This window comes from Hymenobacter nitidus, from assembly GCF_020447315.1.
GTDB lineage: Bacteria > Bacteroidota > Bacteroidia > Cytophagales > Hymenobacteraceae > Hymenobacter > Hymenobacter nitidus.
This window is the reverse complement of record NZ_JAJADQ010000014.1, coordinates 1-57,671: the sequence shown is the minus strand read 5'-3', so window position 1 is coordinate 57,671 and position 57,671 is coordinate 1. Positions and strand designations below refer to the sequence as shown.

Below are 57,671 nucleotides of genomic sequence, written 5' to 3'. Positions count from 1 at the left end.
GCGGCCCTGGGTAGCGGTAGTGTGGTCGGCCTTCTGGAATTTCATCGGGGTATTCTCCGGCGGTATTGCCGTAGCCATGGGTATCGTCTACCTGCTGCCCGTCGAAAGCTTGGTTGACCAGAACGTGTACCACGGCATTGCCATGGTGGGCGCCCTCATTATCGGGGCCATCATCTGGAACGTGGGCACCTGGTACTACGGCCTGCCCTCATCTTCCTCGCACGCCCTGATTGGCTCGATCCTGGGCGTGGGCATCGCCTTTAGCTTCCTGCCCGAATCGTCGAACGCAGCCGTAAACTGGGGCAAAGCCGGCGAAACCGGTATTGCGCTGCTGGTAGGCCCGCTGTTCGGCTTCTCGTTGACCATCATCATGATGTTTCTGCTCAAGCGCTTTGTGAAGACCAAATCCATCTTCCGGGAGCCCCACAAGCGCAAGCCCCCACCCGTCTGGATTCGCCTGATCCTGATTGCGACCTGCACGCTGGTAAGCTTCTTCCATGGCTCCAACGACGGACAGAAAGGCGTGGGCCTGATTATGTTGATTCTCATTGGCGTCGTGCCCAGCTACTTCGCCCTCGACCACACCAAGAACCCGCTTGACATGCGCGACTCCCTGGTCAAGATCGAGCAGGTGATGAGCAAGGTAAATCCCGCCGAGTTGAGCCCCGCTGACCAGAAAGCCCTGGCCGAAATCAAAGCCCAGACCGATGGCCTGGATGCCATCTTCGCCGGCAAAACCAGCGTGCAACAGCTGCCTACGGAAGACCGTTTCAAAATCCGCAAGGGCATCCTGCTGACGGCCAACCGCGCCAAGGCCCTGCTCGGCAGCGACAAGGTGAGCCTGAGCACCGCCGACCGTGCCACCTACGACGAGGCTATCAAGAACATGAAGAACTTTACCGACTACGCACCCTCCTGGGTGCTGCTCATCGTGTCGCTGTCGTTGGCCTGCGGCACCATGATCGGCTGGCAGCGCATCGTGAAAACCATTGGGGAGCGTATCGGTAAGGAGCACCTGACCTACGCCCAGGGCGCTTCCTCCGAGCTGGTAGCCGCCACCATGATTGGCGTTTCGACGGCCTATGGCTTGCCCTCTTCTACCACCCACGTACTGTCGTCGGCCATTGCCGGCTCCATGGTGGCCAACCGGGGCATCAAGAATCTGAACCCCCAGATGGTGCGTAATATTGCCCTGGCCTGGGTCCTGACCCTGCCGGTAACCATGTTTCTCTCGGGCGGCTTGTTTCTGCTGTTCCGCGCTCTTATCTAACGCCGAGCTTTCCTTGAATCATACAAAAAAAGCCGACCCATTGCGGGTCGGCTTTTTTATTGTCCGAAGTTTTTGTAAGGGCCATGCCAAATAGCGGAAGTAGCCCGATTCGGTGACTTTATCCGCTAAAACCCCGGGTTATTAGGCACTTATCAACTTATCCACAGGCAAAAGCCATAATTTTGTGGATAACTCAGATTTAGGCAGGCCACTGAACGTCAAGGTCATCACTGATAAAGACGCCGAAGTTGACGAACTGCAACTGGTCCTCATCAAAGTAAAGGTCAATCATTTCCTTTTCGTAGGAGAGGCGGGTTTCGCCGGTATCCATGCGCTCCACTTCCGTCGACTCGAGGCCGTTCTGGCGCATCAGCTCCTGAATCTCGTCCACGGACTTGCCGTGAATCGGCTGGCCGAAAATACGCAGGCCGGGGTGGTCAGTTTCGATGCAACTCAGGCGGAAGTCGTCTTCCCGGTCGAAGTACAGGGAGTAGCCTTCCTCCAGGTAGTTCCAGGCCTGGTGCTCAAACTCGTCGTCGTCTTCCGACTCTTCGATTTCCTCAGGCTCGCCCATCAGGGCCCGCACCTCATCCTGGGTGGCGCCGAATTTCAGCGGGCCCATGCCGGTGCCCAGCACGATTTCGTTTTCTTCCGTGCTGCTGTGTTGTGGTTGGGAGGTCTGCATAGCTGATTTGGTTCGGTGGTTGGTTGGGAATTCGGTTCAGAATCTGAATTCAGGTTTAAAGGTAGGTATTCAAGACTCACTTGCCGTAGCGGGCCTCAAATTCGGCCCGCTGCCGCACGTAGTCGGGGTGCACCTTGGCCTCGTCCCACTTGGCCTTGAAAATGGCCGCAGCGGCCGCCTTTTCGGGGTCCTCAGGCGAGCGGGGCAGCTCGGCCCGGCCGTGGGCCCCGCTTTGCCCCTTCTTGTCGTCGGGCACGGGTCCGTCGTACTTCTTGCCGCCGCGGTGGTTGGCGTAGCGCCGGGCCCGAGTGAAGCCCATCTGAATAAACTTGCGGGCCATGTCGGCCCCCACGAAGTCATCGGCTTCCAGATAGTCGAGAAACAGCCGGTAGATCTGCTCCGACGACTCCCGGGCCACGTCGGGCGTGCGAAAGCGCCAGTGCGGCAGAATCTCCGACTTGTAGGGCTCGACCAGCAGTACGCCCTGCTCACCCTTGCCCACGCGGTAGAGCTCGGGGTGCCGACGAAAGTCGGTGGCCTTAAAGTCGAGCATATAATCGAAGGGCATGGCAGGAGCGGGGCGGGTGGGAGACTGTATACGCGCAAATGCCCCGGCCCGGCCAGCCCCAGCACTTTTCCACAAGGCAGCATGTGGAAAAGTGCATAACTCCCTGCTGTTATCTGGCTGCCTATCAACGGTTTTCTGCGGCAAAAGCCCCGGCCCAATGCAAGAGGAACCAGGCTTTCCTCCACCGTAGGAAAAGTAGCCGGCCGGGCAGCGGCAAACCGGCCCTTACACCAGCAGACAGGGGAGTGGTACCGCCCAACGCCGGGTTGGTGTAACGCATTGCGGGAGCCCGCCGAATTGCCCTACGTTTGACCTACCCGCTACTGCAGCCTAAGCCCGGTGCTTTTGTCCCGGCTCTGTGCCTGATGTGGCGCCCGGCCAGCTGCTGGATAAAGCCGGCGTATCGGCCGTCGGCAAGTTGGGCGCAACCGAGCAGCGGATCTGCCGGCGGCCTGTTCCTGACAAGCCAACCCGACTTTTCTTTTTTTGAAAGCCGGCCGAGCTTATCCACAGGGTTAATAACTTTTGAAAAGAATTTATTTAAAAGATCTTTTTAATCCCCACTCGTTAGGGGTGTTCATAAGTGGATAAGAAAATATAGTTATACACAGGGCTGATAACTTGTGTACAAGATGGGGTTTATGCACCGTCTATCAACAGGGTGTGTGGATAGTAAACTTGTTGTTTTCAGTTACTTGCGTCTATTATTCACAATCAACAGCGTTATCCACGAATCCACAATTCACATGTTCCGATGGATGTGGATTAGGGTATTTTCCGGGGAAAGTTATCCACCCTTATCCACGCTCCCGGTGTGGATATCGGCCTCTGTGCTGGCTGCCGCGCGGGCAAAAAAACTTATCCGCAACTTCTCCACGGGTTATCCCCACGTTTCCCCAGCATTATCCACAGATTACTGCCTACATAGGCAAAGCGCTAGGTATGGCTGTGGAAAAAAATGTGGAAAGCACGTAGTCGGCTGATTCTGAAAGCCCCTAATGTGGATAGCTCATTTCCGGGTCTTTGTGGGCTCCGCTCAGCAATCCGCACAGCCGACAGCGGCCTTCTGCACCCCTAGCGTTATTCTGCCCGGCGCGCGGCTCCTAAGCCCGCTGCGTACGGCAGCCGCAAGTGGGCAGCCGCCGGCTGCGTCGGGAGCTATAAGCTGTAATAAGATGCTCCCGGTGAAAGTGAGTGGGACAAGGCCAAACGCACTACGGCCCCGAACGCAGAAAGCATCCGGGGCCGTAGGTAACCGTGCGCTGTGCAGGGCCGCTTTAGAAAGCCAGCTTCACGTCTTCAATCTCCCAGTTGGCCCGCACCTGAATGGGCTGGGGCGCCAGGTAGACCGGCTCGGCGGGCAGAATGAACTTAGGGTCGCCGCCGCGCCAGGTGCCGTTGGCATCAGCATCGATAAGCACACGCAGGCGGTAGGTGCCTGGGGCCAGGTTGTCGAAGCGGAACGTATTGCGCGGGTTTTCCAGGGCGCCGGCTACCTGCCCGTTCTGGTCGAGCAGCTGCAGCTGGAAGCTGGTGTACTTGGTCTGAATCGTGCCCGCCACACTGCCCACCGGCGACTGTTCCGTCACGAGCAGGCGGAGGGGCTTCAGGCCCAGGCGCTGCCCGGCAATAGACGTAACGGCCGTGGAGTCCAGCGTCAGAGTTACCGACTTCTTGGCTTTGGTATTCAGATTTATCGTCAGTAGTGTCCGGTCGGGGCTCAGAGTAGCTTCCTGCGGCACCCGAATGGGCTTGCGGGTAGTCGAGTCTTCGAGCAGCGTGCCGATGGGCTGCCTGGGAAACGCCCGCAAGGGCTCTACAAACTGAAACTTGACCTGGCCCTGCCGGTACACCTCGCGCGAACCGCCCACGATGCTGTAGCCCGCCGTGCGCCGGGCGCCGGGCGCAATTGTGCCCGGAAACTTCACGTTGATGGTGTCGCGGCCGGTGTTGCCCACGCTGTCGGTGGCGGCCAGCACGTAGCGGCCCTCAGGCAAAGCGGCAGTCCGGAACAGCGTTACGCTCCGGCCCCGGTCGCCGAGCAGCAGGGCTTCGTTGAGCGGGTCAGGGGCAGTAGCGCCGGCGGCCGGAGCTGGGGCACCCACGGCCGAGAGGCGGGCCTGGCGCAGACCTTCCCCAAAGGAAATCTTAAACTGCGTGGGGCTGCCTTGCTGGCTGGAAATAATGGGCCGGCGGGCGTCGGGGCGCACCAGCACTAGGCGCAGCGAGTCGAGGCCGGGCCGCACGGTAATGGGCTCGGGCAGGTAGGCAATCTGCTCCCCTTCCTCGTAGCGCCCACTGTTGTTTTTGTCGGACAGGGCAAACAGCCGGTAGCGCCCTACTTTCAGGCTCTGCAGGGCAAAAGCGCCCGACTTATCGGTGCGGTTCAGGTAGTAGGGCTTGCTGCGGCGAATGTTGGCCGTATCGGCTTCCGGAAAGAGCATCACGGCTACTTCTCCGGCCGGGGCGCCGCTGAGCAGCTGCGTCACGGTGCCACGCACCGAGCCCGAGTCGAGGCGGGTGCCGGTACTGAAGGTGACCTGCACGTTCTGGGCGGGCAGGTTTTCGGTGATGTCGGTAACGGCCTCGCGGAAGTTGAAGGTGTAGGTGGTGTTGGGCTGAAACGGCTTGTCGAACACCAGGGAAATGGCCGTGCGCTCCTCCTTGATTTTGTATTCGTCGCCGTCGCCCAGCACGGGGGCCACAATCAGGTTTTTGCTCAGGTCCTTGAGCTGCACGCCTTCCGAAAACTCCAGGCGCACGGTCTGCTGGGTCACGTTCACGGCCCCGTTCTTGGGCGAGGTGCCCGTCAGCTTGGGTGGCGTCACGTCGCGCGGCCCTCCCTCGGGAGAGCTGATGGAAGCGCACCCGGCCAGAGCGGCCGCGCCGGAAAGCAGGAAAAGCAGATTAGCGCGAGCGGACATTATACAGCAGAAGCGTGGTGACGGTAAGGAGAGCAATGGCGAAGACAATACGAATGCTGGTTTTGCGCGTGGGCTTCTCGTCTTCAGCCAGCACTACCGCGGGCATATCGGCCACGACCGAGTCGGGCCTGAGGGCCTTGCGGCTGGTGTCGGGTGGCAGAAGCGGCCGGGGTGCCGACACCGAAACCGTTGGCCCTGAAGTGGCTAGCCCCTCCCCTGCCCTACCGGCCCGGGCGCCGGCCGCCCCGAGCATCATTCCACCCAGCAAGAGCAGCATGGCGGCACGCATGGCTTTAGCGCTTACGGGCCACGTAGATAACGCTCGAATACAGGCCTTCGTGTTCTTCGGCGTACTTATTGGACTTGTAGCCGGCCTTGAGCACGTTCATCAGCCCGCCGCCCCGCTCGGCCCGGTGCTTTTCGCTGAGCATGCTCACGTAATAGGCATCCAGGGGCATGGGCAGAGTTTCGGGCACCGTGAGCTTGTGCTTTTTGAGCAGCAGCTTCATGGTTTTGGGGCTGAAATGATAGAGGTGGCGCGGCACATCATAGGCGGCCCAGTCCTGTCGGTAGTGCTGGGCATCGAGGCTGTCCACGTTGGGCACGGCAATGATGAGCACGCCGTCCTGCTTGAGCAGGCGCACGAGCTGCTGCAGCGTCTCGTTCAGGTTGTGTACATGTTCGAGCACATGCCAGAGGGTAATGGCGTCGAACGAGCCGGTTTCAAACTGAACCAGGCTTTCGTTGCCGATGGGCTGGCCTACCCGCTCGGTGGCTTCCTGCTGGGCGCGGGCGTTAGGTTCCACGCCGGCTACCTGCCAGCCATTGGAGCGGGCAGTGGCCAGAAAGTGGCCGGTGCCGCAGCCGTAATCCAGCAGCTTGCCCTTGCGCGGGGCTAGCTTATTGACCAAAGCCACCTTGCGGCGCATGGTAAAAAACCGGGCGACTTTGTAGGCCTGGTTGATGACGCCGGTGGCCGTGCTGTTGTGCGAAACGTAGTCGTCCGACTCGTAGTAGCGCCCGATGGCCTCGATGCCGGGGCGCGGGTTGGTAAACTGGAAAGTGCAGCCCAGGCACTGCACGATGGCAAAACTTTCCTTGCTCACCGACTTGTCTTCTACCACCAGCTTGTTGCGGAACTCGGTTTTGCCGCAGACCGGGCAGGATTCTAATCGTTCGTAGGACACGCTTTTTTGAATTAAGAAGTAAGAGCTCAGAGCTCCGAACTCGGAAGCCAGTCGGAGCGCCAGGGGCATTTCCGCATCTAACTTCTCAGCTCGGAGCTCTGAGTTCTCAATTATCGGCCAAGGTACACCATCAGCACCGAAACGTCGGCCGGCGACACGCCGCTGATGCGGGCGGCCTGGCCCAGAGTTTCGGGCTGCACCTTGAGCAGCTTTTCCCGGGCCTCGTGCGAGAGGGCCGGCATCTGCTTATAGTCGAGGCGGCCCTGAATCACGAAGTTTTCCAGCTCGGCCACCCGGGCGGCCTGCTGGTTTTCCTTCTCGATGTAGGACTCATACTTAATGGCAATAATGGCCTGCTCCAGGCTGTCGGGCTGGTACTGGCCCAGGGCCAAGGTCAGAGCCGGCAAGGTGCGCGTCAGGTGCTCCAGCTCCAGGTTGGGGCGCCGCAGCAGGTTCACGGCCCGGGTCCGCTCGTGCAGCGTGGCCGAGCCCAGCTCCTCCAGCAGGCCGTTGATTTCGGCGGGCTCGATGGCGAAGTTTTTCAGCAGCTTCACCACTTCAGCAGTTTCCTGCTGCTTGCGCTGCACCCGCTCCATGCGCTCATCCGAGGCCAGCCCCAGGGCGTGGCCCAGCGGCGTGAGGCGCAGGTCAGCGTTGTCCTGGCGCAGCAGAATGCGGTACTCGGCCCGGCTCGTAAACATGCGGTAGGGCTCGTCGGTGCCTTTGTTCACCAGATCGTCGATGAGCACGCCGATGTAGGCCTCACTGCGCTTGAGGATGAACGGCTCCCGGCCGTGCACCTTGTTGTGGGCGTTGATACCGGCCATCAAGCCCTGGCAGGCCGCTTCCTCGTAGCCCGTGGTGCCGTTGATCTGGCCCGCGAAGTAAAGATTCTTTACCCGCTTGGTTTCCAGCGTCAGGCTGAGCTGGGTGGGCGGGAAGAAGTCGTACTCGATGGCGTAGCCGGGGCGGAACATCTTGGCATTCTCGAAGCCCGCAATCTTGCGCAGGGCGCGGTACTGCACGTCTTCGGGCAAAGAACTGCTGAAGCCGTTGATGTACATTTCGACGGTGCTGCTGCCTTCGGGCTCCACAAAAATCTGGTGGCGGTCCTTGTCGGCGAAGCGGTTGATTTTGTCCTCCACGCTCGGGCAGTAGCGCGGCCCCAGGCCCTTGATGCGGCCCTGGAACATCGGCGACTTCTCGAACCCCTCGCGCAGAATGTCGTGCACCTCCTGGTTGGTGTAGGTGATGTAGCACGGGCGCTGCTTGAGAAGCGCGGGCGTGTCGAGGTAGCTGAATTTGCTGGGAGTTTCGTCGCCGGCCTGCTCTTCCATTTTAGAGTAGTCCAAGCTGCGGCCGTCCACGCGGGGCGGGGTGCCGGTTTTCATGCGGCCCGTCTCGAAGCCCAGCTCCAGGAGCTGCTCGGTGATGCCAGTGCTTTTCTTCTCGGCGGCGCGGCCCCCGCCGAAGTTTTTCTCACCGATGTGAATCAGGCCGTTCAGGAAAGTGCCGTTGGTGAGCACCACCGACTTGCCCCGGAACTCGATGCCGAGCTGGGTTTTGACGCCCACCACCGTGTCGTTTTCCACCACGACGCCGGTCACCGATTCCTGCCAGAAGTCTACGTTCGGGTTTTGCTCCAGGGTGTTGCGCCACTCCTCGGCAAAGCGCATCCGGTCACTCTGGGCTCGGGGGCTCCACATGGCGGGGCCTTTCGAGCGGTTCAGCATCCGGAACTGAATCATGGTTTTGTCGGTGATGATGCCCGACTGCCCGCCCAGCGCATCCACTTCGCGCACGATCTGGCCCTTGGCCACCCCACCCATGGCCGGATTGCACGACATCTGGGCAATGGTGTTCATGTTCATCGTGACCAGCAGGACCTTGGAGCCCAGGTTGGCGGCTGCGGCGGCAGCTTCGCAACCAGCGTGGCCGGCACCTACTACAATAACATCGTATTCTTCCTGCTGGAACATGGCAGTGGGGATTGAAGGCTAAGGACTGTTCGGATGAACAGCGCAAAAGGGCGTTTCGTGCCGTAGGCGGTAAAACAGAAAAACCGCCTCCGCTTCAAGTGAAACAGCGGGCGGTTCTTTAGCTTCGGGCTTGGCAGCCTAACGCAACGTGCTCAGAACGTGGGCAAAGATAGGTAGTAATCCTGTTTTTTACGTGGTGCCTTGTTTTCTACGCGTCGTACCGTCCGGTGTCCTCCTGCTGCCATCCGGCCAGCAGCTCAGCCGATTGGCGGCCAACTTCCTCCCGCGAGTAGGGCAGCCAGCACCGGTTCAGGCAGTCGAATACTTCCGTGGCGGCCGGGCAGGGAAACAGCTTGTAATCGAACTTGGGGTAGTTGTGGGCCAGGTAGCCGGGGTAATAGTAGGCATACTGCTGGCGGCGGGCGTGGTCGAGCTTGAGCAGCATCAGGTACTTGCCCAGGCTGTATTTGCGGTAGTCGGGGTGGTAGAAGTTCATGATGCCGGCCATGCTCCGGGCCCCGCTGTCGAAAATGCCGGCCGCAATCAGCCGGGCGCCGTCCCGCACTTCCACCACGCCGGTATCAAACACGTTGTGCGTCGCCCCGGCCAGCAGAAACGACTCCACGGTGGGCGGCGCGTCGAAGGTGATGGAGCGACGGTAGTCGGCATACAGGGCTTCCAGCTCAGCCGTGAGCCGGAATTGGCGCAGCACAACCGAGAACCGCTCGTTGAGGCGCTGCAGGCGGCGCTGTTCGGGCCCATACTGCACATCGGCCAGCACCAGGCGTAGCCAGTGCACGGAGTAGAGGCCATCCTCTACCGGCAGAAAGCGGCAGGTAAACAGGTCCTGGTGCATGCGGTAGTAGCCCTGACTCAGGTAAAAATCCAGCGCCTGGCCGGGAATAGCAAGAATGGGCGAAGAGTTGGCCGACATGAAACACGGAATTAAGACATCCTGCTAAACGGGGCCAAGTACGGCATGGCCACCATCTGCGCCGAGGTATCCTTTTACTAATAAACAAAAAACGCCCGCAGGTCTGCGGGCGTTTTCGTTAAAATCAGTTTTGATATCGACCAATTACCGCTTTAGAAGGTGCGCAAAGACAGGCAGTAATCTTCTTTCTTGCGCATGGCCGTCTGGCTCAGCAGGTCTTTGTCGGCGTAGCCCAGCAGGTGCAGCACCCCGTGAATCATCACCCGGTGCAGCTCGTCGTGGAACGTGACGCCCAGTTGCTGAGCATTTTCCCGCACCCGCTCCACGCTGATGAAGATGTCGCCCTCGATGATGTCGGCGTCGTCGGCATTGTCGAAGGTGATGACGTCGGTATACGTATCGTGGTCGAGGTACTCGACGTTGACGCGGTGCAGGTACTCGTCGGAACAGAAAATATAGGTCAGCTGCACGATTTTATGCTCGTGCACCTGGGCAATACGCTCAATCCATGAGGTCAGGGCCTCGGCCTCGGCCAATTCGAAGTCCACGTCCTCGACGAGAAACTCGATACCGTCGGACTCGTGCGAGTCTTCGGGCAGGCCCATATTCATTTCATCTTCCGTTCCGGGAGGGTGCTGGTTCATGCCGCGTTTTCGGTGGAAACGGTATCGGTTTCGGAAGATTCGTCGGTTTCGGCCGGTGACAGCATAAAGGTGAGCTGTACGTTGCGGCCGTCCTTGGTGAACTCTACCTCATCGGCCAAGTGGCGAATGAGGAAGATGCCGCGGCCACCGGGGTTTTCCAGGTTTTCGGGCGCAGTAGGGTCGAGCAGGTCGGTGTAGTCGAAACCCTCCCCTTCGTCCTCTACCTCGAACTTCACGCGGTCCTTGTCGACATACAGCGACAAATACACGTTGCGGTCCTTGTCGAACTTATTGCCGTGGCGAATAGCATTGTTCACGGCCTCCGTGACGGCGACCATGATATTGCCATAGATATCATCCTCGATATGAAACGTATCCTTGGAGTTGTCGATAAAGCTTTCTACGACACGGATATTTTCTACGAGCGAAGGAATCTGAATTTTAACCTGTTTCATAGGTATGTAATGGGGAGCAGAGCGGTAAAATTAGCGGAACGCTATTTCATTTTCTGAAAATATTCACTTACCTCTCGCTGATAGTAGGGCGTGAGGGCCGGCGGAACGGTTCGTAACAGCTCTGTCTGCCTGTTTTTCTGCTGCTTATACTTTTCAAAAGCGGGCGGAAATACCGGCGGGCGGTTCTGGGCGGTCTGCGCTTCACGCTTGTCATCCTGGTCCCGCTCCCGAGCCGATTTCTCGACTTCCAGCAAACGGGTCATGATTTGACGCTGGCGCAAAATGGTTTGCTCCGTTAGCCGCTTGTTTACGAGGTCGGTTTCGGTTTGTTCCATTAATTTCTTCAATTCGCCAGTGCCGCCCGCACCGTTCTGGCCTTTGCCTTCTTTGCTGCCCTGCTGCAGTTTATCGAGCTCTTTGAGGGCTTCCCGGAGCATTTGCTGCTGGGCCGCGAGTTTGGCCAGGTCCTCGGACAAAGCCCGGCCGGTCTTGCCGCTCTGCTGCAGCTGCTGAATCTGCTGGTTGAGCTGCTGCTGCATCTTGCCCATCTGCCCGGCGCCGGGCGAGCTGCCTTTCTTCTTCTTTTTGCCGCCGGGCTTACCCCCGCTCTGCTGACTCTGCTGCCCCTCGCGCTGCTCCTGCTGCATCTGCTGCAGGGCGTCGTTGAGCATCAGGGCCAGGTTGTTCATGCTGGTCATGGCCAGCTGCTGGCTATTGGTGGCCCGCCCCACGTTGCGCTGCCGAATCTGGTTCAGGGACTCATCCATCTGTCCGTTCATCTCCCCTACTTCCCGGGTCACGAACGACTTGATCTGGAACACCTTCTTGGCCAGGGCATACAAGGAGTCCTGAATGATGGCCGCGTCGTCCTTGAGCTTGCGCTGGTTCTGGCCCAGCTGCACGAAGCGCGGGTCGGTCTGGTCGACGGAGCGGAACTGCTTCATCAGGTTTTCCTGGTCGAAGCTGAGCGTGATGAGGTTGTCGAGGATGTCGCGCAGGTCGTCGATGTTCTGCTGCTGCTGCTCGTCCTGGTCTTCCTCCTGCTGCTGCTTCATCTTCTGGGCCATCTGCTGCATCTTCTGGGCGGCCTGCTTCTGGCTCTGGCTGGCTTTCTTGTTCTGGTTTTTCGAAAGCTGCTCCTGGCTGTCCTGCTGCTGCTGGTCCACGTCTTGCTGGTCCTGCTTCATGTCGTCGGCGCCGTTCTGGTTGTCCAGCTGCTCGTCCATCTTCTTGAGCTCCTCCAGCTCCTTTTTCACCTCCTGGAACTCCTGCTGCTTTTCGGCCTGCTCCTGCTTAAGCTGCTCGTTTTTGGCTTTTTGTTCCTGGTTATTGGCTTTGTTGTCCGGGTCCTGCTTGTCGTTCTTCTCGGTTTGCTCGGCCAGCTTTTCCTGCTCCTGAGCCAGCTGCTCCAGCTTTTCGGTGGCCTGCTCCATCTTCTGCTCAAACTGCAGCTGCTTGAACATCTCCAGGGCGCGCTCCAACTCTTTCTGCAGGGTATTCTCCTTGTTTTCGAGCTGCTGCAGCATCTTCTGGAGCTGGGCGTCGGGTGTTTTCTGCTCATCCAGTAGCTTCTTCAGCTGGTCGTAGAGCTTCTTGGTTTCGGGGTCGAGCAACGAGTCCATCAGCTTCTTGAGCTCCTCGGCCTTCTCGCGCAGCTCCTCGCTTTTGGGGTCGAGCTGGTCCTGCTTCTGGGTCAGCTCCTCAAACATCTTCTTCATGTCGGCCAGCTGCTGATCCATCTGCTCCTTTTGCTGGAGCATGTCCTGGAGCTGCTTTTTGTCCTGGAAGTTGAGGTTGCGCTTAGTCTTGAGCTTGTCTTCGGTCTTGGCCATTTCCCGCTCCAGCTTCTTGGATTTCTCCGCCGCCTGGCTCAGCTGGTTCTGCACCGACTGCGACTGGGCGTTCATCTGCTCCCGCAGCTCTTTCGTGGAGGGCAGTTTGAATTCCGCCGCCCGCGTGCGGGCCGACTTGGGGCCGTGCACCCCATCGTTGTCCCACACCTGCAGGTAGTATTCCACCCGGTCGCCGGGCTTCAGGCTAAGCGCGGCCAAATCCCACTGGTAGGCATAGCTCTGGTTGGGGCCATTCTGCAGGGCAATGGCGCGGGCCTTGTAGTTGCCGTTAGCTCCGCTGTCCTGACGGTTGGGGCGGGCTTTCGAGGTCACGCGGTAGTAAAGCTGCAGGCGGCTCAGGCCGTAATCATCCCGCACTGAGCCGCCCAGGGCCAGATAGCGCAACGAGGTAGTATCGGCGAAGCTTTCGACTGTAATTTCCGGCACGAGGTCCGGAATGGCCGTTATCTGGTACTGAATTGGGTCCCGGTTCAGGCTGGCGGCATTGCGCAGGCGCACGGCGTATTCCTGGCTTTTCAGGATGCGGCGCGAGGTTTCAAACCCTTCGCCCGACTCGGTGGCCGTCACGGTTTCGTTGGGGTTGGTAAAGAGCAGCTGCAGCTCGTCGGTGGCGGCGGTGCTGAACTCCCAGCGCACGGTGCTGCCCTCGGGCACGGTCAGATTGCCGGTGTTGCGGATGGTTTCGGCGGGCTTCCCGATGTAGGTCGGGTAGGTGACGTGCACGGCAAAGTCGCGCAGGTTGGGCCGCTCGCGCACCAGCAGGTCGTAGTCGTCGGAGGTGAAACCGGCGGCGGCCAGCTGGAACTCCACGTCGCGCTGCAGCTGCTTGAACTCGTAGGTGTACGTGTTGCTGCTTTGCTTAGTCAGGTGCCGCTCCCGGCCGCCGTATACGATGTTGATTTCGTTGGGCAGGGCCTCGCCTTCCACCGTTACGGCCAGCTCGTAGCTTTCCCCCTTGAAAGCTTTCAGATCCTTGTTCTCGACGATAAACCTAAACGGCGCGGGCGGCGAGTAGGCGCGGTCGAAGTGGAAAATCCGGTCGGTGCCCTGCACGAACAGAGCCGGGTATACCAGCAGCAGGAGCAGCATGGTGCTGGCGGGCACGGCCACGTATTTCCACAGCGGCCGGCTCTGGTTCTTGATGTTGATGCCCTGCGAAAACTCCAGGCCGGTGAGCTGGCCGGCGCGCTGCTCCAGGCTGGCGGCAATCAGCTCATTTTCCCGGGCCTGACCCTGCAGCTGCAACGCGTTGAGTAGCTTGTCCTGCACCTGGGGGAATAATTCGCCCACGCGCTGGGCGGCCTGCTCGTCACTGAGCAGGCGCCGCAGGTTGGTAAGGGCCGCTAGGGGTTGCCAGATCCAGCGCCCGAAGGCGTAGGCGGTGAGGGCCAGGAAGCCAAAGAGCAGCCCGCCCCGCACCCAGGTGGGCAGGTAGAGGAAATATTCCAGGGTGTTGAACACCAAGAACAGCGTCAGCAGCAACCCGCCCGCCACCAGGGCGCCGCGCACCAGCAGGTTCAGGTAGAACTTCCGCTTAAAGGCATCCAGTTGCGCCAGGACCTGCTCCAGGGCCGGCGCATTCGTAGTCGTTACAGGCACAGATTCTTTCTCCAATAACTAAAAGAGCCCAGTGCGGACCCCTCGGAAAGATACGCAATATAGCCGCGGAGGCTGCATGCAGCCCCGCTTGCCTGAACGACAACAGCGCAAGGGTAAATTGTTCCGTAGCAGGCCGAACAGTCGTCGGGAGAATAGGGCTAACCTGTGAGACTGCCGGAACCAGGTACCGGCAGTTTTCGGGCTGCCCCTAGAAACCTGGGCCGGGGCGACCCAGGTTTCTAGGGGTGCCCACTACGAGTGTAGCGGGCCGCCCTGAGTTTCTCGGATAACCTAAAACACTTGTTCTGGAGCACCTTGAGTTTCTCGGGTGCCCCACCATACTTGTCCCGGAGCATCTGAGAAAGGTAAGATGGTGCGGCACAGGTGTAGTGGTCTACCCTACGTTTCTCGGGTGGCCCACTACACCTGTGCCGCACCATCCCATATTTCCCGGAACACTGAAATACTACTATAGTCCGGGCCAGTCAGCACTTTTGAACGGCGTAGAGACGCGTATTCGCGTCTCAATCGTTGCTGAGGTTGTTTATTGCAACGATTATCGTTCAGCGACGAGACGCAGGTATGCGTCTCTACACCGTTCTATGAAGTAAAAAGCCCGGCTCCAAACTGGAACCGGGCTTTCGTGCGGAAAGGGAAAGCAGCTACTCGGCTTTCTCCTTCACTTTCGTGCTGTTGTCGTCTTTCTTCTGCTTGCGCTTGGCTTTGCGGCCGTCCTCATCCTTGGTCTTGGACTTGGCCTTTTTCACATCTTTGCCATCGGCCGCGGCCGCGGGCACGGCCGTGACGGTATTGGCGGCCGGCACGTTGGGCGTGAGGCGGTTGCCCTCGGCGTCCATTTCCACGATGTCGTAGCCCAGGGTGGTGATGCCGGGGTACACCTTGTTCCGGTCGCCGACCACCACGATGTACATATTATCGGCGGGCAGGTACTTGGTGGCAATGGCCTGCACGTCTTCCTTGCGGAGCTTGGCCAGAATGGCATTCTGCTGTTGCACGAAGTCGGGGGTGAGGTCGTATTCGAGCAGGCGGGCCAGGAAAGCGGCTTTCTGCTGGCCGGTTTCATACTTCAGCGCGTCGCTCTGGCCCACGGAGGTTTTGAGCAGCTGCAGCTCATCGTCGCTGATGCCGGTGGTGAAGCCCTTAATTTCCTTGCCAAACTCGGTCAGGGAAGCCGTGGTGGCATCGGCCCGCACGCCGGCCTGGGCCGTAAACGGACCCACGTAGCGCGTGCCCCGGAAGCTAGAGTAGGCCCCGTAGGTGTAGCCTTTTTCCTCGCGCAGGTTGTGGTTGATGCGGCTGGCAAACGAGCCGCCCAGCAGGTAGTTGGCCAAGTAGGCCCGGTAGTACTCGCCGGTAGCGTCGTAGGGCAGGGCCAGGTAGCCAATACGAATTTCCGACTGGGCCGCATCGGGCTTGTTGACGAAGTAGATGCGGGTTTTGTCGGGCTGCTTGCCGGGGTTGCCGGCGGGCAGGGTCAGGCCCTTGCGGCCCCAGTTTTTGAGGAAGCCCAGCTTGCCCACTACATCCTTCTGGTCCACGTCGCCCACGATTACCAAGTGCGACAAATCGGGGCCGTAATATTGCTGGTAAAACTGCTTCACGTCGTCGAGCGTGAGGCTTTGCACCGTGCTGGCCGTACCCATGACGGGCACGCTCATGATGTCGCCGGGGCCGTAGAGCAGGGCATTATAGGTTTTATCGGCAATGACCGTGGGCTGGGTGCTCTGGTTGGCAATGGCTTCCAGGGTCTGCTTTTTGAGGCGGGCAAAGTCGGCGGCATCGAAGCGGGGGCGCAGTAGCCGCTCTTCCAGCAAGGCCAGGGTAGCGGGCAGGTTCTTGGTCAGGCTCTGCACGCTCACGGTGGTATTGTCGGGGCCGGGCGTCACGGTAATCGAGCTACCCAGGCGGTCCAGGGCGTCAGAAAGCTGCTCACTGGTGTATTTCTGGCTGCCTTCGTTCAGCAGGGAGGCCGTCAGGGCCGCCACGCCGGCTTTGCCGGGGTTTAGTTGCTCGAGGCGGTGGCCGCCCCGGATGGTGAGCAGCATATTCACCGTGGGTACTTCCGTCGAGCGGCTACCCATCACGCGCAGGCCGTTCTGAAACTGTTCCTGCCACAGGGCGGGCACTTTCACCACGGGGTTGGCACCGGCGCCGGGCAGTTTGCTCCGGTCGAAGCTGTCCTTGGCCTTCACGTAGGTCAGGCCTTTGTACTCGTCGGCCGGGGCTTTGTAGGCTTCTTTGGTAACGGTGAAGTTGTCGGGCTTGGCCGGCGCGGTGGGCGCCGCCTTGGGCAGCACGCTCAGCACCACGGCCTTCTTGCCTTTGATGTATTGGGTGTACACGCGCTGCACATCGGCCTTGGTCAGGGCCCGCAGGCGCTGCAGCTCCACGGTAATGAAATTCGGGTTGCCGGTGTAAATCTGGTTAGCTGCCAATCGGCTCACCTTGCCGCTCACACTGCTCAGGCTGCTCACCAGGTCGGCTTCGCGGCTGGCTTTGAAGCGCTGCAGGTCCTCGTCTTTCACGCCCCGGCGCTCGAACTCGGCCAGACTCTGGCGCACCCGGTATTCGAGGCTGTCGAGGCCCTTGCCGGGGAAAGCCCGGGCCGACAGGGTGAATTCGCCGCTCAGCTCGGAGGTGGGGTGGTAGGCCTGGGCCCCAATGGCTTTCTGGGGCTTGGTCAGGTTCTGGTAGAGCAGCGAGTTTTTGCCGCCCCCAATGATTTCGGCCAGCGCATCCAGGGCCGTTTCGTCGGGGTGGTTCTGGGGCACGGTCGGAAACACCATCTGCAGCAGCGGGAAACGCACGTTGTCCTGGTAGCTCACGTAGCGGTCCTGGGTGAGCTTGGGAGCCGGCAGCTTCATGTTCTGCACGGCCGGCCCGCGGTTAATGCTGCCGAAGTACTTCTCGGCCATGGCCACTACATCGGCCGGCTTCACGTCGCCGCCCACCGTCAGGGTAGCGTTGTTGGGGCCGTACCAGCGCAGGAAAAACTGTTTCAGGTCGTTTACGTCGGAGCGGTCCAGGTCTTCGAGGTAGCCGATGGTCAGCCAGCTGTAGGGGTGGCCGTAGGGGTAGAGCGTCTTGGAAGTATACTCGCTTACCAGGCCGTAGGGACGGTTGTCGTAGTTCTGGCCCCGCTCGTTTTTCACGGTGGCCCGCTGCACCTCAAAGCGCTTCTGCGTCACGGCATCCAGCAAAAAGCCCATGCGGTCGGCTTCCAGCCACAGGGCCCGCTCCAGTTGGTTGCTCGGAATGGTTTCGTAGTAGTTGGTTCGGTCGCGGTTGGTGCTGCCGTTGTTGGTGCCGCCCGCCCCGATGATGACTTTGTCGAACATGCCCTGAGGGGCGTGGTCGGAGCCCTCGAACATCATGTGCTCGAAGAAGTGGGCAAAGCCTGACTTGCCGATCTGCTCCCGGGCCGAGCCTACGTGGTAGGTCACATCCACGTGTACCAGCGGGTCGGAGTGGTCTTCGGTCACGATGAGCGTCAGGCCGTTGGCCAGCACGTACTTCTCGTAGGGAATCACCAGCTCGCCGGGCTTGCGGGTTACTTTCTCGACGAGGCGGGTGCCGCTGGCGGTGGCAGCAGCAGCGGCCGGGGCCGGCTTTTTCTGTTGGGCCAGAGCTGGGGTCGTGCTCAGGAAGGCACCCAGGCCCAGCAGCAATAAGGAGTGTTTGCGCATAGAAAGGAGAAAATCGGGAAGGAAGCGGGAAGGTAAGGGGTTAAAAGACAATCCCGCAACGCAGCATGTTGCGCGCTTATGCGTCCTGAACGGGCAAAGCGGGCCGGTAAGTTCGCCTGGCTTGGCTACCGGCACACGCACCAAAGAAAACATTCGCTGTGCCCTTGCTTGTTACCTGGCTGCTGCCCTCTCCTTTTTCGCCTGTTCCGTGTCTATACCTACTGCCGAGCTTGAGTACCTGCGCCTGTCGTACCGGCCCGACCTGCACATTCTGTTCATGCGCTGGACGCGGCTGGTAACTTCTGCCGAGCACCGGGCGGGCTACCAGGCCGCGCTGGACTTTGCCCAGCCCCACCAGGCCGGCTACTGGCTGGTAGATCTGCGCACGCGCGGCCTGGCCGAAGCCGAGGACTTCACCTGGATTATCACCGATTTCCGGCAGCAGATGCAGCAGACATTGCCCGGCGTAGCGTTCCGCGTTGCCTACCTGGTCACGCCCTACCAGCAGGAGCTGATTAATAGCCGGCTGCTGAGTCAGGAAGGCATGTTCCGGACGTTTATCGAGGAGCAAAGCGCGTATCAGTGGCTGGCAACGCCCCGGGCCGAGGCCAGCTAAGGAATGCCGGGCCCGACGCTCAGCCTTCCGCCCATCGGTAGCGGCGCTCCTTCCACAGAATCAGGCTGGGCCAGGCCGTGTAGGCCAGCACGGCCAGGGACATAGCCAGCAGGTAAACGTCGTAGAGCAGCAGCACGCCCAACGACTCACGGTGGCCGGCCTGGCGTAGCGTGATGGTCAGAAACAGCGTCTGGCACAGTACTTTGGCAGCGTATAGACTCACGATGAGCTCGATAGGCACTAGGCCCGGCCAGCCCAGCACCGTGTAGAAAAACCCGTAGGAGCTGAACAGCAGGCCCAGCTGCCAGGGCAGGCGCACGGTGCCCTTCATCCAGCGCTTACGCTGGTGCAGCAGGTGGCGCACCGTGGGCTGAGGCACCGATATACCCAGGGCCTTGGGCGTGATGATGTTGCGGTAGCCCCAGCCCTGCCGCACGATCTGCTCGAAAAGCTGCAAATCCTCGGTGATGCTGAAGGCCAGCGCCTCGTAGCCCCCGATGGATTCGTAGGCGGCCCGCGTCACGAGCATGTTGTTGCCGACGGCCGTGATGGGCAGGCCCAGATCGGTGAGCAGGCGGATGAGGTTGAGGCCAAACAGCCAGTCGAGGCCCTGCAACCGGCCAAACACATTGCCCCCGGCCGTAGTAATACCCGTCACGACGCCCACGCCCTCGGGCGCGGCGGCCAGCATCGTTTGCACCCAGTCGGGAGCCGGGGCCATGTCGGCGTCGGTGATGAGGAAGGTATCGGCGGTGGCGGCGCGGCTCAGGTGGGCCAGCACGTTGCTTTTGCCGCGGGCCGTGCCCAGCTTCTGGCGGATGGGCAACAGCCGGAACTGGGGCTTGTCGGCAATGAAGCGCTGCACCACGCCCATGGTATCGTCGGTGGAGGCATCGTCGCCGATGAGAATTTCGAGCTTGTCGGCCGGGTAGTTGAGCCGCGACAAAGCCCGCAGGCACCGCTCGATGTTGGCTTCCTCGTTGCGGGCGGCAATCAGAATGCTGACGCGGGGAAACGAGGTAAGCGCGGGCAGCACCGGCCGCGGCCACACCAGCAGCACTAAAACAAGGGCATAAATGCCAAAGAACACGCTGAAAAAGACGGTAGCAAACAGCATAGAGCAGCCGGTAGAATACGGTAAGAATGACCGGGCCGGCAACCATGCGGCAGCCCGAGCTATAGCCTATAGCATACGGCAGGCCGGGTAAGAAGCGTTGTGGCGAAAACTGCTGATTCTCAGCAATAGAAGTGCGTATTAATACGGGTAGCAGCCCGGCTTATCCACAAAAAAAGCCTCTCCCAGGAATGGAAGAGGCTTTTTTGCTCGAAAGATTCTCAGCGGCTACGTGCGCGGTATCGTCGCTACCGGCGTGTCGTAGCCCGGCGAATCCGTGATTTGCAGGCTCGGATGCACATCATCGTTGTCTTTCACCCACAGCGTAAACAGGCCGGCGGCTATCATCGAGGCTCCGCCCAGGGCAATGGTATTCAGTGTGTTGCCATTGAACAGGTGCATGGTGGCCCAGCCCAGGATGGTAGCGGCCACAATCTGGGGAATGACGATGAAGAAGTTGAACACGCCCATGTAGTAGCCCATTTTATTGGCGGGCAGCGAGCCGGCCAGAATGGCGTAGGGCATGCTCAGAATGCTGGCCCAGGCAATGCCCACCATGGCCATCGACACCATAATCAGGTCGGGGTTGGTGATGAGCTTGAGCGAGAGCAGGCCCAGGCCCCCGATCAGCAGGCAGAGCATGTGGGTGCGGCGGCGGCTGGTGCGGGCCGCAATCAGCGGAATCACGAAGGCGAAGATGGCCGCTACCCCGTTGCGCACCGACGAGGCCAGGCTGAGCCAGTCGGCACCGTCGTTGTACTGCTGCTGCACCCGCTTCAGCTCCGTCTGGTCGGCGGCGCTGGGCTGGGCGTGGGTCAGGTAGTAGCTGGCCAGGTTCAGGGTGAGAATCTTGTCGGGCTGGTCAGCCTGAAACTGATTGATTTCCCGGATGTCGCCCTGCAGGGAGCTGAGCTCCTTTTGGGCCTTGCCGTCGGTGGCGCGGGTGCTGGCCTCGGCAATAAACCCGGCCACGCGGTTGTAGAGCCCGGTATCCACCTTCATGTTGTAGATGTTGCTGGTCACGGCATTCGTGGAGTAAATCCACATCGAGAACAGGGCAAACCAGGTGAAGAACTGCACGATGGCCAGCTGCCGCATAGCCGTGGGCATCTTGAAAATGCCCATGAACGACTCCTTCAGGCCGTCCAGAATACCGACCTGCGCGTTTTCCCGGCGGAACTCCTCCATGTTTTCCGGCGGCGTTTCCTTGCTGGTGAATACGGTGTACATCACGGCCAGAATGAAGGCGACGCCCCCGGCATAGAACGACCATTTGACGGACGGCGGAATCTCGCCGCTCGGGGCCGTATTGCTCAGCTGAAACCAGTTGTTGAATATCCAGGGCAGGGCGGCGGCAATAACGGAGCCCACGCCGATGAAGAAGCTCTGCATGGCAAACCCGCGGGTGCGCTGCTCACTGGGCAGCTTGTCGCCGACGAAGGCCCGGAACGGCTCCATGCTGATGTTGATGCTGGCATCCAAAATCCAGAGCATGCTGCCGGCCATCCACAGCACCGAGGAGTTGGGCATCACAAACAGGGCCAACGTGGCCAGAATGGCACCAATCAGAAAGAACGGGCGGCGGCGGCCCCAGTACGGGTGCCAGGTACGGTCGGAGAAATAGCCGATGATGGGCTGCACCACCAGGCCTGTAAGCGGGGCCGCAATCCACAGAATCGGAATGTCGTCCTTGTTGGCTCCCAGGGTTTCGAAGATGCGGCTGATGTTGTTGTTCTGCAGCTCGAAGCCGAACTGAATGCCCAGGAAGCCGAAGCTCATGTTCCAGATCTGCCAGAAGCTGAGACGGGGTTTTTGGCGGGTGTCGCCGGTGGGCGTGGCCGCTACGCTGGTTGCCATGAATCGGGGAATTTTAGGGGAGAGGTAAAGGTGCGGGAGTTGAGGCTTCAGCCTATTCTTTGGGCTTGATTTCGAACACGTAGGCGCTGAGCGGCGTGAGCGTGATGGTCAGGCTTTCGGTGGCCGGCGCCTTGTTCAGCACGTCGGTGTAGGTGTAGAACTTGGTGGGGTCGAGGCCCATGGCCTGCATGGCCGCCTTGGGAATCTCGATTTTGGGCGTCAGGGTCACGTCCTTGCTGAAGTTGGCGATGATGAGCAGCTTCTGCTTGTCGGTGTAGCGCAGGTAGCTGTAGACGCGGCGCTGGTCGTAGTTCTTGCCCAGGTTGTTGGCGTCCTGCAGCTCGTAGAACTTGCCCTTCCGAATAGCGTCGCTGGTGCTGGTCAGGTTGAGCAGGCGGGAGTAGAAGTCGCGCAGCTGCTTTTGCACGCCATCGAGCTTGCCGCCGTCAAACTTGCCGCCGTTCATCCACTTCTGGTGTTCGGGCACGCCCCAGTAGTCGAAGATGGTGGTGCGGCCGTCGGCGCCGCTGAAGCCTTCCGAGCCGTTGGCGGGCTCCCCTACTTCCTGCCCGAAGTACAGCATCACCGGGCCCGAGCCCAGCGTGGCCGACACCGTCATGGCCGGAATGGCCGTGCGCGGGTCGCCGGCAAAGTCCTTGGAAGCAATGCGCTGCTCGTCGTGGTTTTCCAGGAAGCGCAGCATGCGGGAGCCGAAGCCCCGGCTTTCCTCGCTCCACACCTTGGTAATATCCTCGGTGTTGCCCGAGCCCGTCATCAGGCGGCGCAGGCCGTCGTAGAGGCCCACTTTGTCGTAGAGGTAGTCGAATTTGCCCTTCTCCAGGTAGTTGCGGTACTCCTTGGGGTTGTAGGCCTCGCCCATGAAAATAACGTTGGGCTTCACCTTCTTCACCTCCGGAATCACCCAGGCCCAGAACTCGGTGGGCACCATTTCTACCATGTCGCAGCGGAAGCCGTCCACGTCTTTCTGGGCCCAGTACACCAGAATGTCGCGCATCTTAAGCCAGGTGTCGGGCACGGGCTCGAAGTAGGTTTTGCGGCCGTTCTGGTAGTCCACGCCGTAGTTGAGCTTCACGGTTTCGTACCAGTCGTCCACCTTCGGGGCTTCCGAAAACACGTCGTTGCCGGTGGCCTTGGCGGGTGTTTCTACAAACTTGCCGTCCTCCTTGGGGCCCAGGGCTTTACCCAGTGGGTTGCCGGCCGCGGGCACAATCAGGGTTTTGCCGGGCAGGTAATAGAAGTTGTTGTTGGGCGCAAACGCCTTGGTCTTGTCGTCCTTTTCGCCCAGGTCGAGGGTACCCACGGGCTTGGCATTCGACTTATAGCTGCGGGCTACGTGGTTGGGAATGAAGTCGATAATGACTTTGAGGCCGTTGGCGTGGGTGCGCTTCACCAGGGCCTCAAACTCCTGCTTGCGGGTTTTCACGTCCACGGCCAGGTCGGGGGCAATGTCGTAGTAGTCGCGGATGGCGTAGGGCGAGCCGGCGCGGCCTTTCACCACGTCGGCGTCGTCGGGGCCGGGGCCGCCGGCTTTGCTGAAGTCGCTCATAGTGGCGTGTTCCAGCACGCCGGTGTACCACACGTGGCTCACGCCCATCTTCTTGATGGCCTGCAGCGCCAGGTCGTTGATGTCGTTGAACTTGCCCACCCCGTTTTCCACGTTGGTACCGTAGGGCTTGTTGACGGCCGTTTTGTTGCCAAACAGGCGCGTCATTACCTGGTAAATCACCAGCTTATGATCCTGCGGCACCTCATCGGTGGTGTTCGGGTCGGCAAGGGAAAAAGGCTCGGACACGGCAGAAGTTGAACTCGGAAGTGGAAGAGAGAAAGCAGCCAAAGCCAGACTGGCGGCCACGGCTGGAAGTAGCAGTTTTTTCATAGTGGAGGGAAGATATGGCTTAATGTGGAAAATGACTTACTGAAGGCAGCTACAGCCAGTTCTATTCATTTCTCACATTCAGCCACATTAGCACATTCCCCACACTGAAACCCTACCATTCCTGGGTCAGGGGGTGAAGCATAAGCTCGTCGATGACCACGTGGGCCGGGGCTTCCAGGATGTAGCGCACGGCCTGGGCCACATCGACGGGCTTGAGGTGGGTTTTTTCGGTGTCGGGGCTGCCGGGCTTGGATTCGTTGAAGTACGTATCGACCAGGCCGGGGTAGATGGTGCTGACCTTGACGCCGTGGGGCCGCACTTCCTTGCGCAACGAGCCCAGCAGCGCATCCTGGGCAAATTTGCTGGCCCCATACACGGTGCCGTGCTCGAAGGTACGCCGGGCTACGTCGGAGGTGATGCCCACGATATGGCCACTTTTCCGGCTCTTGAAGTGGGGTGCCAGGAACTTGCAGAACAGGAAGGTGCCTTTCACATTCACGTCGAACATCCGGTCCCACTCGTCGGCGGCGTTGTTTTCCAGTAGGTTAAACGAGCCCACCCCGGCATTGCAGACCAGGATATCGACCTGGCCGTAGTGGCGGATGGTTTCGTCTACCACGTTCTGCACGTCGGTTTCGTCCGACACGTCGGCGGGAATGGCTAGGCCGTTGGTTTTGTGCACCAGCTCGTCCAGCTCGTCGGCCGAGCGGGCCACCGATACGACTTTGGCGCCCTGCATGGCCAGCAGCAAGGACACGGCCCGCCCGATACCGCGCGAGGCCCCGGTGACAATGGCAACTTTATCGGTGAGGTCGTTCATAAGCAGCAGAGCTAGAGGTGGTTGGTAGCAATCAGGAAGTATAGTCTACAAAATTGGACGCGAAAAGACGCTACGGCGTTCCGCTTTTCTACTTTTTCAGCTCCACCACCCAGGCCGTGCGCCCTGGAATCCGGGCCGCCTTCAGATCAGAAAGCGTCGCCCCCGTGGTGACCTCCGTGCCCGACGAAAACCCGCTCAGGCGCTCGGCAAACCGGCCCAGGTCTACGGCCTTTTCGTCCTTGTTCGAGTTCATCATGACCATTACCGTGCCCGCGTCGGAGTGGCGGAAGTAGGTGTAGATACCGTCCTGGGGAATAAACTGGGTGAGCTTGCCGGAGTGCAGAGCCGGGTGGGTTTTGCGGTAGTTGGCCAGCTTGCTCACGTAGGTAAACGCCTCGCCCGCCGGCCCCGTGCGGCCCGCGGCCGTAAAGTAGTTCTGCTTATCCGCGGCCCAGCCGCCGGGGAAATCCTCGCGCACCAGCCCGTCGGGGTTGCTAAAGTTCTTCATCAGCACCTCGGTGCCGTAGTAGAGCTGCGGAATGCCGCGCGTAGTCAGCAGCCAGGCCAGGCCCATCTTGTACTTGGCAAAGTCCTCCCCAACAACCGAGTAGAAGCGGCTCAAATCGTGGTTGTCCAGAAACACCACGTTGCGCATCGGGTCCTCGTAGAGCCAGTCGCCCTGCAGGGCGTAGTAGAGCTTGGCAATGCCGTCGGTCCAGCCCGCGTCCTTGGTCAGGGCCTCGTTGAGGGCGTAGTAGCTCTGGAAGTCGGTTACGCCCGGCAGGTTCGACTTAAACCCGTTGACCGGCGGCAAAATGTTGCGGGCAAAAAAGGCCTGCTGCCCGTTGCCCTGCACCCAGGTTTCGCCGAACATGCCCAGCCGCGGAAACTCGCTGAGCACGGCCTCACCCCACTGCATCAGGAAGTTGCGGTCCGAATACGGGTAGGTATCGATGCGGTAGCCGTCCAGGCCGGTGTATTCCACCCACCAGATAAAGTTCTGAATCACGTAGGTGGCTACCAGCGGATTGCTCTGGTTCAGATCCGGCATCGTGGTGTCGAACCAGCCTTGCCCGTAGAGCTTACGGTCTGCCTCGGCGGCGTAGGGGTCGTTGAAGGCCGCGTCGCGGAAGTTGCTGCGCGTGAAGCTGGGCCACTGGTGAAACCAGTCGGCGGCGGGCGGCTCCACAAATAAGTAGTTCTGGCTGCCCATGTGGTTGAGCACCACGTCGTGAATCACCTTCAGCCCGTTCTGATGGGCCCGCTGCACGAAGCGCACGTAGTCCTCGTTGGAGCCGTAGCGCCGGTCCACGGCGTAGTAATCGGTTAGGGCGTAGCCGTGGTAACTGGCCTTGGGCATGTCGTTTTCCACCACCGGCGTGGGCCAGATAGCCGTGACGCCCAGCTCCTTGAGGTAGTCGAAGTGCTGCTCAATGCCGCGCAGGTCGCCGCCGTGGCGGGCGTACATCGAGTCGCGGGCCACGCGGCTTACGCGGGTGCCTTTCACGACATCGTTTTTCGGGTCGCCGTTGGCGAAGCGGTCCGGCATGAGCAGGTACACGAAGTCGGCGCTGGTGATGCCCTGCACCTTGGTGTTGTCGCCGGGCGTGGTACGGGCCCGCAGCTCGTAGCTGACCTTCACCTTCTTGGCGCCCCGAAACTCCAGGCTCAGCTTGCCGGGCTTGGCTTCGGGAGAAATGCTCAGGTTGACAATCAGATAGTCCGGGTTTGCGAGCTTCTGGGTGCCCTCCAGCATGACGCCGGGGTAGCTCAGCGCTACCGTGCTACTCCCGATTCCGGAGCTATGCACCAGTAGCTGCAGTCTGGGGTTTTTCATGCCTACCCACCAGAAGGTCGGGTCGATGCGGATGGCCGCGGCTTTGGCCACAGAGACTACTGCAGCCGCGGGAGTTGCGGCAGCTAAGGTCAGTGGCGGCGCGGCCAGCAATGCTCCGGCAAGCAGGGACAGAAAACTCGGGAATTTCATGCGCAAAATCAGGTCGGCGGCGAAGAGAGGCAGCAAGGTAACCTGAGCAGCCGCAGCGTGCAATATGAGCCGGATTAGAAAGGGCGAAAACCGCATTTGCAGCTTGTAATAGCCTAAAAAAGGCGGATGGTTAATCAGGTCGTGGAGTTTTTTGTTGCGGAGTTTATTTCGTTTTGCTGCCGCGCAAAGTAGCGCTGAACCGGCCCAACAGCACTTTGCTGGCGAGCAGATACCGGCAGCGGAGTTGAAAAGCGCAAAAAATAGCCCGCAATGCAAACGTTTGCTCTGAGGCTCACGCAATTCGCGCTTTTTTTTAGTCCGGATTGTGCTGACCTTGGCACCCCGATTTGACGCGCCGCCGTTGGCAGCGGTCCACATTTCTCTTTCCTTCTGCTCATGCCCTTCCAGTTTCAACCATACGCGCCAGCCGCCGAATTCTCCACTCAGGCCGCGTACTTCTCCATGGAGTTTGCCCTCGACCAAGCCCTGAAAACCTACTCCGGTGGGCTGGGCTTTCTGGCGGGCTCCCACATGCGCTCGGCCTACGAGCTCAAGCAGAACCTCATCGGCATCGGCATGCTCTGGACCTACGGCTACTACGACCAGGGCCGCAACGAGGACCAGACCATGCGCGCCGACTTCCGCCTGAAGCACTATTCCTTCCTCGAAGACACGGGCCTGGTGTTCCCCATCACCATTCACGGGGCTGAGGTGAAAGTGAAGGCCATGTACCTGGCGCCCGACACGTTCGGCACGGCTCCCATGTTCTTTTTGACCACCGACATTCCCGAAAACGACTACATCTCGCGCACCATCACCCACTACCTCTACGACGCCGATACGGCTGCCCGCGTGGCGCAGTCGATGGTGCTGGGTATCGGGGGCGGCAAGCTGCTTGACCTGCTAGGCGTGAAGATGGACACCTACCACCTCAACGAGGGCCACGGCCTGCCGCTAGCGTTTTACCTCTACGAAAAACACGGCCGCAGCCTGGAGGAAGTGCAGAAGCGCCTGGTATTCACGACCCATACGCCCGAGCTGGCCGGCAACGAGGAGCACCCCATGAAGCTGCTCACCGACATGACCTTCTTCGGCACCATTCCGGCCGATGAAATCCGCCGCGTGGCCCGCGTGGAGCAGAACGACATTCTGAACTACACGCTCACGGCCCTGCGCTTCTCACGCAAAGCCAACGCCGTATCGAAAGTGCACGGCATCGTGGCCAACGAAATGTGGGGCCATTACGAAGGCATCTGCCCGATTATTCCGATTACCAACTCCCAGAACGGCACCTACTGGCGCGACGCCGACCTGCATGCGGCCCTGGCGGCCGACGACGACCAGGCGCTGCTGGCCCGCAAGCGGGAGCTGAAAAAGGAGCTGTTCGACTTCGTGGCCGACCAGACCGGCACCCTGCTCGACCCCGACGTGCTGACCGTAGTATGGGCCCGCCGCTTTGCCGGCTACAAGCGCGCCAACCTGATTCTGCACCACTTCGAGCGGTTTGCCGAAATGGTCAGCCAGCAAGACCGCCCCGTGCAGATTATCTGGGCCGGCAAGCCCTACCCCAAGGACTACGGCGCCATTGGCATGTTTAACGACATCATTCAGCGTACCAAGCAATTTAAGAACTGCGCCGTGCTGACCGGCTACGAGCTGGGCCTTTCCAAGCTGCTCAAGAAGGGCTCGGATATCTGGCTGAACACGCCGCGCTTTCCCCGCGAAGCTTCGGGCACCAGCGGCATGACGGCCGCCATGAATGCCTGCTTGAGCCTGAGCATCCCCGACGGCTGGATTCCGGAGTTTGTGCGCCACGGCGAAAACGGCTTCCTGCTGCCCCTGGCCGAGCTCAACGAACCCGAGCACGTGAAAGACGACGTGGAAGCCCGCGGCGTGCTCGACGTGCTGGAAAACGAAATCCTGCCGCTTTACTACGACGAGCCGGCCAAATACCTCGAAATTGCCAAAACCGCCATGCGCGAAGTAGAGCCCGAGTTCGAGTCGCACCGCATGGCCACCGAGTACTACCGGGAAATGTACAATGCTTGAGCTTAGGCTTACACAAGCAGAACAGTAGTTGGTGATGAGAAGGCGGTTCGGCAAATAAGTCGGGCCGCCTTTCCTGTTTTTTAGTAAGACTACGGTCGAGCTTTCAACCGATATTTTTACAGTCTAGTATGGCCCAGACGCAAGTTGAACCGTAAAAACAGTCGGGCCTACGGTAGAAGCAGGTATTTGTTTAGTAATTATATTAGCAAACTTCAACAGAAATACAGTCGTATCCAAGAGCAGGAATAGAGCTATTCCGTTCCTGATTGTAAAGTAATCTGTTGGATATGACTGCTGAAGAACAAAATATAGTTACAAGGGAATATCTTGATTTTATACAAAACCGAGAATTCCCCTGCGTAGCTGCCAAGACTGCCCTTACCTGGAACCAGATTCAGACCCTAGTCGTGGACCACATGGCTTGCCCCAAGGACGACACGGCCATTCTGCAGTTTCTCTACGACTTTGTCGATACCTATCGGCAGTCCGAGAAGCTCTACCACAGCGCAGCCATCATCTTCAAAGGCCCCGAGCACCCGACGGAGGCCCAGTTCGATGAGTTTCTGTGGCAGCGCCTGCAGGCCGTGTCCAACCTAGATGCCCAGCGCTACGGCTACGACAAGCGCGTGGTAGCCGACCCCAACTCTCCCGATTTCAGCTACAGCCTGAAGGAAGAGGCCTTTTTCGTCATTGGCCTGCACCCGGGCAGCAGCCGGCCGGCGCGGCAATTCAGGTACCCCACGCTGGTATTCAACGCCCACGACCAGTTCGAGCGAATCCGAGCGGAAGGCCGCTACGACAAGCTGCGCCAGACAGTCCGCACGCGGGATATTGCCTATTCGGGTTCCATCAACCCCATGCTGGAGGACTACGGCCAGTCGTCGGAAGTATACCAATACAGCGGCCGGGCGTATGACAATGCCTGGAAGTGCCCATTTTTAAGCCAACATGACCGATAACCTCACCATCATTCCACCCCGCAGCGGCGTTTCGTTCCTGCTCAAAAAAGGGCAGCGCCTCAAAGTAGTCGACATTGAGGGCGAACAGGTTTCCGATTTCGTCTGCTACAACCTCGACGACAAAGCCGAATACCTGTCCTCGGGCCGCACCATCGACTACGCCGAAACCATCCTGCTAACCAAGGGCCACCCATTCTATTCGAACCGCAGCAACGTGATGTTCGATCTGGTGGAAGATACTGTGGGCCGGCATGACTTTCTGCTCACGCCCTGTAGCGCCGACACGTTCCGCATCATCTACGGCCACACCCAGCCCCACCGTGGCTGCTTCGGCAACCTGTGCGCGGCCCTGGAGCAGTACGGTATCGGCCCCGATGCCATACCCATCAGCTTCAACATCTTCATGCACGTGACCGTGGACGGCGACACGGGCCGGGTGGCCGTGCTGCCTCCCAAAAGCAAAGCCGGTGACTACGTGATACTGGAAGCCAAAATGGACTTGCTGGTGGGACTCACGGCCTGCTCGGCCGAAATGTCGAACAATTACGCCTTCAAGCCCATCGGCTACCAGATACTGGACGCCAAGTAGCATCTGGCTTGGCCAACTCGTATATCAGCGCCCCGGAGCAGGTCACCAAGGTGGCTTATTCCGGGGCGCTGAGCATGGGGCCCAGCACCGCCCAGACGTTGCTAGCCAGAATCTTCTGCCCGGCAGCATTGGGGTGCACGCCGTCGGGCAGGTTCAGGTGGCGCTGGCCTAGCACACCCTGCAGCAAAAACGGTACGAAAGGCAGACTGTTCTTCTCGGCCAACACCCGGAACAGGGCCTTGAACTCGGCGGCGTAGCGCCCGTACTGGTGGCCGCCCAGCACGCTCAGGTCGAAGGGAAACTCCAGGCCCACCAGCACGATGCGGGCCTTGGGGTGCTTGAGGCGTACCTGGTCGATGATGGCCTGCAGGTTCTGGGTGGTTTCGCGGACGGGAATGCCGCGCAGTCCGTCATTGGCGCCCAGTTCCAGCACAAATACGTCTACGGGCTGTCGGGCCAGCACGCTGGCCACGCGCTGCCGGCCGCCGGCCGTGGTTTCGCCGCTCACGCCGTAGTTGAACGCCTTGTAGGGTAAATCCAGCGAGTCGAGTTTGGCTTGCAGTAGGGAAGGAAACGCTTCACTGGCGCGCAGCTGGTAGCCGGCCGTGAGGCTGTTGCCGAAGAAAATGATGTTTTGCATACGGATAGGAGCCACCACGGGGCGGCGTTCAGCGGGCGAGGAATCGGCCGGCCCGCAGGTGGCCAGCAGCAGGCCCAGGCTAAGCAACAGGAGCTGACGCATGGTAAAAAGCTAGGGAAGGCAGCCAAACCAGTCTATACTCCAAACCCTGGCCGCAGGGTTGTGACGGTCCCGCTTTTTCTGGGGATATCCGTCCGCTAAATACTATTAACTCTATATACAATCCTTAGATTTGGCTTCCTGTCTAACCTCCGTAAGTTTGGGTCTGTTTCCGGGGTGTATGCATCGTTTCCGCGGTGCTGCTCTTGCACGGCCCAACACCTACCGCTATGAAACAACTGTTACCTACCTGTGGGGTTCTGCTGGCCGCAGTGCCGGCCCTGAGCCAGGGCCTGACCAACCTGGGCGCAGCCATGACCATTCAGCCGGGAACCAGGCTGGCCGTGGCCGGCGGCGTAATCGTGAGCAGCGGTGGCGCTATTGCCAACGCCGGCACCCTCTCGCTCACCGGCAGCTGGACGAATAACAACGCCACCGGCGGCGTGCTCACGCCTACCACCGGCACCGTGCAGCTGGTCGGAACCGGCACCCAGCAGATTGGCGGCAGTAGCCCTACTACCTTCCACAACCTGGATGTGAGCGGTGCCACCGGCCCGGTGCAGCTGACTTCCGATATTTCGGTGGGCACCAACGGCGGTACCCTCACCCTGGGCCCGGCCACGCTGCAGCTCAACTCCCGAGTCCTGACGCTGAACAACGGTGCCGCTTCGGCCCTGAGCCGCACCACGGGCATGCTGATCAGTGAAACGACTTCCCCGGCAGGCTATGGCCGGCTGAACTGGGTGATTGGCTCTAACACCGGTACTTACACCGTGCCGATGGGCTCGGGAGCTACGGCCGTGCCCATGACGGCTGCTATATCGGTGGCCGGTAGCGGTAGCGGCTCCCTGTCCTTCGCCACCTATGCCACGGCTCCCAACAACCTGCCCCTGCCCGCGGGCGTCAGCACCCTGCAGGGCAGCCCCAACTCCGCCATCGACCGGTACTGGCTGGTGCAGCCGGCTGACTACACTGTGGCGCCAACCTCAACCCTGACGCTGGGCTACCTTACCTCGGAGTGGAATACGGCGCCGAATACCATCGTCGAAAGCCGCCTGCGCCTGCAGCGCTGGAATGGCTCCGGCTGGGAAAGCCCGCAGGGCAGCGTGAGCGTGGCTAATAACGCCCTGACTACTGAGCTGCAGAACATCTACGGCATCTTTGCCGGCGCCGACCAGAGCAACCCGCTGCCCGTGGAGCTGCGCGAGTTTACGGCCCTGGCCCAGCAAGCCAATGCGCTCCTGAGCTGGTCGACGGCTTCGGAGCTGCGCAACGCGGGCTTTTTCGTGGAAGTAAGCCTGGACGGCAAAACGTTTCAGCGCGTGGGCTTCGTGGCGGGCAAAGGCACTACCACGACCGTTCAGCAGTACCGGTTCATGGACACTGACGCGGCCCGGCGCGGCCCGGTGCAGTACTACCGCCTGCGCCAGCAAGACACCGACGGCACCGAGTCCTACTCGCCGGTTCGTACTGTCAGCTTTGCCCGGCCCACCGTGGCCAGCAGCTTGGCGGCCGCCCCCAACCCGGCCCGCGGCAACTATACCGTGCACCTGACGGCGGCGGCCGCCCAAACCGTGCAGCTGACCGTGCATGACGCTCTGGGCCGCCTTGTGAGCCAGCAGCCGGTGGTGCTCCAGGCTGGCGCCAACCAGCTGCCCGCAGCCTTCACCGCCGCGCAGCCCGTGGGCGTGTACCTGCTCACGGCCATCATCGACGGCCAAGTGCTGCGGACCCGCCTGGTGCGCGAATAGGCCGGCCGCAGATGAAATTAACGACCGAATAAACCTTTTTGCCGGGAAAGCGCTTTAGATTTGCAGCCAGATAAGAATGGTTCTTATCTGGCTGCCTCATGTTTACCCCAAACGCTTCCTTATAATGCCTGTTACGAAAGCAACTGACTCCGATTTCCAACAACTTCTTGAGACGCACGAGAAAGTAGTGGTGAAGTACTACGCCGACTGGTGTGGCAACTGCCGCCTGTTTTCGCCTAAGTATAAGCGCCTGGCCCAGGCCGAGCAGAACCAGGCTATCAAGTTCCTGGACGTAAATGCTGAAACCAGCCCGGCGGCCCGCAAGCTGGCCAACGTGACGACCCTGCCCTTCTTCGCCATCTTCCGCGACGGGGAGCTGGTTGATACCGTGTCGGCCAGCAAGGAAGAGGCCGTAGCCGACCTGATCAACCGTCTGAACTAAGCCCGCAGCGCCATGAAAATCCCCGTAATTAAGCGCCTGGTTGAGACGCAGACGCTGGAAAGCCTGGTAGCCGCCGAAGAAGCCCTGCTCGACGAGCGGACGCCCGACTTTGAGGTGGAAGGTGAAGATGAAGGCGAGCAGCTGACGCACGTATTTGCCGCCATCTTCATCCTGAACCACATGCAGGACAACCAGTCGGAGTTTAAGACGGCCCTGCGCGAGTACACCAGCAAGGTGCGCGTATCCATCAGCTAGCCAGATTAGTACCAGTTAAAAACAGCAAGAGGCGCCCACGGGTGCCTCTTGCTGTTTTTATGGGGGCTGACGAGCTTACATGCGGGAGAAGTAAGCCGAAGCCGACTTCAGGCCTTCCTCGGTGCACAGGCCGCGCATGTAGTATAGATACACGCTGCGGAACACCTCGGCCACATCGTAGCGGCTTGGCGGGAAGGTCTGCTCGTTGAGCACCATGTAGAGCTGCTCGATGATGATTTTGCTGACCAGCGTGATATTGATGTCGGCCCGCAGGGTCTTCTGCAGAATGCCCTCGTTCAGCAGGTTATGAATCTGGGGGTAGGAGTACTCAGCCAGGTGCTGCTGGCCTAGGTCCCAGGCCTGGGGATAGTCCCGGATGAGGTCGGCGAAGTAGTCGGGGGAGGTGACTTTGCGCAAATCCCGGATGCCCATTTCCAGCAGGCTCAGCAAGCGGCCCACGGCGTTGGGCGTGCTCTGGAACAGCTCGGCATGCTCGCGCTTCTGCCGCTCAATGTCGTGCTGCGTGACCTGCAGGACCAAGTCCTCCTTGTCGTGAAACATCTCCCGAAACGTGGTAGGCGACACATCCAGCTTGCTCATAATCTGCTCCAGGGGCAGACTGGTGATGCCCCGGGCCTGAAATAACTGATGAGCTTCTTCCAGTAAGGTGTCGCGTAGCGTTGGGTTCATAGTCGGGGGTTGGGAGTAAAGCGCTGGTTAAAGTTAGCGAATTAACAGGCCAAGCCCGAAGAAAAACAGGAGTTGCAGCAGATAAACGAAGGGCACCAGGGGGTTGCGCTTCTCAAAATCGGTCCGGTTGAAATATACCTGCAGGATAAGGGCCACTACAAACCAGCCCTTGAAATTCTGCAGCGGAATCACGTCGAAGGCCCAGGTCCAGAAGTCGTAGCGCACGGCCACGGGCTCCAGGCAGATGTCCATGCCCACGAGCAGCAGGGCCGCCACCACTGCCCGCAGAAAGTCGCTGATGGGCAGGTAGCGGGCCAGAACGCCAGTCATGTAAGTCAGCATCAGCCAGTTCAGGCCAATCATCAGGGGCACGCCCAGCCACTTGAGGCCCAGCGTGGCGCCATAGGTGTACTGCCCGAATATCTTGCCGGTTTGAATGCCCACCACTTCCACGAAGAAGCCCACGGCGGCCGTAGTGATGCAGAAGCCCCAGAAAGCGGCGCTCCGGTCGCGCTGGAAGGCGAAGAGCAGCACGGCCGTCAGCAGCAGGTTCAGGGGCACAAACTGCAGGTAGAAGCTCGGGTCCTTGGAAAAGCCCAGCCCCAGAAAGCCCGTCACGTGGAACAGCAGCAGAATGCCCTGGGCCACGCGCAGGCGGCGCTGCTGCGTATCGGGGGCTACCGGAGGCGCCGGTATATGTTGAGTTGATTCGGAAGCAGACACTTGGGAGGAATTAATAATCAGAAATTAAGAAGTGAGAACGGGCCATTGGTACCGCCTAGCGGCCGGGGCAACATGTTCTCAATCGTTAATCACTAATTGCTCATTACTAATTAGTTAATCAGGCCGGCCACAATCTTGGCCGAGAGCAGGCACAGCGGAATACCCCCGCCGGGATGCACGCTGCCGCCGCAAAAGTACAGCCCGTGCAGCTTCCCCGAAAAGTTGGGGTGCCGCAGAAACGCCGCCAGCGCATTGTTGGAGGAGCTGCCATACAACGCCCCGCCGAACGAAGACGTGCGCTGCTCGATGCCCCGCGGGTCCCAGACCTGCTCGGCCCGCAGCAGCGGCTCGATGTTGTGGCCCAGCACCCGGCTCACTTTGTCCAGTACGGCCCGGCGCGTCTTTTGGATCAGCGCGTCCCAGTCCTGGCCCTGGTTGTGGGGCACGTTTACCATCACAAACCAGTTTTCGTGGCCGGCCGGGGCATCGGCCGGGCTCTTTTTGGAGGTGATGTTGACGTAGACCGTCGGGTCATCCGCCACGGTTTTTTCCTCGAAGATGGCCCGGAACTCCTGGCGGTAATCCTGGGAGAAAAAGATGTTGTGCAACCCCAGCTCGATAAAGTCGTGGGTCACGCCCCAGTAGAATATCAGGGCCGACGACGAGCGGGGCTGGCCGAGCGTGCGCTCGGGGGCGGGCTGGGTGGGCAGCAGGCGGCGGTAGGTCGGCACCACGTCCATGTTGCTGACGACCACGCCGAAGTCGTAGATGTCCTGGGCGGTGCGCAGCCCGGTTACCTGCCCGGCGGCCGTCAGAATCTCCTCCACCGGCTCGTTGTAGCGGAACGCCACGCCCAGCTCCTCGGCCAACTCCACCAGGCTGCGGGCAATGCTGTAGATGCCGCCTTCGGGGTAAAATGCGCCAATGCCGTGCTCCAAGTGCGGAATCAGGCTGAGCGTGGCCGGGGCCTGGTAGGGGTCGGAGCCGTTGTAGGTGGCAAACCGGTCGAAGAGCTGCACTAGGCGCGGGTCGGTGAAGGCGCTGGCGTGGCGCTGGTGCATGGTGCCCGTGAGGCCCAGGCTGGGCAGTGCGGCCAGGGCCCCCAGCACGTCCTTGCTCAGGTAGGTGCCGGCTTTGTGCAGCGACTTGTGCAGAAACGTGCTTTCGGTGGCGGCGTAGGCCTGCCCGCTACGCCGCAGAAATCCCGTGACGTCGGTGGCGGGTACACCCAGCTTGGCTTCTACCTCGGCGGCAAACTTCCCGGCGTCGGCCCAGGCCGTGAGGCGGGTGCCGTCGGCGAAGAAGTATTGGGTAATCGGGTCGAGCCGCTCGTAGCGGAAGTGGTCTTGCGGGTCGCGCCCGGCCAGCCGGAACAGCTCATCCACTAGGGCCGGCAGCGTGAAGAGCGAAGGGCCGGCATCGAAGCGGTAGCCGCCGGGCAACTCGAACTGGTGCATCTTGCCGCCGAAGCTGTCTTGGGCTTCGAATACCGTGACGCGGTGCCCCTGCAGGGCCAGCCGGACGGCGGTGGCAATACCGGCAATACCGGCTCCGATAATGGCGGCGGGCTGCTTGGCGGCGGGGCTTCGTTTACGACTCACAGGACAAGGTTTCGAAAGGATGCAGCTATAACCAAAAACGTAGCGTGGTGGCTTGGCGGCCCGGGGAATAATTGGTGCAAGGTGGCTGCCCGAGGGCCAATGCCGCTTGCCCGCAAGCAGGAAACAGACTGTGGAAGGCACCCAAAATTACGATAATAGCCCGCTCCGGCGCCGCGCTTCGGTGGTGTGCGGTATTGTTCAGATATTGGGCCTATTACCGCCGGCTCCCGGCTTCTATCATGCCTGCAAAACGTATTTCTCCCGGTTGGGTAGTTATCTGGCTGCTGTTTTACGGTGCCCTGCTGCCCTTTGCCCTGCCCCGGTGCCTGCACTGGCTGAGCAGCTCTTCCAACCGGCTGCTGGGCTGGGGCGCGCTGGGCAGCCTGCTGCTGGCGGCGGGCGTCGCCCTTTCGCTCTACCAGGCCGGGCGTCGGCTGATGCACTACTTCTCGTCCAGATCCTCTACTCCCCCCTTCCATGATTAACGTTACCCCTCCTGCTGCCCGCCGCTGGCTAAAACCGCTGATTTTTCTGGGTCTGCTGCTCCTGGCCCTGGTGGCCGGCTGCAGCCTGGTGAAGGTGGAGCGCATCGACGCCGGCAACGTGGGCATCAAAGTCAATCTGGCCGGCACCGCCCGCGGCGTCGATGATATTACCTACGCCACCGGCTGGGTGTTCTACTCGCCGCTGAGCACGGCCGTGTACGAGTTTCCGGTGTACACGCAACACAAAGAATACGAGGAGTTTGAGGTGCAGAGCAAAGACGGCTCGGGCTTCGGCGTGGCCCCCAGCCTGAACTACTTTATTCAGTCGGATAAAGTCGACGACATCTTCCGCCAGTACCGCCGTCCGCTCACCGACATCGAAAACGGCTTCCTGAAAACGGCTGTGTACGAGGCTTACCGCGTGGCCACCAACCGCTACACCGCCGACAGCCTCATCAGCAACCGCGGCAGCTACGAGGCCCAGGTGAAGGCTAACCTCGTGGGCCAGCTGCAGGCCATGGGCTTCACCGTGCAGCAGATAACGACCAAGCTGGAGCCGCCCGCCAGCCTGAAAGCCGCCATCGACGCCAAGAATACGGCGGTGCAAACCGGCCTGCAAACCGAAAACCGCATCCGGCAGGCCGAGGCCCAGGCCCGCATCAACATTGCTGAAGCCGAGGGCCAGGCCAAAGCCATCCGCATTGCCGCCGACGCCCAGGCCTATGCCAACGAGAAGCAGCAACAGTCCCTGACGCCCCTACTGGTGCAGATGCGCTGGATTGAAGCCTGGGAAAAAGGTGGCAGCGCCGTGCCCACCTACACCTCCGGGGCCGGCGGCAGCCAGTTTCTGCTGCAGCTCCCGGCCGCGGGTGCTACGCCGAAGCGCTAACGCTTCTACTCCACGGCCAGCACCAGCCCCTTCAGGTATTCGCCTTCGGGGTGGAACAAACTCACGGGGTGGTCGGCGGGCTGGGTGAGGCGGTGCAGGATGCGGGCGGGGCGGCCGGCTTCGATGGCCGCAGCCAGCACGGCGCCTTCGAACAGCTCGGCCGAAACCACCTGGGAACAGCTGAAGGTGAACAGCAGCCCACCGGGCGCAATCTGCCGGATGCCGGCCGCGTTCAGGCGCTTGTAGCCCATCAGGGCGTTGTGGCGGGCTGAGAGGTGCTTGGCAAACGCTGGTGGGTCGAGCACGATGAGGTCGTACTGCTCCTGGCTGTTTTTCATAAAGCTGAACACGTCTTCGGCGTAGGCCGCGTGCTTGCTTTCGAGGCCGGTGAGAGCGGCATTGCGTTCCGTCAGCTCGATGGCGCGCTTGGAGCTGTCCACGGAATGTACCAGCTCGGCGCCGGCCTGCAGGGCGTAGGAGCTGAAGCCGCCGGTGTAGCAAAACGTGTTCAGCACGCGGCGGCCGGGCGCGTAACGGGCCAGCAGGCTACGGTTGTCGCGCTGGTCGATGAAGAAGCCGGTTTTCTGGCCCGTTTCCCAATCTACGGCGAAGGGGTGGCCATTTTCGTGCACGATATGCTCCTGCCCGTTGCTTTCGCCCAGCAGGTAGCCGTTCTTGGCGTCGGGCGCGGCCTTGGCGGGCACGGTTTCGGCGCTCTTGTCATAAATGGCCCGCAAACCCGGAATTACGGCCTGCAGGGCGGCGGCAATCAGCGGGCGGGCCTTGTACATGCCCGCGCTGTGCGCCTGCACCACGGCCACGTCGCCGTATACGTCGATGATGAGGCCCGGCACCCCGTCGCCCTCGGCGTGGGTGAGGCGGTACACGTTGGTAGAGCCTTGCCCGGTGAGCTGCAGACCTTTGCGCAGCTCGTAGGCATTGCGGATGCGGCCTTCCCAGAACGCCGCGTCGGGCAGCTGGGAGTCGGGGCCGAAGTCGAGCATGCGCACGGCAATGGAGCCGGGCGCGTAGTGGCCCACGCCCAGCACTTCGCCATTAGCGGCCTGCACCGTCACGACTTCGCCTTCCAGCACTTCGCCCTGCATACGGCCGATGGCCCCCGAAAATACCCACGGGTGGCGGCGGCGCAGGGATTGGTCTTTACCAGGTTTGAGCGTGACAATGGCGGCCATAACGAAGAAGCTTAAGGACAGTACGAACTACAAAAGTACGCCAAAGCCCGCCAGCCACCGTCATACCGCCCCGATTACCGGAATACGCGGCGGTAGATAGGCTTGCGGTAGGCAAACTGGGCCCACATCAGCGGGTAGAGCAGCGCATCGAGCACCGGGAAGGCCGTGCGAAACTCCAGCGCGTCCACAATCACGCTGCCGCCGTCGGGGCCGGGCTCGATGAGGTGGCGGTGGCGCCAGTAGCGCAGCGGCGCGGGCAGCACCTGGCCCTCGTCGATAAAGAAATGGGTGCCGTCGGGCTGCACGCCGCTGTCGGTAATCAGGCTGGTCCAGCGCTGGCGCAAAGGGCCGCTGATCAGCTCAATTTCGACCTGGTCGCCGCGCTGGCAGCCGTCGAAGCGGTGCAGCTTCAGCTGCGGAAAGGGCGGGGCCAAGGACAGGAACAGCTCCCGCGTGAAGCCGGCAAAAACCTGGGCGGGTGGCTGGGCCACAGGCGTGCGGAGGGTGACGTGCATAGGCAGTGCTAACCTTGATTCGGGCGCTTTGGTTTTCAGGCTGGTACCCGTTGGGGTAGCCTGCAACCCTGCGCAAAACACCTGCGGCACCTAGTGAATACGTTGAGCCTGGCGTTTTTCAGCCCTCTAATCCGACTTCAGGCAAATAGGGGCCGTAAAAAGATGGAATCTACCTTCCGACTTCGATGCCTCTTCGCCCTGAACCCGAACTGGGATTTGCGCGGCCAGATCATGCGCTAAGACCACTGGCAACCAGCAGGCCCCGTTATTTTCCGGCTTTCACGGGTGAGGTGTCAACGTCCCTGTTCAGCCGGTAACTGAGCAAGGCGCTCAGGCTCCAGATCGTAACGACCTGATTGGCATAGTACTGACTCTCGTACAGGCGGCCGTTGAGCAACCCGCCGAAGCGGCCCTGCGTCAGGCCCACTTCCACGTAAGGCAACGGCGTACCTGGGAAACCGCCCAGAAAGTCAAACGTGGTACCGCCGTACGTAAGCTCCGATTTTGGCTTCAGGAAGCTGTTGATTTCGTAGCCGCCGCCATATAGAAGCTGCAGCTTGGTGCTCAGGGGCGCAAAGCCCCGCAGCCCTATCTGCAGATTTACTATTGTGCCTTGCCACGTGAAGCGGCCGGTTTGGGCAACAGCCTGATCGACGGGTCGAAAGCTGACCGGGTTTCGGCGGCCAAACCGCGAGGCCAGCAGCGCCGCATGCAGCGCCAGGCGCCGCCCGCCACTGACGACATCCACGTAGCCGCCCGCCTGCGCGTGCACCCGTCCATCGGCGTTGAGCCCCGTGAGGTCGGCCACGGTGCCTGCTTCCCCGCTGAACAGCCCCGAGTTGTAGCGCGCTCCGGTCAAGATTCCGGCCCGTATGGCTGCCCGGCCCGCCGTGGCTTTCTGGTCCGTCGTTTCCCGGCCGGCTTGGCGCGTGGCCGAGCATTCCCGGTTATAGGCCTGCACTACCGTTTTCAGGCCTTCAGTCGTGAACGGCACCTGGGCTGCTGCCGTGGTAGCCGCTTTGCAGTCCCCGAAATGCAGCAGCAGCTAGTCTTTATAGTTGTTGGCATCGGCAATTACCTGCGCCCCCTTATGCAGCTTAACGTAATTGCGTTCAGTCATTTCGAAGTAGGGGTGGGCTTCACGGCGCACGAAGAAATGGTGGACACTGCCCAGCGTGACGCCCAGCAGGGTGGCCGGACCATCTACCAGCACGTCGGCCAGCACCTGTTCAGGCTTCTGGTGGCTGCGCGAATTATCCGGTAAACTATTCACGTCGGTGGTGGCGCTCCGGTCGAGCGGGAGCGTTTCAAGCCGCAGCCGCCGGCCGCTGGTTAGGCCCAGGCCCCGCAGCTGCAGTGCCGAGTACAGGGTGAGCTCCGCCGTGGGCGCGCTTCGGAAGCGCACGGCGGAAGGTGGGTTTTCCCAGAAATCATTTTCCAACTCGCCCCGCAGCGTGTCGCCGCTGCTGAGCACGAGGTAACCCGGTTCGATGGTCTGGGCCCGTAGGCCGGAAAAGCAGGTAAAGGAAAGTAGCAGCAGTAAATATGGGCGCATATGGACCAGATAGTTTCCGTAAATGACTGGCTTTTTCAGCCCAAAAGCTGCTCCTGACTCCTTCTGCAAAAGAAAACGGTAGCGCTTCATACGCTGAGCGGGCCCTGGTAAGTTATATAGCCTCACTCCTATCTAACTACTTGCGTATGGCTCGGCTTCTTTCCTTTGCAGCAACTGTTCTTCTCCTCGGTGGGCTTGGGGCCTGCCAGTCGGTTCCGGCGTCCGCCCCGGCAGTAGTCCGGCAGGTGCGCAGTGTGGGCTACGGCAGCGTGACGGTGTACCCCGACTACGCCGAGCTTACCGTGGATGCGGCCTTCACCCGCCCCAGGCTCAAGGATGCCGTGGCCGAAGTGCAGGGGGTGGTGGATCAGGTGCTGACCTTGTCTAAGCGCTTCGCCCCGGGCCCGAACGATGTGCGGGTGAGCAGCACCTCGTCCAACAAGGAGTTCACCTATGTGCGGGGCAAGGAAGTATTTGCGGGCTTCAACTCCACTCAGTCCGTGACGGTGCGCATTACGGACCTGAAGCGGCTGACTCCGTACCTGGAAGAGCTGCTGGCTACCCGCATCAGCCGCATCAAGGACCTGAGCTACGGTCATACCCGGGCCGACAGCCTGCGCCGGGAAGCCGACGTGCTGGCCTTGCTCGACGCGGCCAAAACTGCCGACAAGATGTGCGCTGCGCTGCAGGTGAAGCGTGGCGCGGTGCTGGAAGCCTCCGACTCGTCCAGCCCCGAAAGCAGCTCGGGCGGCTATGGGCAATCGGCCGATATTGAGCTCTACGGCAAAGGCTTCGGGGGCCGCGGCTTCAAGACTACTCCCGAGCTGCTGCACTTCAACAGCATCTGTACCTTAGCTTCGGCGCTGGAGTAAGTCTTGTGAGGCTAGGCATTTGCTCAGCCACTATACCACCGCCTGCCTGGTAGACACTATCGACAAGTGCGCCGTCGCTTCAACCCTGAACACGTACTTTCTTCCGGGTTTCTTTAATCAGGGCGCTTAGCTTAGCCAAGATGTCTTCTTCAAACCATGTTTGTGCGCGAGCCCTTTCTTCCCGGGTTAACTCCCAGTTGCCGCCCGTCTTGGTTACGGGTAAAAAGGTAACTGACTGAAGACAAAGCTCATTCGCATTGGCAATACCCAGGGAGCAAATAATCCTGTTGTTTGCCGTCTTCAGTCCCCAGGTGTAGCGAGGCTTCTTATAATCTCCTTTGAGCTGGTGCCTGAAAGCATCCTCTTCAGTGAAGGGCCTACCCGTCTGGTGATTAATCGTGTCGTAATGGTAACTGCTGGCATTATAAAATGCGCTCATTTCCCGCATATCTGCTGCCGTAATCCGGTTTTCCGGATACCGTTCCCACAACAGACGCAACGCATATCGTATTTCTTCATCGGACGCCAGCAGACGGCCATAGCAATGAATAACCGGCGAGCCTGCGCTGAGCCAGGGGCTCCAGCCTTTCAAAGGCTTATAGGAGCCCGCACAGCCAAACAAGAAAGCACAGGCCAAGAGGAGAAGCGCGCGCACGTGCATCGGGCTTAGGCAGGTTTAATACTGGTGGAAGCGAAGCCGCTCGATTACCCCAGCAGCTCCTCAATATCCTCTTTGGTCAGGCTCTTTATAATGGCCTCGTCGGTGGTTATCAGGTCCGTCACCAGCTGAATCTTCTTGTTCTGCAAAGCCAGGATTTTTTCCTCTACCGTGTTCTTGGTGATGAACTTATAGGTAAACACCGTACGCTGCTGCCCGATGCGGTGGGCTCGGTCTACGGCTTGGGCTTCCACGGCGGGGTTCCACCACGGGTCCAGGATGAACACATAGTCGGCGGCGGTGAGGTTGAGGCCCACGCCGCCCGCTTTAAGCGAAATCAGGAACACGCGCAGCTCCTCGGTTTCCTGGAAGCGGATAACTTCCTTGTGCCGGTCCCGGGTGTTGCCATCGAGGTAGGCGTATTCCACCTGCTTCTCATCGAGCGAGGCCCGCACAATGTCGAGGTGCTTCACAAATTGGCTGAACACCAGAACCTTGTGGCCTTCCGAAACCACGCTCCGAATCATGCGAATTACCTCCCGCAGCTTACCCGACTCGTGCTCGTAGTCCTCGTGGGCCATGCGCGGGTGGTTGGCAATCTGGCGCAGCTTCGTCAGGCCCTGCAGCAGCATAAACTGCGTGCCGGCCGTGCCGTGTTCCTCAATGTTCTTGAGGATCTTGTTGCGGTAGTAGCTCTTGGTTTCCTCGTAGCAGTGGGCCTGCTCCTCGGTCATGGGGCAGTAGCTCAGGTGCTCAATCTTTGCCGGCAATTCCTTGGCCACCTGGGCTTTATGCCGACGCAGAATAAAGGGCTTAATCAGGGCGTGCAGCTTGCGGGTGCGCACCTCATCCTTGCCCTTCTCGATGGGCTTGAGGAATTCCTTGCGGAAGAACGTCTGCGTACCCAGCAGGCCGGGGTTGATAAACGACATCTGCGACCAAAGGTCCATTGTGCTGTTTTCCACCGGCGTACCGGTCAGAATCAGGCGGTGGCGCGAGCGTAGGCCCCGCACCGCCTGCGACGTAGTCGAGCTGGGATTCTTAATGGCCTGCGACTCGTCCAGAATCACGTAGTCGAAGCCGTAGGTGCGCAGCAGTTCCGCGTCAAGACGCACGATGCCGTAGCTGGTCAGCACCACGTCGTAGTCGGCAAACTGGTCCACGTTTTTGTCGCGGTAGGTGCCGGTATAGGTCAGGATGCGCAGGCCGGGCGTGAACTTGGTAGCCTCGCTCAGCCAGTTGTATACCAGGGAAGTCGGCATTACCAACAGGGAAGCCGAGCCCTTCGACTCGCCGCTTTCCTTGCGCTGCAGCAGCAACGCCAACGTTTGCACCGTCTTCCCGAGGCCCATATCATCGGCTAGGCAGCCCCCGAAGTGATAGTCCTTCACGAAGTGCAGCCAGTTGTAGCCGGCCTTCTGGTAAGGGCGCAATTCGCCCATGAAGCCCACCGGCATGGGCTGATCTTCCACTACCTCAAACCCGCGCAGCCGCTCCAGCTTCCGCGACATGGTCACGGTGGCTAAGTTGCCGTTCTGCAGGTCCGATACCAGAGCCAAGTGGTGCTTGCGCAGTGTTAGGGTGTGGTGGTGCTCTTCGGCAAAGGCGAACAGCTCCAGATACTGCGTAAACCACTCCTCGGGAATAATGGCAATCTGCCCGTTAGGCAGGCGGAACTCATGGCGCCGCCCCAGAATGTAGGGCCGCAGCTTGATAAACGGTATTTCGAACTCCCCGAAGCTGACGGTGCCGTGCACGTCAAACCAGTCGTTGCCTTCGGTAATACCCACCTGCACCGTAACGGCCCCGATGAAGTAGTCTTTGCTGGATGAAGTGCCCTGCTGCACCGTGAAACCCATGCGGGCCAGCTCCTCGGCGTGGCTGTGCAGCCAGCGGAAGGCGGTGGCTTTTTCCAGCACGGCCCGGCCGTTGCGCACTTCCAGGGCACGATCGGCCAGCTCCCGGATGATTTCCTGCTCCCGGTCCAGGTTGCGGATCAGGCGGTGAAAAATGTAGGAGTCGTCATTCTTTTCCAGCTTCACGCACACCCGCTTGTCGTAGCTGTTGTGCACGGTATGGTCGCCGTAGCGGAAAGAAAGGTCGAAGTGAATATGCTCGGAGGGCGCCGTAATGACGGAGGCTACCGAGTCGCTGCTGCCGTTGCGGCGCAGCACGGGGCGGCTCCGGTCGTCGTCGGCCACTACAACCGCGCCGGGCGTGTCGGAAAACGTGAGCTGGGGCCGGGCCACGTAGCGCTCCGAGCGAATGTCGAAACCGCGGGCGTGCACGTCGAATGACTCGACCAGTGGCGCCACGAAGCGCTGGAAGTAGCTGTCCTCGACCTGGCGCGGAATGATGATAAACTTCTTGTTCAGAAACGGCTGCAGCTTCTTGCCGTCCACATCGTTGCGGAAGTTGTGCAGGGTGTCGTTCAGTAGCATCCAGGCGGGCTGGAAGCATATCATCACGGCATTCTTAAACTGGAAGTCAAGCTTCTGGCCCTGGTACTGAATGGTGGGAAAATAGTGGGTACTGTCCTCGTTGCGGCGAAAGTGGAAGAGCACGGATGCCGGCTCCGGGGCTACGGCCATTTCGCGCCAGGTAGGCTCGCCGTCTTTGCCCATAATAAAGACGCACTTACCCTGCAGCCGCTCCAGAATCTGGCCCATGCGGTCCTGCACGTAGCGGCAGATGGCGTCCTGCAGGCCTTTGTCGCCTTTTTCCGGGTCGTATATTTTCAGGAAGAAGTCGGCGGGCGTCGTCTTTTTGGCCCAGAATTCTTTGATAACCGCATCCTGCTGGATCTGGTCAGTGAGGGCAATCAGCTCAAAGTCGATTTCGTCCAGGCCATCCGCAAATTCCGGCGCATTCTTTGCCGATACCGTCTGGTGCTGGAGCGTGAGCTGGCCTCGCGCGTTACGTTGAACTACGTAGGACTCAAATAGATAGCCCAGGTACTCGTGCTCAAGTAACGAATAGACGATCTGGAAAGGCTGTGAAGTAGAGACCTTCATAGTCGGATGGGAAGCCTGAATAAGGCATTGAAAGTAAGGACAAATACTAAATACTATGGTGTTTCGTGAAAAGTAAAATTAATTATTGAAATAGTTAAATTTAAAAGACAGAGACACTTGCAATGACGGATGAACGGGGCTATGGAGTAGATGAACTACTATAACAACCCCGAAAGAGTTACAAGTTCTCGCGTAAATCTAAACGGGCGGCGTTCAGAGCCGGGCGGATAGAGACGGTGATGGTAATGACGATGATGGCAATGCCCGTCAGAATAATATCGGAGAGCTGCATCTTCACCGGGTAAGAGTCGACCACGCTAGTGGCCATGCCCATCGATACGATGTGGAACGTCTGCTGGGCCCAGCAGATGGCTACGCCCAGCGTGAGACCGGTAATGGCCCCCACCTGAGCCACGATGGCGCCTTCCAACAGAAAGATATTGCGAATCATGCGGCTGGTAGCTCCCATAGCCAGCAGAATAGCCACGTCCTTCTTCTTATCGAGCACCAGCATGGAGAGCGAGAAGAAGATGTTGAGCGAGGCAATGAGCAGGATGAAGGCGAAGGTGATGAACACGAACATCTTCTCCACCTTGATGGCTTTGAGCAGGCTCACGTGCTGCTCGTCGGAGTCGTGCACGTGGAAGTTGGACCCCAGCAAGCGCTGCAGGTCCCCTTTTACATCATCAATCGTGCGGCTCTCGCTTACTTTCACTTCCAGGGCCGTGCGGCGGTTGCCATAATTCAGCAGCTTCTGGGCAAAGTCGATGGGCACGAAGATGTAGCTGTCGTCGATGTGCTGCTCGATCAGGAAAACGCCGCCGGCAATGATGGTTTGCTGGGAAAAGGCTGTTTCCGGGTTCATCGACAGCGTTTTCTTGCCCGTGTTGCGCGGGTAGAGCAGGTGCAGGGGGGCAAAGCGGTTGTCGAGGGCAATGCTGAGCTCGTGCTGCACGCCGGCCCCGAGCAGGGCGTAGTTTTCGCCGTTGCGCACCAGGCGGTGGTCGCCCTCCACGATGGCCGAGTCGATGTCGCTCTGGGAGTAGTAGTTCTCACTCACGCCCTTCATCTTCACGACCATCTGCCGGTCGTGGTACTGCAGCAGGGCGTTGTCTTCGATGACTTCGGTGAGCAGGCCCACGCCGGGCGTGCGACGGATGCGCTGCAGCAGCTCCTCGTTGGTTTCGAAGGATTTTCCCTTCACGGCCGTTACCAGCAGGTCGGGGTCCGACTTGCCGTAGAGCGTGCGCACCAAGTCCTCCAGCCCGTTAAAAACCGACAGCACGATAATCAGCGCCATGGTGCCCACGGCCACCCCCACCATCGAGATGTTAGAGATGATGCTGATAATGTTGCGCTTGTTCTTAGACGAGAAATAACGCCGGGCGATGAGCAGAGAAACGTTCATGCAGGGCGCTGGTTAGGGTTAAGAGAAGGGCGGGGCAAGGAGAACACGAAGCACTTGTACGAAAGAGACGGCAGAAAGCCGCATTTACCGGTTGCGCTCCAGGGTTTTAACGGGCAAGATAACGGGCCGGATTCAATTAAGCTCAACACTAACCAGCCTTGGGCAAACGGAGCCGCGGTTATTTCCAGGCTTTGACAATCAGGCCGGTGCCCGAGTCGTGCTTGGAGGTCGAGTCAATCCAGTTCAGCAGCAGGCAGAACGGGAAGGTGATGAGGTAGTAGAAGGGCAGCAGCACGAAAAACCACTTCGACATGCCCAGCATCAGAATCGGGTATTTCATGCTCAGGCGCCACGAAATCTGGCCCGGCTCGCCGTAGCTGTACTGAGCCTCAATCCGCTCGAAGCCGGCGGTGCGCAGCTTCTGCTGAATCTCGTGAATGTTGTAGCCGTCGCGCACGTGCTCCTCAATGAAGCTCGTTTCGCCGTCGGCGTGCACATCCGAGCCGCCCTGGTCGCTGGGCGTGGAAATGAGCAGCATACCGCCATCCTTGAGCGAGGCGTGAATGTTGCGGAACACTTCCACGTCTTCCAGAATGTGCTCCATCACGTCCACTGACAAGGCCAGGTCGAAGGAGTTGGGCTCCTGGTAGAGCACCAGGTCCTGCACGGCAAACTGCACGTTGGTACGCCCGATCTGGCGGAAAAACTGGTTGGAGTCGGCAATCTGCTCGTCCTTCACGTCCACGGCCAGAATATTCCACTTCTTGCTCAGGCCCGACAGCCAGTAAGTGTATTGCCCGTAGCCCGAGCCGGCATCCAGAATCGTCAGGTTCTCATCCTGGCGGCCGGCGGCCCACTTGCGCAGCTCACGGTGCACGTGCCAGGTGCGCAGCAGCAGCAAATCGAGCATCACATAAAACAGGCGGCGCAGCCACGGAGTCCGGTTAAAGACCTGGCCCAGTGACTTTTTAATCGGGTCGTAATACAAGGGGAAATGTGATTTAGTGAGATGGTGAGTTAGTGATTTAGCGACTCAGGGAGTTCGTGAGTTTGGCTTTCGGCTTGCGCCACTTGCGCGGTATTGAGCATCAAACTCACGAACTCCCTGAGTCGCTAAATCACCATTTCACTTATTCGTCTTCGTCGGCGAACAGCTTGGGGCGGGCGGCGGGGCCTTTCTCGTCGGGCTTGGGGTCCGACTTATCCTCGGGCGTCTCGGCCGGAATATCGAGCTTGCCCAGCACGGCATCCATGTGGGCGGCATATTCGGCGCTGTCGTCGAGGAAGAATACCAGCTCGGGGATGATGCGCACCTGCTGGCGAATCCGCTTGGCCAGGGCCTGGCGGATTTCCTTGCTGTTGTCGCGCACCAGTTCCAGCAGCGCCGGGCCCGTGTTGGCCAGCAAACTGCTCAGGTAGATGCGGGCCACGCCCAGATCAGGCGACACCCGAATGGTGCTGATGCCCGGCGGCAAGCCGGGAAACAGGTGCGGTAAGTCGCGTTGAAAGACGGCTGCCAGATCCTGCTGCAGGAGGCTGGCAAACTTTTGCTGTCGTTTACTTTCCATAAGAATCAGCAAAGATAGGAAGTTAGGGGCTTGGGGACTTAGGAAGTTCTGCGCTTTGGAGTTGAGAAACCGAAACTGATGGATAGCCACTCCGTCGCAGGCGCGCCCGCGCTTGGCCGGATGAATGTACCTTTGCTTGTCCACGTCGTTTTTACGCACCCCCGAACCCGGTTTTTCCTTGCTTCGCTTCTTTAAAAGTTCGCTTCCCACGCGCCTCGTGGCCCTGCTGCTGCTGGTGCTGGCCCTGCGCCTGCCGCTGGTCTGGCTGGGTATTCCGCTGACGGCGGCCGAGTTGCGGGCCCTGCTCATTGGCGAACGGCTGCACGAGGGCGCCCTGCTCTACCGCGACATCTACGACAGCACGGCCCCGCTGTCGGCCCTGTTTTTCGGGGCCCTCGACACCGGCCTGAGCCGGCCGCTGTGGCTCTACCGCATTCTGGCCCTGCTGCTGCTGCTGTTTCAGGCCCTGCGCCTCAACCTAGTACTCAACCGGGCCGACGTGCACCCCGACCGGGGCTACGTGGCGGCCCTGACGTACCTGCTGCTGGCCAGCGTCACGACCGACCTGGATACTTTGTCGCCCTTGCTGCTGGGGCATACTTTTGTTGTCATTGCCCTGAGTGCCTTGTTGCCCACCTCGCGGGAGGGCTACGACAACCGCCGCCTGTTTCGGGCCGGGTTTCTGATTGGGGTGGCCGCGCTGTGCTATCTGCCGCTGGCGCTGTTTCTGCTGGTGGGCCTGTTTGCCGTTATTATCTTCGCTGCCAACTCGTTCCGGAGCTTTCTGCTGCTGGTTTGTGGCTTTTTGTTTCCGTATGCGGCCGTGGGCACCTTCTTCCTCTATACCGAGTCGCTGCCCAACTTCGCGCAGCTGCACCTGAAGCCCGTGCTGACGGGCCTGGTGGCCGGCACCGATGGCATGCCGCTGTTTGTGCAGCTGCGCCTGCTGATTCTGCCCGCTATTGTGGTGGTGCTGGCCTTATTCCGGTCATTTACCACGGCGCTGGGCCTGGTTTTTCAGGTGAAGTTTCAGCAGCTGATGCTGGTGTGGCTGCTGGTGGCGGTGGCAATGGCCGCAGCGGGGCGGGGCATGGCCCCCGGCACCTTCGTGCTGGTATTGCCGCCCATTACCTATTTCTGCCTGTATCTGTGGCAGAAATCGTCGCGGGCCTGGGTGCCGGAGCTGCTGCTGGTGCTCATCATTGGGGCCGTGGTGGTGGTGCGCTACCGTACTACCCTGGGCCTGGAGTCGGTCATCCAGATTCCGTCCGAGCAGCGCTACGCGGTGCAGCCCAATCCGGCTTACGCTTCCCTGCAGGGACACCGCCTGCTGGTGCTGGGCCCCGACCGCCGCTCCTACGTGCAGAACCGCTTAGCCACGCCCTATCTTGACTGGCGCCTGGCCCAGGTCGATTTTGGGCACCTCAACGAGTACGGTGCCGTGTTCCGCCTGGCCCGCAACTTCGCCACCCTGCCCCCAGAGTATATCATCGACGAAGCCGGCCTGCTGCCCGAGCTGCAATACAAAGTACCCGCCGTGTTCAGCCAGTACCAGCCCACCAAAATTCCCAAAGTGTACCAGCGCCGGTAGACCCTTTGTCCTTGCGAGGAGGCACAACATTCCGCGCCTCAAGCGGCAGCAAGCGGTCCGCTGAAATGTGCGGAGCCTTATAAACGGAAAAGCCCTTACTACACGCAGTAGTAAGGGCTTTCTGGTAAAAGAGCAGGACCACCTACACAGAGGACGGATTGCTTCGTGCCTTGCAAGGACACTTCCGCAAGGGTAAGTTTTAGCAGTCGATTTTGCTGACGCGGTTCTGGTGACGGCCGCCTTCGAAGGCAGTATTCAGGAACTTGCTTACGATTTCGCGGGCCGCTTCTTCGGTTACGAACCGCTCGGGTACGCAGACGATGTTGGCATTATTATGCTGCCGGGCCAGCTCGGCCAGCTCCGGCGCCCAGGCAATGGCCGCCCGAATTCCCTGGTGCTTGTTGGCCGTAATAGCCACCCCATTGGCTGAGCCGCACACCAAGATGCCGCGCTCAAACTCCCCGGCCGTAATGGCATTGGCCACCGGGTGCACAAAATCCGGATAGTCCACGGAATCAGCAGAGTAGGTGCCAAAGTCCTTTACTTCGTAGCCGTTGTCGCGCAGCCAGTGGGTCAGCATTTCCTTGTAGGCAAAGCCGGCGTGGTCGGAGCCGATGGCGAGAGAGTTCGTGGTAGACATGAGAAGGAAAGCTTGGTTATTGGCTGACGCCGTTGTTCTCGGCCAGCTGAGCGTTCAGAGAGGCCGTGCGGCTCTTGGTGACTACGCGGGCAATGTTGATGCTCAGCTCGTAGAGGATCAGAATCGGGATGGTGACGATGATCTGGGCCGAAATATCCGGGGGCGTGATGACGGCGGCAATGATGAGGATGACCACAATGGCGTGCTTGCGGTACAAACGCATGATTTCGGGCGTAATCAGGCCGGCTTTGGCCAGGAAGAACACTATCATGGGCAGCTCAAACACGAAGGCGCACGAGAGGCTCATCGTCGTCAGGGTGCTGATGTAGCTCTGCAGGTCAATCTGGTTTTCGATGGTGGCATCGAGTTGGTAGGAAGCCAGGAAGTTGATGCTCAAAGGCGCCGCCACAAAGTAGCCGAACATCAAGCCGAGCATGAACAGTACTGACACGAAGAACACTGCGCCCTGAGAGTTCTTCTGCTCGTGCGGATACAGGCCGGGCTTGATAAAGCGCCAGATTTCCCAGAAGGTGTAGGGAAAGGCCATTGCCAGGCCCACCACAAACGAGGAGCTGATGTGCATGGTCAGCTGCCCGCTCATCTGGCGGTTCTGCAAATCGAAGGTGGGCTTGCCGATGCACAAGGCGTCAGCCCCGATCCAGCGGCCGAAGTCGCAGAAGGCCCGGTAGGTCCAGAAGTCGCCCCGGGAAGGGCCCAGAATCAGGTCGTGAAACAGAAAGTCTTTGGCCAGAAAAGCGGCCGTCGTGAAGACCACAATGGCAATAGCCGAGCGGATGATGTGCCACCGCAGGGCTTCCAGATGGTCGATGAAGGACATTTCGTGTACTTCACCCCCAATGGGTTGGTCAGTATTCAAGGGTATTGGTGAGATGGTGAGTTAGTGAAATGGTGAGTTGCGGTTTGCGCAGGCACCTGTGGAGAAACAAACGAAAAACCCGAACAACAGGATGCTGGCCGCCGGGCATGTGGCGAAAAACTCACCATTTCACTAACTCACCATCTCACAGTTAGGCAAACAAGGGGTACTGCTGCATCCATTCGTTGATCTGGCCGCGCACGCGCAGCAGGTGGGCCTCGTCGGTGTGGTGCATCAGCACGTCGTCGATGAACTCCACGATGCGGGCCATGTCGGTTTCCTTCAGGCCGCGGGTCGTTACGGCAGCCGAGCCGATGCGCATGCCGCTCGTCACGAAAGGCGACTTGTCGTCGAAGGGCACCATGTTCTTGTTGATGGTGATGTCGGCCTTAATCAGCGTATTCTCGGCCAGCTTGCCGGTCAGACCCTTGCTGCGCAGGTCGATGAGCATCAGGTGGTTGTCGGTGCCGCCCGAAATAATCTGGTAGCCGCGGTCCACGAAGCCCTTGGCCAACGCCTGAGCATTACGGATAACCTGGTGGGTGTACTCGGTGTAGGCGTCGCTCAGGCATTCGCCGAAAGCCACGGCCTTGGCGCCGATAACGTGCTCCAGCGGACCGCCCTGGGTGCCGGGGAATACGCCTGAGTCGAGCAACGCCGACATCATGCGCAGCTCGCCCTTGGGCGTCTTCAGGCCAAAGGGGTTTTCGAAGTCCTTGCCCAGCATGATCAGGCCGCCGCGGGGGCCGCGCAGGGTCTTGTGGGTGGTAGTGGTTACGATGTGGCAGTGCTCAAACGGGTTGTTGAGCAAGCCCTTGGCAATTAGGCCCGAAGGATGGGAAATATCGGCCAGCAGCAGGGCGCCCACTTCGTCGGCGGCTTCGCGCAGGGCTTTGTAGTCCCAGTCGCGGGAGTAGGCCGAGGCCCCGCAGATGATAAGCTTGGGCTGTTCGCGGCGGGCGGTTTCCTTTACTTTCTGCCAGTCAATCAGGCCGGTTTCGGGCTCTACGCCATAGAAGCTGGGCTTGTAGAGCTTGCCCGAGAAGTTCACCGGCGAGCCGTGGGTGAGGTGGCCGCCGTGGCTCAGATCGAAGCCCAGGATTTTGTCGCCGGGGTTCAGGATAGCCAGCATCACGGCCGCGTTGGCCTGAGCCCCGGAGTGGGGCTGCACGTTTACCCACTCCACGCCGAACAATTCCTTGGCCCGGTCGATGGCCAGCTGCTCGATCTGGTCCACGATTTCGCAGCCGCCGTAGTAGCGCTTGCCGGGCAGGCCCTCGGCGTACTTGTTGGTCAGGATGGAGCCCTGCGCCCGCATCACTTGCTCGGAAACGTAGTTTTCGGAGGCAATCAGTTCAATACCGTGGGTCTGACGGTCCTTTTCCTGGCGGATGAGGTCGAACAGGACCGTGTCCTGAGCGAGGGAGGCAGTGCGAATTTCCATAGGTTCAAAGGTACGGGTGAATCGATTATCAGGGAACAGGTGGGCGGCAACAATTGCCCGGACTTGCGTATGAAGCCCGGCGAGGGCTGCTTGCTGGTGCGAACTTACGAGAGCCGGGGCAGGAAAGCTGGGTTTCGGTTTTTGCCGCCCTTCTCACGTATTCTCCTTTGTTAGTTGTTACTTGAACCATGAACCAGCCCCTGGCCGAAGCCCTGACCCATCTGCGGATGGGCAATCAGACGTTTCTGATCAACTTTTATCAGGACCAACGGGACCATTTTGCCCGCTGGGCCCGGCGCCAGCACCAGCTGGAGCCCGCTGCGGCCCACGAGCTGCTGCGCGGCGTGCTGGTCGATTTTTACGACCAGGTGATTGACGGGCGCCTGACCAAGCTGCCGGCCGACGTGCGCAATTACCTCTACGGCATGGCCCAGGAGCACATTCAGGCCGAGAAAACAACAGCTGAGCTGCCCCGGGTGGAGGCCGGTCGGCGCCAGCAGCTGCTGCGCGTGTTCGGCCAGCTGGGCACCGACTGCCAGCAGGTGCTGATGTACTTTTACTTTCGAGGCTACAACTTCGAGAAAGTAGCCGGTAAAATGGGCTTCGCCAACGCCACCGTAGCCCGAATCCAGAAAACCAGCTGCCTGCGCAAACTCCTGGAGCTGCGCATCCGAGCCACGGGCGAAGGTGCTGCCGGGGGCCAGGCTTCGGCCGCCACTATCTGATTCTGCGTAGCTTAGTGCCGGCTCCGGCCGGCTTTTGGTCTTTTCTTCTCCTTCCCTGTTCGTATTTGCATGATGTCGCCCGCTGAGCTGCGCCCGTTTCTGGATGAGCTGGAACGCTTTGCCGATGGCCAAATGACGTCTGCCGAGCAGGCCGACTTCGAGGAGCGCATGCAGCGGGAGCCCGCCCTGCGCGAAGCCCACGAAGCCTACGAGCAGCTGGCCGCCGACCTGCGCTGGGTGGCCGGCCACGAAAGCCTGCGCCACCGCCTGCTGGCCCTCGACCGCCGCCTCGACCAGCGCCACACGGCTCTGGTGCGCATCAAGCGGCGGCAGCGCCGGGCCCAGACGCGCTGGGGTACAATTTTTACGGTGGCCGTGCTGCTGCTGCTGGGCCTGTGGTTTTTGCTGCGGCCAGCCGGGCCGCGCGGCGGCCGCGCCTGGGAAAATTATTACGTCGCCGACCCTGGCTTGCCGCAGTCGGCCACGCTGGATGAGCACCGGCCGCTGCTGGCCCAGGCCATGGAGCAGTACCGGGAAGGGCACTACCCGGCCGCCCTGCACGCCCTGCGCCGCGTGCCCACCGACAACCTCGGCCCCGATACTCTGCTGTACTACAACGGCATCTTTCTGCTGAGTCAGGGAGACGGTAGTGCCGCCCGGCCCTACCTGCGCCGCGTCATTCAGCAGCCGGGCTCAGCCTTGGCCAGCAAAGCCCGCTACCACTTGGCTGTGGCTTACTGGGCCGCCAAGCAATGGCCCGAGGCCCGCGCCGCCTTCCGCGAAGTAGCCTCCGACTCGTCGAATGAATACCGGCAGGCCGCTCAACGAGTGTTGCAGGCCGATGTGCTGCGGGACGAGGACTAGGCGCCAAACCAGGGCTTACCGCTGGGTAATAAAGTAAGGCGGCTCGATGTTGGGCTGCAGCGTTAGCTCGAAGGCGTCCAGCTCCAGCACAGCCAGGTGGGAAAGCTCGGGGTTGAGGCGGTACACGCAGCCCGTATCGAGGCTGATGGAGCCGGCCAGCTTTTTTACCTGCTGCTTTACTTCCGCCGTGGGCGTGGGCACGTGGCCGTGCAGCAGGCGCCGACCCTGCATCCGGGAGGCATCAAAAGTAAACTGCTTGATATTGAGCATCGTGTGCCAGTCAGTGCGCATCTGCTCGGGTGGCAGGCGAAAGTCGTAGCCGGCGTGTACCAGCGTGAAGCCCGGAATATCCAGTTGGTAGGGCAGCGCATCGAGCCACTGCAGGTAGGGCTCCGGAATGTCTTCGGCGGCTTTCACCCCGAAGCTTTGCAGCGTCAGGGTGCGGTCGGCCTGGGAGGCCCAGGCCAGGTGCTTACGGCCCCGGGCGGCGTCGAGCAGCTCTTGGTCGTGGTTGCCGCGCAGGCAGTGCAGCTGGTAGCCCCGCGCCGAAAGCTGCAGCAGGTAATCGAGCAGGCCGCGGCTGTCGGGACCTTTATTCACGTAGTCGCCCAACAGATAGAGCTCATCACTGGGGCGCAAAAAAAGCACACCTTCCACCAGATGGCGAAAGGTGTGCAGACAACCGTGCAAATCGGTGGTGACGTAGCGGGCCATGGCAGCTGGGCAATCCGGCACGGGGAAGAAGCAGTGCCGGTAGGGGCTATACGCTACTGCCGCTGCCTATGGTTTGCTGGCTGCCCAAGCCCGTTATTCCACCACTACTTTCTGGCTGAAGCTTTTCTTGGCGCTGGTCATTTTCAGCAGGTACACGCCGGTGGGGTAGCCCTGCAGATCCAGCTGGTAAGTGCGGCTGCCGCGGGGCACGTCCCGGATTACGCGCACCGTTTTGCCATACAAGTCATACAAGGTCAGCGTGGTTGCCTGGTTGGCCGTTGCCACCTCGGTTTCTACGGTCACCAGGCCGTGGGTGGGGTTGGGGTACACTACGAAGCCTTCGGCGCGCTCGGGCCGGGCAGTTTCCGAGGCCAGGGCCGTAGCGCGGTACGCCAGGTTGTTGTAGGGGCAGGTCACGTTGTTCACGTCGATCTGGCTGGGCGTGCAGGTAAGCTGCGCGGCCAGTATGGGGCCGGCAATGAAGTTGGTGCCGGACGTGACGCTGAAACCAGGATTCAGGGTGATGACCCCACCGGCCGCGAAGATGGTGGGAGCAGCCGTGTTGGGGTGGTTGATGGTTACGCCCATTGGCCCCCAGCCGAAATCAACTTCCGGTGACGTGTGAATCCAGTCCATGGTCTGCGTGATGCCGGGCGTGGTGTATTCGCCCCAGGCTACTTCGGCGCCCTCCTCCCCGGTCAGGGCGGCGCCCAGGTTGCTGAACGGGGGCTCCGTCTGCGAGGAGTTGACCACGAAGCGGGGGTTGGTTGCCGTTACGCCGCTGGTATTGGTTTGCACGGCGTAGTCCTGCACGAAGTAAATCAGCGGGGAGTTGTCGGAAACCGCTCCACTAACCCGTAGCGTGGCCATTACCCGCACGTATACTTTGCTGCCCGTCGGCACGGTCATGGTCATGTTCTTGAAGCAGCCCAGATCCACGAAGGGCGTCTGCACGGTGTTGGGCAGGTTGGCAACATCAGTGCGGGTGATATCCAGAATACCGGCATTCAGTTGCCATTCCATGTAGTCGAAGCGTCGTTCGTGATACTCGCCGCCGTTATACCAGGTTCCGTTAGGGTAATCGGTGGTGTAGCCCGGCGTGAAGATGGCCCCCGGGGTTTCACCCACCAGCGCGGCCTTCGCCGATACCAGCTCCAGTCCGGCGGGCTTGTTGAAAGCCCCAAGCAGGTCGTTCTGCACCTGGTACGAATCCAGGGTGGCATGATAGTCCCCGTAGTCCGACGTCGTGACGCACCGGTCATCCTGGCCTTGCGAGCCGCAGGGGTCCCACCAGGAATACTCGCCGGAAATGTAGGTATAGGTCATCTTGTTCAGCACCGGTGTATTCTTGATGTTGAACAAGCCCAGCGGGCAGTTGTAGTACGGCTGGGTCGAGCGGTCATTGCCGTTGTGGGCCGTGCCGGGCAGCTGAACGCTCACCCCAGTCAGCGGATACGTCGTCGTGATGCTGCCACTCATCTGAATAGTGCCCTCCGAAATGGTCGGGGTGAAGGCTGGTTCGGACGCCAGGGCATTGCCCGACTCATCCTGGGCGGGCCAGATGGCCCCCACAATTTGCCCGATAATACCAAAGGCGCTGCTCACCATGCCCGCCGCGCCCAGCACGGTGCCCACGGTTTTGCGCAGGCCGCCCCCCTGGTTTTTGGGCCGGGTTGCGTTGGCAATGGAAAGACCCGTGTTAGAAGCTTTGGTATTCTTGGAGCTGGCCATTTTCACGCCGCCCTCGTGCAGCTTGTCCAGGAACTTATCGGCATCATCAGCTGATACAGAGCCCAGTACCCGCTTGCCGGTGGCCAGAAACTTCTTCAGCCGGGTTGGGTCGGCCGGATCGTTCTGTAACAGCTGGTTTTTGGGGCCGGCCAGGGCATATCCTTCCTGGGCATCGGTCTTGAAGCTGAGGGCGCCACCCAGCGTAATATTGCTGGTGACTGTGCCAAAAACACTGAACTCCAGTGCGTTGCCGTTGTAACGGGTGTTGCCGAAGTTAGGGTCATACGTGGCCGTAAACTCCCCAACGACCCAGCCCGTCTGCGAGGTCATTTTAGCCACGTACGAAATCATCTCGTCGCTGTAGCTATTGGCGGTCAGGTACTTGTCGGGGGCTACCAGCATGGTGTTGGTCATGGCCATTACGCTGGTGCTGCCCGAGCTGTTCACGCTGCTGTGGCTCATCGTAATCACGGCCCCGTTCTGGTACGTGCGGTTGTCGAGCCAGAAATACGTCCGAATCATGCTCGTGTACTTGTTGTACAGAATCACGTAGGGCACGTCGATGGGGCTCAGGGCCCCCAGGTTCATGCGCAGCAGCTCCCAGCCTTTCTGCCGGGTGTAGTCCTTATCGTAAGCAATGCGCAGCATTTTGCCATTCTGGGCAAACTCCCAGGGGGCACCATAGGCTACGCCCTGCGTTTGGCCGGGGCGCCGGATTGCCCAGGTTTTGCAGTAGTTCGGGTCCGTGCGGGGTGTTTCCCAGTCCCAGCTGGCATAGCTGCTCACCATATCGGTGGCATTCACAGCGGGGCACGATACCGGGGAGCCCTGCGCCGCGGCCTGTGGGCTACTGCTGAGCAGGCCAAAGCCTAGCAGGCATAGTAAGGCAGTCGTTTTCATAAGAGGTTTCCTGGTTGAATAGAACCTAGTGCCAGCTTACTTGGAAGACTGCGCGTTTTTGAGTTGCTGGACCTGCTTGTTGAGGTCGATGAGGTGCAGGGTAAGCTCCTCCACTTTCTTGAGCAGCAGCACGT

At 60.3% G+C, this 57,671-nt stretch carries 48 protein-coding genes (1 of these 48 running past the window's edge); 14 read left to right on the top strand and 34 right to left on the bottom strand.

Annotated features, from left to right (window positions below; genetic code table 11):
* Positions 1-1,270, top strand: the 3' portion of a protein-coding gene (locus tag LGH70_RS21205; RefSeq protein ID WP_226189810.1) for an inorganic phosphate transporter. 131 nt of this gene lie to the left of the window's left edge; only the last 1,270 of its 1,401 coding nucleotides appear in the window; its start codon lies beyond the left edge, outside the window; it ends in the stop codon at positions 1,268-1,270.
* A 199-nt stretch (positions 1,271-1,469) separates the two neighbouring features.
* Here the strand turns inward: LGH70_RS21205 and LGH70_RS21200 are convergent, their stop codons facing one another.
* From LGH70_RS21200 to LGH70_RS21150, 11 genes are all read right to left on the bottom strand, one after another.
* Positions 1,470-1,955, bottom strand: a complete 486-nt coding sequence (locus tag LGH70_RS21200; RefSeq protein ID WP_226189809.1) for a hypothetical protein — start codon at positions 1,953-1,955, stop codon at positions 1,470-1,472.
* 76 nt (positions 1,956-2,031) lie between these two features.
* The gene (locus LGH70_RS21195; protein ID WP_226189808.1) at positions 2,032-2,523 is read right to left on the bottom strand and encodes a DUF4385 domain-containing protein; all 492 of its coding nucleotides are present in this window, start codon (positions 2,521-2,523) and stop codon (positions 2,032-2,034) included.
* Between the two features lie 1,277 nt (positions 2,524-3,800).
* Positions 3,801-5,447, bottom strand: a complete 1,647-nt coding sequence (locus LGH70_RS21190; protein ID WP_226189807.1) for an Ig-like domain-containing domain — start codon at positions 5,445-5,447, stop codon at positions 3,801-3,803.
* Positions 5,431-5,736: a hypothetical protein gene (locus tag LGH70_RS21185; RefSeq protein WP_226189806.1), complete on the bottom strand. Its 306-nt coding sequence runs from the start codon at positions 5,734-5,736 to the stop codon at positions 5,431-5,433. The genes LGH70_RS21190 and LGH70_RS21185 overlap by 17 nt, the downstream gene beginning before the upstream one ends.
* A gap of 4 nt (positions 5,737-5,740) precedes the next feature.
* On the bottom strand, positions 5,741-6,634 hold the full coding sequence (locus LGH70_RS21180) for a class I SAM-dependent methyltransferase (RefSeq protein WP_226189805.1): 894 nt from the start codon (positions 6,632-6,634) through the stop codon (positions 5,741-5,743).
* A gap of 110 nt (positions 6,635-6,744) precedes the next feature.
* Complete coding sequence (mnmG, locus tag LGH70_RS21175) at positions 6,745-8,613, bottom strand: tRNA uridine-5-carboxymethylaminomethyl(34) synthesis enzyme MnmG (RefSeq protein WP_226189804.1); 1,869 nt, start codon at positions 8,611-8,613, stop codon at positions 6,745-6,747.
* Positions 8,614-8,821: 208 nt separating this feature from the next.
* Entirely contained in the window at positions 8,822-9,547 is a 726-nt protein-coding gene (locus LGH70_RS21170) for a GNAT family N-acetyltransferase (RefSeq protein WP_226189802.1), read from the bottom strand.
* Between the two features lie 152 nt (positions 9,548-9,699).
* Positions 9,700-10,191 (bottom strand): rRNA maturation RNase YbeY, encoded by a 492-nt coding sequence (ybeY, locus tag LGH70_RS21165; RefSeq protein ID WP_226189800.1) that lies wholly within the window; start codon positions 10,189-10,191, stop codon positions 9,700-9,702.
* Positions 10,188-10,646, bottom strand: a complete 459-nt coding sequence (locus LGH70_RS21160) for an ATP-binding protein (RefSeq protein WP_226189798.1) — start codon at positions 10,644-10,646, stop codon at positions 10,188-10,190. The genes ybeY and LGH70_RS21160 overlap by 4 nt, the downstream gene beginning before the upstream one ends.
* Positions 10,647-10,687: 41 nt before the next feature.
* Positions 10,688-14,098 carry a DUF4175 family protein gene (locus tag LGH70_RS21155; RefSeq protein ID WP_226189797.1) on the bottom strand — a complete coding sequence of 1,137 codons (3,411 nt, stop codon included), beginning with the start codon at positions 14,096-14,098 and terminating at the stop codon, positions 10,688-10,690.
* A gap of 662 nt (positions 14,099-14,760) precedes the next feature.
* On the bottom strand, positions 14,761-17,805 hold the full coding sequence (locus LGH70_RS21150; RefSeq protein ID WP_226189796.1) for a M16 family metallopeptidase: 3,045 nt from the start codon (positions 17,803-17,805) through the stop codon (positions 14,761-14,763).
* Between the two features lie 208 nt (positions 17,806-18,013).
* Between LGH70_RS21150 and LGH70_RS21145 the strand changes: the two genes are divergently transcribed.
* Positions 18,014-18,421: a hypothetical protein gene (locus tag LGH70_RS21145; protein ID WP_226189795.1), complete on the top strand. Its 408-nt coding sequence runs from the start codon at positions 18,014-18,016 to the stop codon at positions 18,419-18,421.
* Between the two features lie 19 nt (positions 18,422-18,440).
* Here the strand turns inward: LGH70_RS21145 and LGH70_RS21140 are convergent, their stop codons facing one another.
* The 5 genes from LGH70_RS21140 to LGH70_RS21120 form a co-directional block, all read right to left on the bottom strand.
* Positions 18,441-19,538 (bottom strand): glycosyltransferase, encoded by a 1,098-nt coding sequence (locus tag LGH70_RS21140; protein WP_226189794.1) that lies wholly within the window; start codon positions 19,536-19,538, stop codon positions 18,441-18,443.
* Between the two features lie 225 nt (positions 19,539-19,763).
* A complete protein-coding gene (locus LGH70_RS21135) occupies positions 19,764-21,392 on the bottom strand; it encodes an MFS transporter (RefSeq protein WP_226189793.1) in 1,629 nt (542 codons plus the stop codon).
* A 52-nt stretch (positions 21,393-21,444) separates the two neighbouring features.
* Positions 21,445-23,289 carry an alpha-amylase family glycosyl hydrolase gene (locus tag LGH70_RS21130; RefSeq protein WP_431357433.1) on the bottom strand — a complete coding sequence of 615 codons (1,845 nt, stop codon included), beginning with the start codon at positions 23,287-23,289 and terminating at the stop codon, positions 21,445-21,447.
* A gap of 112 nt (positions 23,290-23,401) precedes the next feature.
* The gene (locus LGH70_RS21125) at positions 23,402-24,109 is read right to left on the bottom strand and encodes an SDR family oxidoreductase (protein WP_226189791.1); all 708 of its coding nucleotides are present in this window, start codon (positions 24,107-24,109) and stop codon (positions 23,402-23,404) included.
* Between the two features lie 88 nt (positions 24,110-24,197).
* Complete coding sequence (locus LGH70_RS21120) at positions 24,198-26,132, bottom strand: glycoside hydrolase family 13 protein (protein WP_226189789.1); 1,935 nt, start codon at positions 26,130-26,132, stop codon at positions 24,198-24,200.
* Positions 26,133-26,492: 360 nt separating this feature from the next.
* Between LGH70_RS21120 and glgP the strand changes: the two genes are divergently transcribed.
* The 3 genes from glgP to LGH70_RS21105 all read left to right on the top strand — a co-directional run bounded on the left by glgP (position 26,493) and on the right by LGH70_RS21105 (position 29,693).
* Positions 26,493-28,145 (top strand): alpha-glucan family phosphorylase, encoded by a 1,653-nt coding sequence (glgP, locus tag LGH70_RS21115; RefSeq protein WP_226189787.1) that lies wholly within the window; start codon positions 26,493-26,495, stop codon positions 28,143-28,145.
* A 287-nt stretch (positions 28,146-28,432) separates the two neighbouring features.
* A complete protein-coding gene (gene gntA, locus LGH70_RS21110) occupies positions 28,433-29,104 on the top strand; it encodes a guanitoxin biosynthesis heme-dependent pre-guanitoxin N-hydroxylase GntA (protein ID WP_226189785.1) in 672 nt (223 codons plus the stop codon).
* Positions 29,094-29,693, top strand: coding sequence for a DUF1989 domain-containing protein (locus LGH70_RS21105; RefSeq protein ID WP_226189783.1), 600 nt, complete (start codon positions 29,094-29,096; stop codon positions 29,691-29,693). Before gntA ends, LGH70_RS21105 begins: the two co-directional genes overlap by 11 nt.
* Positions 29,694-29,748: 55 nt before the next feature.
* Here LGH70_RS21105 and LGH70_RS21100 read toward each other — a convergent pair whose 3' ends face one another.
* Entirely contained in the window at positions 29,749-30,435 is a 687-nt protein-coding gene (locus LGH70_RS21100; RefSeq protein ID WP_226189781.1) for an arylesterase, read from the bottom strand.
* Positions 30,436-30,662: 227 nt separating this feature from the next.
* On the opposite strand from LGH70_RS21100, the gene LGH70_RS21095 reads away from it, so the two are divergent.
* The 3 genes from LGH70_RS21095 to LGH70_RS21085 all read left to right on the top strand — a co-directional run bounded on the left by LGH70_RS21095 (position 30,663) and on the right by LGH70_RS21085 (position 32,880).
* Positions 30,663-32,183, top strand: a complete 1,521-nt coding sequence (locus LGH70_RS21095) for a T9SS type A sorting domain-containing protein (RefSeq protein ID WP_226189779.1) — start codon at positions 30,663-30,665, stop codon at positions 32,181-32,183.
* 124 nt (positions 32,184-32,307) lie between these two features.
* A complete protein-coding gene (locus LGH70_RS21090) occupies positions 32,308-32,625 on the top strand; it encodes a thioredoxin family protein (RefSeq protein ID WP_226189777.1) in 318 nt (105 codons plus the stop codon).
* 12 nt (positions 32,626-32,637) lie between these two features.
* On the top strand, positions 32,638-32,880 hold the full coding sequence (locus LGH70_RS21085; protein WP_226189775.1) for a DUF6952 family protein: 243 nt from the start codon (positions 32,638-32,640) through the stop codon (positions 32,878-32,880).
* A gap of 75 nt (positions 32,881-32,955) precedes the next feature.
* Here the strand turns inward: LGH70_RS21085 and LGH70_RS21080 are convergent, their stop codons facing one another.
* The 3 genes from LGH70_RS21080 to crtD all read right to left on the bottom strand — a co-directional run bounded on the left by LGH70_RS21080 (position 32,956) and on the right by crtD (position 35,894).
* On the bottom strand, positions 32,956-33,570 hold the full coding sequence (locus tag LGH70_RS21080; RefSeq protein WP_226189773.1) for a TetR/AcrR family transcriptional regulator: 615 nt from the start codon (positions 33,568-33,570) through the stop codon (positions 32,956-32,958).
* 33 nt (positions 33,571-33,603) lie between these two features.
* Positions 33,604-34,293, bottom strand: a complete 690-nt coding sequence (locus LGH70_RS21075; RefSeq protein WP_226189771.1) for a carotenoid biosynthesis protein — start codon at positions 34,291-34,293, stop codon at positions 33,604-33,606.
* 110 nt (positions 34,294-34,403) lie between these two features.
* Complete coding sequence (gene crtD, locus LGH70_RS21070) at positions 34,404-35,894, bottom strand: 1-hydroxycarotenoid 3,4-desaturase CrtD (RefSeq protein WP_226189769.1); 1,491 nt, start codon at positions 35,892-35,894, stop codon at positions 34,404-34,406.
* 239 nt (positions 35,895-36,133) lie between these two features.
* Between crtD and LGH70_RS21065 the strand changes: the two genes are divergently transcribed.
* Positions 36,134-36,379 (top strand): hypothetical protein, encoded by a 246-nt coding sequence (locus LGH70_RS21065; protein ID WP_226189767.1) that lies wholly within the window; start codon positions 36,134-36,136, stop codon positions 36,377-36,379.
* Entirely contained in the window at positions 36,372-37,268 is an 897-nt protein-coding gene (locus LGH70_RS21060) for a prohibitin family protein (RefSeq protein ID WP_226189765.1), read from the top strand. The genes LGH70_RS21065 and LGH70_RS21060 overlap by 8 nt, the downstream gene beginning before the upstream one ends.
* A 5-nt stretch (positions 37,269-37,273) precedes the next feature.
* Here LGH70_RS21060 and LGH70_RS21055 read toward each other — a convergent pair whose 3' ends face one another.
* The 4 genes from LGH70_RS21055 to LGH70_RS21040 all read right to left on the bottom strand — a co-directional run bounded on the left by LGH70_RS21055 (position 37,274) and on the right by LGH70_RS21040 (position 40,531).
* On the bottom strand, positions 37,274-38,461 hold the full coding sequence (locus tag LGH70_RS21055) for a class I SAM-dependent rRNA methyltransferase (protein WP_226189762.1): 1,188 nt from the start codon (positions 38,459-38,461) through the stop codon (positions 37,274-37,276).
* Positions 38,462-38,535: 74 nt separating this feature from the next.
* On the bottom strand, positions 38,536-38,976 hold the full coding sequence (locus tag LGH70_RS21050; RefSeq protein ID WP_226189760.1) for an SRPBCC family protein: 441 nt from the start codon (positions 38,974-38,976) through the stop codon (positions 38,536-38,538).
* A gap of 265 nt (positions 38,977-39,241) precedes the next feature.
* On the bottom strand, positions 39,242-39,970 hold the full coding sequence (locus LGH70_RS21045) for a hypothetical protein (protein WP_226189758.1): 729 nt from the start codon (positions 39,968-39,970) through the stop codon (positions 39,242-39,244).
* Positions 39,971-40,021: 51 nt separating this feature from the next.
* Entirely contained in the window at positions 40,022-40,531 is a 510-nt protein-coding gene (locus LGH70_RS21040) for a hypothetical protein (protein WP_226189755.1), read from the bottom strand.
* Between the two features lie 146 nt (positions 40,532-40,677).
* On the opposite strand from LGH70_RS21040, the gene LGH70_RS21035 reads away from it, so the two are divergent.
* Positions 40,678-41,403 (top strand): SIMPL domain-containing protein, encoded by a 726-nt coding sequence (locus LGH70_RS21035; protein WP_226189753.1) that lies wholly within the window; start codon positions 40,678-40,680, stop codon positions 41,401-41,403.
* Between the two features lie 79 nt (positions 41,404-41,482).
* On the opposite strand, the gene LGH70_RS21030 is transcribed toward LGH70_RS21035, so the two are convergent.
* From LGH70_RS21030 to LGH70_RS21010, 5 genes are all read right to left on the bottom strand, one after another.
* Positions 41,483-42,058, bottom strand: coding sequence for a hypothetical protein (locus LGH70_RS21030; protein WP_226189751.1), 576 nt, complete (start codon positions 42,056-42,058; stop codon positions 41,483-41,485).
* Between the two features lie 50 nt (positions 42,059-42,108).
* Complete coding sequence (locus LGH70_RS21025) at positions 42,109-45,075, bottom strand: DEAD/DEAH box helicase (protein WP_226189750.1); 2,967 nt, start codon at positions 45,073-45,075, stop codon at positions 42,109-42,111.
* A gap of 178 nt (positions 45,076-45,253) precedes the next feature.
* Entirely contained in the window at positions 45,254-46,483 is a 1,230-nt protein-coding gene (locus tag LGH70_RS21020; RefSeq protein ID WP_226189749.1) for an FtsX-like permease family protein, read from the bottom strand.
* 178 nt (positions 46,484-46,661) lie between these two features.
* The gene (locus LGH70_RS21015) at positions 46,662-47,471 is read right to left on the bottom strand and encodes a class I SAM-dependent methyltransferase (RefSeq protein ID WP_226189748.1); all 810 of its coding nucleotides are present in this window, start codon (positions 47,469-47,471) and stop codon (positions 46,662-46,664) included.
* Between the two features lie 142 nt (positions 47,472-47,613).
* On the bottom strand, positions 47,614-48,051 hold the full coding sequence (locus tag LGH70_RS21010) for a ribosome-binding factor A (protein WP_226189747.1): 438 nt from the start codon (positions 48,049-48,051) through the stop codon (positions 47,614-47,616).
* Positions 48,052-48,229: 178 nt separating this feature from the next.
* On the opposite strand from LGH70_RS21010, the gene LGH70_RS21005 reads away from it, so the two are divergent.
* Entirely contained in the window at positions 48,230-49,642 is a 1,413-nt protein-coding gene (locus LGH70_RS21005) for a hypothetical protein (protein ID WP_226189745.1), read from the top strand.
* Between the two features lie 199 nt (positions 49,643-49,841).
* Here the strand turns inward: LGH70_RS21005 and rpiB are convergent, their stop codons facing one another.
* From rpiB to glyA, 3 genes are all read right to left on the bottom strand, one after another.
* Positions 49,842-50,282 carry a ribose 5-phosphate isomerase B gene (gene rpiB / locus LGH70_RS21000; RefSeq protein WP_226189743.1) on the bottom strand — a complete coding sequence of 147 codons (441 nt, stop codon included), beginning with the start codon at positions 50,280-50,282 and terminating at the stop codon, positions 49,842-49,844.
* Between the two features lie 16 nt (positions 50,283-50,298).
* Positions 50,299-51,159, bottom strand: coding sequence for a twin-arginine translocase subunit TatC (gene tatC, locus LGH70_RS20995; RefSeq protein WP_348533755.1), 861 nt, complete (start codon positions 51,157-51,159; stop codon positions 50,299-50,301).
* Positions 51,160-51,310: 151 nt separating this feature from the next.
* On the bottom strand, positions 51,311-52,603 hold the full coding sequence (gene glyA / locus LGH70_RS20990) for a serine hydroxymethyltransferase (protein ID WP_226189741.1): 1,293 nt from the start codon (positions 52,601-52,603) through the stop codon (positions 51,311-51,313).
* 188 nt (positions 52,604-52,791) lie between these two features.
* Between glyA and LGH70_RS20985 the strand changes: the two genes are divergently transcribed.
* A complete protein-coding gene (locus LGH70_RS20985) occupies positions 52,792-53,328 on the top strand; it encodes a hypothetical protein (RefSeq protein ID WP_226189739.1) in 537 nt (178 codons plus the stop codon).
* 69 nt (positions 53,329-53,397) lie between these two features.
* Complete coding sequence (locus LGH70_RS20980; protein WP_226189738.1) at positions 53,398-54,192, top strand: tetratricopeptide repeat protein; 795 nt, start codon at positions 53,398-53,400, stop codon at positions 54,190-54,192.
* Positions 54,193-54,207: 15 nt separating this feature from the next.
* On the opposite strand, the gene LGH70_RS20975 is transcribed toward LGH70_RS20980, so the two are convergent.
* On the bottom strand, positions 54,208-54,906 hold the full coding sequence (locus LGH70_RS20975; protein ID WP_226189737.1) for a metallophosphoesterase family protein: 699 nt from the start codon (positions 54,904-54,906) through the stop codon (positions 54,208-54,210).
* Positions 54,907-54,999: 93 nt separating this feature from the next.
* On the bottom strand, positions 55,000-57,537 hold the full coding sequence (locus LGH70_RS20970; protein ID WP_226189736.1) for a T9SS type A sorting domain-containing protein: 2,538 nt from the start codon (positions 57,535-57,537) through the stop codon (positions 55,000-55,002).
* Positions 57,538-57,671 lie beyond the last annotated feature (134 nt).

Excerpts from the sequence above, each read along its gene's own strand:
- LGH70_RS20970 (WP_226189736.1), bottom strand. The coding sequence starts at position 57,537 with ATGAAAACGACTGCCTTACTATGCCTGCTAGGCTTTGGCCTGCTCAGC.
- ybeY (WP_226189800.1), bottom strand. The coding sequence starts at position 10,191 with ATGAACCAGCACCCTCCCGGAACGGAAGATGAAATGAATATGGGCCTG.
- LGH70_RS21170 (WP_226189802.1), bottom strand. The coding sequence starts at position 9,547 with ATGTCGGCCAACTCTTCGCCCATTCTTGCTATTCCCGGCCAGGCGCTG.
- LGH70_RS21060 (WP_226189765.1), top strand. The coding sequence starts at position 36,372 with ATGATTAACGTTACCCCTCCTGCTGCCCGCCGCTGGCTAAAACCGCTG.
- LGH70_RS21160 (WP_226189798.1), bottom strand. The coding sequence starts at position 10,646 with ATGAAACAGGTTAAAATTCAGATTCCTTCGCTCGTAGAAAATATCCGT.
- LGH70_RS21190 (WP_226189807.1), bottom strand. The coding sequence starts at position 5,447 with ATGTCCGCTCGCGCTAATCTGCTTTTCCTGCTTTCCGGCGCGGCCGCT.
- LGH70_RS21185 (WP_226189806.1), bottom strand. The coding sequence starts at position 5,736 with ATGCGTGCCGCCATGCTGCTCTTGCTGGGTGGAATGATGCTCGGGGCG.
- LGH70_RS21195 (WP_226189808.1), bottom strand. The coding sequence starts at position 2,523 with ATGCCCTTCGATTATATGCTCGACTTTAAGGCCACCGACTTTCGTCGG.
- LGH70_RS21150 (WP_226189796.1), bottom strand. The coding sequence starts at position 17,805 with ATGCGCAAACACTCCTTATTGCTGCTGGGCCTGGGTGCCTTCCTGAGC.
- LGH70_RS21055 (WP_226189762.1), bottom strand. The coding sequence starts at position 38,461 with ATGGCCGCCATTGTCACGCTCAAACCTGGTAAAGACCAATCCCTGCGC.
- LGH70_RS21100 (WP_226189781.1), bottom strand. The coding sequence starts at position 30,435 with ATGCGTCAGCTCCTGTTGCTTAGCCTGGGCCTGCTGCTGGCCACCTGC.
- glyA (WP_226189741.1), bottom strand. The coding sequence starts at position 52,603 with ATGGAAATTCGCACTGCCTCCCTCGCTCAGGACACGGTCCTGTTCGAC.
- LGH70_RS21090 (WP_226189777.1), top strand. The coding sequence starts at position 32,308 with ATGCCTGTTACGAAAGCAACTGACTCCGATTTCCAACAACTTCTTGAG.
- LGH70_RS21140 (WP_226189794.1), bottom strand. The coding sequence starts at position 19,538 with ATGCTGTTTGCTACCGTCTTTTTCAGCGTGTTCTTTGGCATTTATGCC.
- LGH70_RS20980 (WP_226189738.1), top strand. The coding sequence starts at position 53,398 with ATGATGTCGCCCGCTGAGCTGCGCCCGTTTCTGGATGAGCTGGAACGC.
- LGH70_RS21125 (WP_226189791.1), bottom strand. The coding sequence starts at position 24,109 with ATGAACGACCTCACCGATAAAGTTGCCATTGTCACCGGGGCCTCGCGC.
- LGH70_RS21025 (WP_226189750.1), bottom strand. The coding sequence starts at position 45,075 with ATGAAGGTCTCTACTTCACAGCCTTTCCAGATCGTCTATTCGTTACTT.
- LGH70_RS21095 (WP_226189779.1), top strand. The coding sequence starts at position 30,663 with ATGAAACAACTGTTACCTACCTGTGGGGTTCTGCTGGCCGCAGTGCCG.
- gntA (WP_226189785.1), top strand. The coding sequence starts at position 28,433 with ATGACTGCTGAAGAACAAAATATAGTTACAAGGGAATATCTTGATTTT.
- rpiB (WP_226189743.1), bottom strand. The coding sequence starts at position 50,282 with ATGTCTACCACGAACTCTCTCGCCATCGGCTCCGACCACGCCGGCTTT.
- LGH70_RS21040 (WP_226189755.1), bottom strand. The coding sequence starts at position 40,531 with ATGCGCCCATATTTACTGCTGCTACTTTCCTTTACCTGCTTTTCCGGC.
- LGH70_RS21105 (WP_226189783.1), top strand. The coding sequence starts at position 29,094 with ATGACCGATAACCTCACCATCATTCCACCCCGCAGCGGCGTTTCGTTC.
- LGH70_RS21080 (WP_226189773.1), bottom strand. The coding sequence starts at position 33,570 with ATGAACCCAACGCTACGCGACACCTTACTGGAAGAAGCTCATCAGTTA.
- LGH70_RS21200 (WP_226189809.1), bottom strand. The coding sequence starts at position 1,955 with ATGCAGACCTCCCAACCACAACACAGCAGCACGGAAGAAAACGAAATC.
- LGH70_RS21065 (WP_226189767.1), top strand. The coding sequence starts at position 36,134 with ATGCCTGCAAAACGTATTTCTCCCGGTTGGGTAGTTATCTGGCTGCTG.
- mnmG (WP_226189804.1), bottom strand. The coding sequence starts at position 8,613 with ATGTTCCAGCAGGAAGAATACGATGTTATTGTAGTAGGTGCCGGCCAC.
- LGH70_RS21130 (WP_431357433.1), bottom strand. The coding sequence starts at position 23,289 with ATGAAAAAACTGCTACTTCCAGCCGTGGCCGCCAGTCTGGCTTTGGCT.
- glgP (WP_226189787.1), top strand. The coding sequence starts at position 26,493 with ATGCCCTTCCAGTTTCAACCATACGCGCCAGCCGCCGAATTCTCCACT.
- LGH70_RS21135 (WP_226189793.1), bottom strand. The coding sequence starts at position 21,392 with ATGGCAACCAGCGTAGCGGCCACGCCCACCGGCGACACCCGCCAAAAA.
- LGH70_RS20985 (WP_226189739.1), top strand. The coding sequence starts at position 52,792 with ATGAACCAGCCCCTGGCCGAAGCCCTGACCCATCTGCGGATGGGCAAT.
- LGH70_RS20975 (WP_226189737.1), bottom strand. The coding sequence starts at position 54,906 with ATGGCCCGCTACGTCACCACCGATTTGCACGGTTGTCTGCACACCTTT.
- LGH70_RS21020 (WP_226189749.1), bottom strand. The coding sequence starts at position 46,483 with ATGAACGTTTCTCTGCTCATCGCCCGGCGTTATTTCTCGTCTAAGAAC.
- LGH70_RS21050 (WP_226189760.1), bottom strand. The coding sequence starts at position 38,976 with ATGCACGTCACCCTCCGCACGCCTGTGGCCCAGCCACCCGCCCAGGTT.
- LGH70_RS21035 (WP_226189753.1), top strand. The coding sequence starts at position 40,678 with ATGGCTCGGCTTCTTTCCTTTGCAGCAACTGTTCTTCTCCTCGGTGGG.
- LGH70_RS21010 (WP_226189747.1), bottom strand. The coding sequence starts at position 48,051 with ATGGAAAGTAAACGACAGCAAAAGTTTGCCAGCCTCCTGCAGCAGGAT.
- LGH70_RS21085 (WP_226189775.1), top strand. The coding sequence starts at position 32,638 with ATGAAAATCCCCGTAATTAAGCGCCTGGTTGAGACGCAGACGCTGGAA.